56 protein-coding genes and 3 pseudogenes (1 of these 59 running past the window's edge) are annotated in these 57,671 nt (G+C 42.1%); 27 read left to right on the top strand and 32 right to left on the bottom strand.

Features of this window, described 5'->3' with window-relative positions; translation table 11 throughout:
* A protein-coding gene (gene asd, locus HYI04_RS07855) for an aspartate-semialdehyde dehydrogenase (RefSeq protein WP_004692521.1) crosses the window boundary here: on the bottom strand, positions 1–322 show its 5' portion. Its footprint begins 797 nt before the window's first position; only the first 322 of its 1,119 coding nucleotides appear in the window; it begins with the start codon at positions 320–322; the stop codon falls past the left edge of the window.
* Between the two features lie 185 nt (positions 323–507).
* On the opposite strand from asd, the gene HYI04_RS07850 reads away from it, so the two are divergent.
* A complete protein-coding gene (locus tag HYI04_RS07850; protein WP_178896050.1) occupies positions 508–1,617 on the top strand; it encodes an endonuclease/exonuclease/phosphatase family protein in 1,110 nt (369 codons plus the stop codon).
* A gap of 290 nt (positions 1,618–1,907) precedes the next feature.
* Here HYI04_RS07850 and HYI04_RS07845 read toward each other — a convergent pair whose 3' ends face one another.
* Positions 1,908–2,846, bottom strand: coding sequence for a lauroyl acyltransferase (locus HYI04_RS07845; RefSeq protein WP_178896054.1), 939 nt, complete (start codon positions 2,844–2,846; stop codon positions 1,908–1,910).
* A 249-nt stretch (positions 2,847–3,095) separates the two neighbouring features.
* On the opposite strand from HYI04_RS07845, the gene HYI04_RS07840 reads away from it, so the two are divergent.
* Positions 3,096–3,446, top strand: a complete 351-nt coding sequence (locus HYI04_RS07840) for a hypothetical protein (RefSeq protein ID WP_159153388.1) — start codon at positions 3,096–3,098, stop codon at positions 3,444–3,446.
* 51 nt (positions 3,447–3,497) lie between these two features.
* Here the strand turns inward: HYI04_RS07840 and HYI04_RS07835 are convergent, their stop codons facing one another.
* Positions 3,498–5,393 (bottom strand): ATP-binding cassette domain-containing protein, encoded by a 1,896-nt coding sequence (locus HYI04_RS07835; protein ID WP_159153387.1) that lies wholly within the window; start codon positions 5,391–5,393, stop codon positions 3,498–3,500.
* Between the two features lie 35 nt (positions 5,394–5,428).
* On the opposite strand from HYI04_RS07835, the gene HYI04_RS07830 reads away from it, so the two are divergent.
* The 7 genes from HYI04_RS07830 to HYI04_RS07800 all read left to right on the top strand — a co-directional run bounded on the left by HYI04_RS07830 (position 5,429) and on the right by HYI04_RS07800 (position 12,394).
* The gene (locus HYI04_RS07830; protein ID WP_159153386.1) at positions 5,429–5,674 is read left to right on the top strand and encodes a SlyX family protein; all 246 of its coding nucleotides are present in this window, start codon (positions 5,429–5,431) and stop codon (positions 5,672–5,674) included.
* Between the two features lie 179 nt (positions 5,675–5,853).
* Complete coding sequence (locus HYI04_RS07825) at positions 5,854–6,843, top strand: hypothetical protein (protein WP_159153385.1); 990 nt, start codon at positions 5,854–5,856, stop codon at positions 6,841–6,843.
* 70 nt (positions 6,844–6,913) lie between these two features.
* Entirely contained in the window at positions 6,914–7,363 is a 450-nt protein-coding gene (locus HYI04_RS07820; RefSeq protein WP_159153384.1) for an ammonium transporter, read from the top strand.
* A gap of 36 nt (positions 7,364–7,399) precedes the next feature.
* Complete coding sequence (topA, locus tag HYI04_RS07815; protein ID WP_159153383.1) at positions 7,400–10,042, top strand: type I DNA topoisomerase; 2,643 nt, start codon at positions 7,400–7,402, stop codon at positions 10,040–10,042.
* A 96-nt stretch (positions 10,043–10,138) separates the two neighbouring features.
* Complete coding sequence (locus HYI04_RS07810; protein WP_159153382.1) at positions 10,139–10,945, top strand: NYN domain-containing protein; 807 nt, start codon at positions 10,139–10,141, stop codon at positions 10,943–10,945.
* 1 nt (position 10,946) lies between these two features.
* The gene (locus tag HYI04_RS07805) at positions 10,947–11,705 is read left to right on the top strand and encodes a hypothetical protein (protein WP_159153381.1); all 759 of its coding nucleotides are present in this window, start codon (positions 10,947–10,949) and stop codon (positions 11,703–11,705) included.
* Between the two features lie 119 nt (positions 11,706–11,824).
* Entirely contained in the window at positions 11,825–12,394 is a 570-nt protein-coding gene (locus tag HYI04_RS07800; protein WP_148826766.1) for an HdeD family acid-resistance protein, read from the top strand.
* An 84-nt stretch (positions 12,395–12,478) separates the two neighbouring features.
* On the opposite strand, the gene HYI04_RS07795 is transcribed toward HYI04_RS07800, so the two are convergent.
* Entirely contained in the window at positions 12,479–12,928 is a 450-nt protein-coding gene (locus HYI04_RS07795) for a carboxymuconolactone decarboxylase family protein (protein ID WP_148826765.1), read from the bottom strand.
* A gap of 301 nt (positions 12,929–13,229) precedes the next feature.
* On the opposite strand from HYI04_RS07795, the pseudogene HYI04_RS07790 reads away from it, so the two are divergent.
* The 6 genes and pseudogenes from HYI04_RS07790 (at position 13,230) to HYI04_RS07765 (ending at position 18,242) form a co-directional block, all read left to right on the top strand.
* A pseudogene (locus HYI04_RS07790) lies at positions 13,230–14,371 on the top strand (glycerate kinase).
* A 155-nt stretch (positions 14,372–14,526) separates the two neighbouring features.
* Entirely contained in the window at positions 14,527–16,515 is a 1,989-nt protein-coding gene (locus tag HYI04_RS07785; RefSeq protein ID WP_159153380.1) for an ATP-dependent helicase, read from the top strand.
* 98 nt (positions 16,516–16,613) lie between these two features.
* The gene (locus HYI04_RS07780; RefSeq protein WP_004692489.1) at positions 16,614–16,874 is read left to right on the top strand and encodes an RNA-binding protein; all 261 of its coding nucleotides are present in this window, start codon (positions 16,614–16,616) and stop codon (positions 16,872–16,874) included.
* A gap of 41 nt (positions 16,875–16,915) precedes the next feature.
* Positions 16,916–17,279, top strand: a pseudogene (locus HYI04_RS07775) (ASCH domain-containing protein).
* 75 nt (positions 17,280–17,354) lie between these two features.
* Positions 17,355–17,858 carry a DUF6586 family protein gene (locus HYI04_RS07770; RefSeq protein WP_004978994.1) on the top strand — a complete coding sequence of 168 codons (504 nt, stop codon included), beginning with the start codon at positions 17,355–17,357 and terminating at the stop codon, positions 17,856–17,858.
* 105 nt (positions 17,859–17,963) lie between these two features.
* Positions 17,964–18,242 carry a hypothetical protein gene (locus HYI04_RS07765; RefSeq protein WP_004692486.1) on the top strand — a complete coding sequence of 93 codons (279 nt, stop codon included), beginning with the start codon at positions 17,964–17,966 and terminating at the stop codon, positions 18,240–18,242.
* A 56-nt stretch (positions 18,243–18,298) separates the two neighbouring features.
* Here HYI04_RS07765 and HYI04_RS07760 read toward each other — a convergent pair whose 3' ends face one another.
* The 4 genes from HYI04_RS07760 to HYI04_RS07745 form a co-directional block, all read right to left on the bottom strand.
* Complete coding sequence (locus tag HYI04_RS07760) at positions 18,299–20,014, bottom strand: cation:proton antiporter (protein ID WP_159153379.1); 1,716 nt, start codon at positions 20,012–20,014, stop codon at positions 18,299–18,301.
* 144 nt (positions 20,015–20,158) lie between these two features.
* Complete coding sequence (gene rpmG / locus HYI04_RS07755) at positions 20,159–20,314, bottom strand: 50S ribosomal protein L33 (RefSeq protein ID WP_003654787.1); 156 nt, start codon at positions 20,312–20,314, stop codon at positions 20,159–20,161.
* A 12-nt stretch (positions 20,315–20,326) separates the two neighbouring features.
* Positions 20,327–20,563, bottom strand: a complete 237-nt coding sequence (rpmB, locus tag HYI04_RS07750; protein ID WP_000048256.1) for a 50S ribosomal protein L28 — start codon at positions 20,561–20,563, stop codon at positions 20,327–20,329.
* A 159-nt stretch (positions 20,564–20,722) separates the two neighbouring features.
* A complete protein-coding gene (locus HYI04_RS07745) occupies positions 20,723–22,171 on the bottom strand; it encodes a coniferyl aldehyde dehydrogenase (protein ID WP_159153378.1) in 1,449 nt (482 codons plus the stop codon).
* 116 nt (positions 22,172–22,287) lie between these two features.
* Here HYI04_RS07745 and HYI04_RS07740 point away from each other — a divergent pair, with 116 nt between their 5' ends.
* From HYI04_RS07740 to HYI04_RS07720, 5 genes are all read left to right on the top strand, one after another.
* Positions 22,288–22,989 carry a TetR/AcrR family transcriptional regulator gene (locus HYI04_RS07740; RefSeq protein WP_005400842.1) on the top strand — a complete coding sequence of 234 codons (702 nt, stop codon included), beginning with the start codon at positions 22,288–22,290 and terminating at the stop codon, positions 22,987–22,989.
* A gap of 71 nt (positions 22,990–23,060) precedes the next feature.
* On the top strand, positions 23,061–23,927 hold the full coding sequence (gene purU / locus HYI04_RS07735; RefSeq protein WP_004692478.1) for a formyltetrahydrofolate deformylase: 867 nt from the start codon (positions 23,061–23,063) through the stop codon (positions 23,925–23,927).
* 215 nt (positions 23,928–24,142) lie between these two features.
* Positions 24,143–24,910 carry an energy transducer TonB gene (locus HYI04_RS07730; protein ID WP_178896049.1) on the top strand — a complete coding sequence of 256 codons (768 nt, stop codon included), beginning with the start codon at positions 24,143–24,145 and terminating at the stop codon, positions 24,908–24,910.
* Positions 24,911–24,929: 19 nt separating this feature from the next.
* Entirely contained in the window at positions 24,930–25,553 is a 624-nt protein-coding gene (locus tag HYI04_RS07725) for a MotA/TolQ/ExbB proton channel family protein (protein ID WP_004692475.1), read from the top strand.
* Complete coding sequence (locus HYI04_RS07720) at positions 25,553–25,957, top strand: biopolymer transporter ExbD (protein ID WP_004692473.1); 405 nt, start codon at positions 25,553–25,555, stop codon at positions 25,955–25,957. The genes HYI04_RS07725 and HYI04_RS07720 overlap by 1 nt, the downstream gene beginning before the upstream one ends.
* Before the next feature lie 57 nt (positions 25,958–26,014).
* On the opposite strand, the gene msrA is transcribed toward HYI04_RS07720, so the two are convergent.
* The 5 genes from msrA to thyA form a co-directional block, all read right to left on the bottom strand.
* Positions 26,015–26,542, bottom strand: a complete 528-nt coding sequence (gene msrA / locus HYI04_RS07715) for a peptide-methionine (S)-S-oxide reductase MsrA (RefSeq protein WP_159153376.1) — start codon at positions 26,540–26,542, stop codon at positions 26,015–26,017.
* A 115-nt stretch (positions 26,543–26,657) separates the two neighbouring features.
* Positions 26,658–27,116, bottom strand: a complete 459-nt coding sequence (locus tag HYI04_RS07710; RefSeq protein WP_178896048.1) for an META domain-containing protein — start codon at positions 27,114–27,116, stop codon at positions 26,658–26,660.
* A 95-nt stretch (positions 27,117–27,211) separates the two neighbouring features.
* A complete protein-coding gene (locus tag HYI04_RS07705; protein ID WP_159153375.1) occupies positions 27,212–28,264 on the bottom strand; it encodes a DUF4105 domain-containing protein in 1,053 nt (350 codons plus the stop codon).
* A 26-nt stretch (positions 28,265–28,290) separates the two neighbouring features.
* On the bottom strand, positions 28,291–28,803 hold the full coding sequence (locus HYI04_RS07700; RefSeq protein ID WP_159153374.1) for a dihydrofolate reductase: 513 nt from the start codon (positions 28,801–28,803) through the stop codon (positions 28,291–28,293).
* Positions 28,804–28,966: 163 nt separating this feature from the next.
* Entirely contained in the window at positions 28,967–29,809 is an 843-nt protein-coding gene (thyA, locus tag HYI04_RS07695; protein ID WP_148826757.1) for a thymidylate synthase, read from the bottom strand.
* A gap of 497 nt (positions 29,810–30,306) precedes the next feature.
* Here thyA and HYI04_RS07690 point away from each other — a divergent pair, with 497 nt between their 5' ends.
* Complete coding sequence (locus tag HYI04_RS07690; RefSeq protein ID WP_010325875.1) at positions 30,307–30,816, top strand: hypothetical protein; 510 nt, start codon at positions 30,307–30,309, stop codon at positions 30,814–30,816.
* 39 nt (positions 30,817–30,855) lie between these two features.
* On the opposite strand, the gene HYI04_RS07685 is transcribed toward HYI04_RS07690, so the two are convergent.
* The 3 genes from HYI04_RS07685 to lgt all read right to left on the bottom strand — a co-directional run bounded on the left by HYI04_RS07685 (position 30,856) and on the right by lgt (position 32,524).
* Entirely contained in the window at positions 30,856–31,224 is a 369-nt protein-coding gene (locus HYI04_RS07685; RefSeq protein ID WP_062035003.1) for a hypothetical protein, read from the bottom strand.
* Positions 31,225–31,227: 3 nt separating this feature from the next.
* Positions 31,228–31,611 carry an AzlD domain-containing protein gene (locus HYI04_RS07680; protein WP_125280825.1) on the bottom strand — a complete coding sequence of 128 codons (384 nt, stop codon included), beginning with the start codon at positions 31,609–31,611 and terminating at the stop codon, positions 31,228–31,230.
* 100 nt (positions 31,612–31,711) lie between these two features.
* Positions 31,712–32,524, bottom strand: coding sequence for a prolipoprotein diacylglyceryl transferase (gene lgt / locus HYI04_RS07675; protein ID WP_159153372.1), 813 nt, complete (start codon positions 32,522–32,524; stop codon positions 31,712–31,714).
* A 93-nt stretch (positions 32,525–32,617) separates the two neighbouring features.
* Between lgt and HYI04_RS07670 the strand changes: the two genes are divergently transcribed.
* Positions 32,618–33,400 (top strand): NRDE family protein, encoded by a 783-nt coding sequence (locus HYI04_RS07670; RefSeq protein ID WP_159153371.1) that lies wholly within the window; start codon positions 32,618–32,620, stop codon positions 33,398–33,400.
* Positions 33,401–33,441: 41 nt separating this feature from the next.
* Here the strand turns inward: HYI04_RS07670 and HYI04_RS07665 are convergent, their stop codons facing one another.
* The 4 genes from HYI04_RS07665 to tatA form a co-directional block, all read right to left on the bottom strand.
* Entirely contained in the window at positions 33,442–35,751 is a 2,310-nt protein-coding gene (locus HYI04_RS07665) for a PhoX family phosphatase (RefSeq protein WP_159153370.1), read from the bottom strand.
* 172 nt (positions 35,752–35,923) lie between these two features.
* A complete protein-coding gene (tatC, locus tag HYI04_RS07660) occupies positions 35,924–36,703 on the bottom strand; it encodes a twin-arginine translocase subunit TatC (RefSeq protein ID WP_159153369.1) in 780 nt (259 codons plus the stop codon).
* Positions 36,700–37,155 carry a Sec-independent protein translocase protein TatB gene (tatB, locus tag HYI04_RS07655; protein WP_159153368.1) on the bottom strand — a complete coding sequence of 152 codons (456 nt, stop codon included), beginning with the start codon at positions 37,153–37,155 and terminating at the stop codon, positions 36,700–36,702. Before tatB ends, tatC begins: the two co-directional genes overlap by 4 nt.
* A 17-nt stretch (positions 37,156–37,172) precedes the next feature.
* Positions 37,173–37,394, bottom strand: coding sequence for a Sec-independent protein translocase subunit TatA (gene tatA, locus HYI04_RS07650; RefSeq protein WP_148826751.1), 222 nt, complete (start codon positions 37,392–37,394; stop codon positions 37,173–37,175).
* A 159-nt stretch (positions 37,395–37,553) separates the two neighbouring features.
* Here tatA and HYI04_RS07645 point away from each other — a divergent pair, with 159 nt between their 5' ends.
* On the top strand, positions 37,554–38,438 hold the full coding sequence (locus HYI04_RS07645) for a permease (protein ID WP_159153367.1): 885 nt from the start codon (positions 37,554–37,556) through the stop codon (positions 38,436–38,438).
* A 122-nt stretch (positions 38,439–38,560) separates the two neighbouring features.
* On the opposite strand, the gene rdgB is transcribed toward HYI04_RS07645, so the two are convergent.
* From rdgB to HYI04_RS07600, 9 genes are all read right to left on the bottom strand, one after another.
* Positions 38,561–39,187: an RdgB/HAM1 family non-canonical purine NTP pyrophosphatase gene (gene rdgB / locus HYI04_RS07640; protein WP_159153366.1), complete on the bottom strand. Its 627-nt coding sequence runs from the start codon at positions 39,185–39,187 to the stop codon at positions 38,561–38,563.
* A gap of 104 nt (positions 39,188–39,291) precedes the next feature.
* Positions 39,292–39,882: a tetratricopeptide repeat protein gene (locus HYI04_RS07635; RefSeq protein ID WP_004692440.1), complete on the bottom strand. Its 591-nt coding sequence runs from the start codon at positions 39,880–39,882 to the stop codon at positions 39,292–39,294.
* Positions 39,879–40,472, bottom strand: a complete 594-nt coding sequence (metW, locus tag HYI04_RS07630; RefSeq protein ID WP_004979039.1) for a methionine biosynthesis protein MetW — start codon at positions 40,470–40,472, stop codon at positions 39,879–39,881. The genes HYI04_RS07635 and metW overlap by 4 nt, the downstream gene beginning before the upstream one ends.
* A complete protein-coding gene (locus HYI04_RS07625; protein WP_058868904.1) occupies positions 40,472–41,632 on the bottom strand; it encodes a homoserine O-acetyltransferase in 1,161 nt (386 codons plus the stop codon). The genes metW and HYI04_RS07625 overlap by 1 nt, the downstream gene beginning before the upstream one ends.
* A 101-nt stretch (positions 41,633–41,733) precedes the next feature.
* A complete protein-coding gene (leuA, locus tag HYI04_RS07620; protein WP_178896047.1) occupies positions 41,734–43,431 on the bottom strand; it encodes a 2-isopropylmalate synthase in 1,698 nt (565 codons plus the stop codon).
* Between the two features lie 358 nt (positions 43,432–43,789).
* Positions 43,790–44,896 carry an alpha-hydroxy acid oxidase gene (locus HYI04_RS07615; RefSeq protein WP_159153365.1) on the bottom strand — a complete coding sequence of 369 codons (1,107 nt, stop codon included), beginning with the start codon at positions 44,894–44,896 and terminating at the stop codon, positions 43,790–43,792.
* Positions 44,897–44,945: 49 nt separating this feature from the next.
* Positions 44,946–45,629, bottom strand: coding sequence for a Fe2+-dependent dioxygenase (locus tag HYI04_RS07610; RefSeq protein ID WP_159153364.1), 684 nt, complete (start codon positions 45,627–45,629; stop codon positions 44,946–44,948).
* A 115-nt stretch (positions 45,630–45,744) separates the two neighbouring features.
* The gene (locus HYI04_RS07605; protein WP_159153363.1) at positions 45,745–48,021 is read right to left on the bottom strand and encodes a TonB-dependent siderophore receptor; all 2,277 of its coding nucleotides are present in this window, start codon (positions 48,019–48,021) and stop codon (positions 45,745–45,747) included.
* Between the two features lie 340 nt (positions 48,022–48,361).
* Entirely contained in the window at positions 48,362–50,500 is a 2,139-nt protein-coding gene (locus tag HYI04_RS07600) for a TonB-dependent receptor domain-containing protein (protein ID WP_159153362.1), read from the bottom strand.
* Between the two features lie 272 nt (positions 50,501–50,772).
* Between HYI04_RS07600 and tig the strand changes: the two genes are divergently transcribed.
* The 4 genes from tig (at position 50,773) to HYI04_RS07580 (ending at position 55,116) form a co-directional block, all read left to right on the top strand.
* A complete protein-coding gene (gene tig / locus HYI04_RS07595) occupies positions 50,773–52,104 on the top strand; it encodes a trigger factor (protein WP_004979052.1) in 1,332 nt (443 codons plus the stop codon).
* Between the two features lie 192 nt (positions 52,105–52,296).
* On the top strand, positions 52,297–52,902 hold the full coding sequence (clpP, locus tag HYI04_RS07590; protein ID WP_004692427.1) for an ATP-dependent Clp endopeptidase proteolytic subunit ClpP: 606 nt from the start codon (positions 52,297–52,299) through the stop codon (positions 52,900–52,902).
* A gap of 28 nt (positions 52,903–52,930) precedes the next feature.
* Positions 52,931–54,241 (top strand): ATP-dependent protease ATP-binding subunit ClpX, encoded by a 1,311-nt coding sequence (gene clpX, locus HYI04_RS07585; RefSeq protein WP_159153361.1) that lies wholly within the window; start codon positions 52,931–52,933, stop codon positions 54,239–54,241.
* Positions 54,242–54,399: 158 nt separating this feature from the next.
* Entirely contained in the window at positions 54,400–55,116 is a 717-nt protein-coding gene (locus tag HYI04_RS07580) for a DUF2846 domain-containing protein (RefSeq protein WP_078425199.1), read from the top strand.
* Positions 55,117–55,121: 5 nt separating this feature from the next.
* Here HYI04_RS07580 and HYI04_RS07575 read toward each other — a convergent pair whose 3' ends face one another.
* The 3 genes and pseudogenes from HYI04_RS07575 to HYI04_RS07565 all read right to left on the bottom strand — a co-directional run.
* A complete protein-coding gene (locus HYI04_RS07575) occupies positions 55,122–55,670 on the bottom strand; it encodes a DUF2059 domain-containing protein (RefSeq protein ID WP_159153360.1) in 549 nt (182 codons plus the stop codon).
* A 102-nt stretch (positions 55,671–55,772) separates the two neighbouring features.
* The gene (locus HYI04_RS07570; protein ID WP_004692421.1) at positions 55,773–57,299 is read right to left on the bottom strand and encodes a fumarate hydratase; all 1,527 of its coding nucleotides are present in this window, start codon (positions 57,297–57,299) and stop codon (positions 55,773–55,775) included.
* Positions 57,300–57,554: 255 nt separating this feature from the next.
* A pseudogene (locus tag HYI04_RS07565) lies at positions 57,555–57,671 on the bottom strand (IS982 family transposase); the annotation flags it as partial.

Genomic DNA, 57,671 nt, shown 5'->3' with positions numbered 1-57,671 from the left:
TGGCTTCATCTTCCATACGAAGTGTAGATGCCGCATCAATCCAATAGCCTGTCCAGTTTTCTGCTTTGAGCTTCGGGAAAACTTCTGAGGTATAGTCGCCGCCTTGGCAGGTAATAATGACATCCATTTGCTTCAGACTGTTAATGTCTGATGCATCCATAAGTGCTGGGGCAGTTTTACCGCCAAACGCAGGCGCTTCACCGCCTGCATTACTGGTAGAGAAATAAAATGGCTCAAAATGAGCAAAATCATTCTCTTCAACCATACGTTGCATTAGGACGGAACCAACCATCCCGCGCCAACCGACCAGACCTACTTTCATGTCACTTTGCCTCGGTGCGTTAAAAATTAAAAGGGGATTCGAGTGTATCAAAAGAGCGCTTAACTGCAAGCACTACACAATGAAAACAGCAATTATATTGTGCAATATATCTTGTTTATGTTACATGCAAAATTGATATTAATTTATGAATCTACAAAAAATTAAGAATATAAGAGTGGCTATCTATGATCTGGGTTGAGTTGCTGGCATGTGTTGTGATTTGGTTAAGCTTCTGGTCACTGATTCCACGAGATGAATGGTGGTTTCGAGGCGCAGATTTTCCACGCTTACAGATTTTGGCATTGGGATTGATTGCATTTATCTTGATGTTGATTTGGGATGCACCTTGGAATTGGGTGCGTGAAGTCATTTTGCTGGGGTTAATTGCGGCAGTGTCGTACCAACTCAAAATGGTGTTGCCTTATACCTTTGTATGGAAAAAGCAGGTGAAAACGGTTGCTAAAACAGAGTTACAGCCAGAACGTCAGATTTCTTTAATTGTGTCGAATGTACTAACGCCCAATACTCAATATCACTTATTGCTGCAACAGATTCATCAGCATCAACCGGACTTGATTTTGACTTTAGAGTCGGATGCACATTGGGAACAAGCCTTGAGTGAACTGGAAGATGACTATCCCTATCGGGTTGCAGTGCCTTTGGATAATCTGTATGGCATGCATTTGTACAGTCGTTTAGCGCTTAAAGATATTGAAGTTAAGTTTATTTTGAGCGATGAAATTCCTTCGATTCATGCCACAGTCATATTAAGGTCAGGACAACCAGTACAACTGTACTGCTTACACCCGAAACCGCCAAGTCCGACCGAAGCCAAAGACTCTACTTTACGTGATGCTGAATTATTGATAGTCGGGGATCAGATTAAAGATTTGGATGAGAGCTGCATTGTGATGGGGGATTTGAATGATGTGGCATGGTCGCGCACGACACGACTTTTTCAACGGATCAGTGGGCTGCTAGACCCCCGAGTCGGACGACATTTTGTCAATACTTTTCATGCAGACTATCCCTTACTGCGCTGGTCACTGGATCATGTTTTTCACAGTACGGATTTTGCCTTAGTTCAGATGCAGCGTTTACCACATATTGGTTCAGATCATTTCCCTGAATATGTGGTGCTTCAAACTGGTCGGGTGTTTGAGCAAGTGCAAGAAGAGCTAGAGCAAACCGAAGCCGATGAGCAAGAAGCGCAGGAGGCGATTGAAGATGGAATTGAGAAAGCGGAACGAGAAGGTAAGCAGGTGACAGATAAAATTGCCAAAGATTACCAGTAAACATATGGGGCGCTCGGATTTCATCAGTGTAGGATATGGCTTACAGGGATTTGGGAATCTGACGAATGGTTAGTCATTTGGTATGCCCGTATTCTAGTCTCATCAGCAGATGGAGCGGGAATGGATCATCCCAGTATGGAAGTTGAAGCTGATGGAAATCATCATGGATATGATGTAGGTATGGAATGCCACCGAATAAAACAAGAATAACGTTGAAAGCACAACCTCATGTACCCGAGTTTTGCAGGACGCAGAACTCGGGTTCTACTTTTTTTAATCAGCCCTTTTTGTTAAGAATAAATCTTGTCATAGCCTGCAGGGCGAGTTTTAAAGCGACGGTGGAACCACATATATTGAGTCGGAGCAATACGGAGTTGATTTTCAATAATTTGATTCACGCGTGTCGCATCATCGACTTCATCTTCACTGGGTAAGTTTTCCACCGCAGGTTCAATCAACACTTTGTATTTTGGGTTTTTAATATCACCATCACGATAAAAATACAGAGGAATGGCTGCGGCTTTGGTCATTTTCAATAAACGACGGTGTGCTGTAACGGTCGCTGCGGGAACGCCAAAAAATGGCGCCATAACACCTTGTTTTAAGCCAAAGTCTTGATCTGGACTATACCAAATGGCATGGCCATTTTTTAAGTTGCGGACCAAACCACGCATGTCATCATGATCAATTTGATGTGCATAAATGGTGGCGCGGCAGCGGTAGATGAGCATATCCAGCAGTGGATTATTTTGTGGGCGATACACCACATCTGGTTCAAAATACTGTGCGCATAGATAACCACCCGCATCGAGCAAAGTAGAGTGGGTTCCTAAAAGCAGTGCGCCTTTACCTTCTGCTTGTGCTTTTTGAATATGTTCTAAACCTTCAATACTGACACGGCCAGTAAACCACTTTGGGCTATACCACGCATTCAGCGTTTCAAATACGCCCAGCATTTGATCGACAAAAACTAAACGGGCATTTTCAAGGACTTCTTGGGCCGACCATTCAGGGAAACACACCTCCAGATTACGAACAGTGGTTTTACGTCGTGACTTCAGATATTTAAAGCTGAGGTTGCCTAAGAGGGTTGCCAGTCGGTGTTGAATTGCCCATGGGAGAATCGCCAATATCATGAGAAAGACGATACCGATCCAAACACCCCAATATTTAGGTTGTAGGAAAGACCACTGAAATTCACCGGGTTGATAGTCTGGCTTTGAACTCATAAATTGCGATAAAGGCTGAAAAAAGAATATTTCGAGTTTAGCATGAAGCAAGAATGAAGATGCAATCTTCGCCATGAAGCTGTTGTACAAGACCTTCTCATATCAAGTTGTGATGGTTTTTATGAGGTGGGTGAAACTGTATTCATGCTCAGTGGAGAACATGGTCTAAACATCTCGCAACATTTGTTTTGTTTTAATTTGGGTGAAATTCACAATACTAAGAAGAAAGATAAGAATAGGAAGATAAAAATGCTAAAAAACATCAGCAGTTGCGGTGTGCTATTTATTGCTTTAACGGGCTGTGTCTATAGTCCATATGATGATTATAATCATTATTATCATGGGTTTGGTTGGACAGGGTATGCACCCTTTCCACTAGAAGACCATCGTCCACCACCTAATGGTCATGGCGGTGGACATCCAGGGGGGCAACATCCTGATCATATCCATCCAGGAGGAGGGCAGCCTGGTGGAGGTGGGTTGCATCCAGGAGGTAGTCATCCAGGTGGTGGTGGAATTCATCTTGGCGGGGGTGGGATACATCCAGGTGGAGGTGCTGGCATACATCCTGGCGGTGGTGGGCATCGTCAGCCGCGTTAAATATAAAAAACTCCGCATTGTGCGGAGTTTTTTTATGGAGCTTACGAAAAATTATTTGGTTAAATTTTCCAGTTCTTCCCAACGTTCCAGTTTTTCCAGCAATAGCTCATCAATTTCAGTCAAACGATTCGACAACGTCATCGCCTTGTCTGCATCTGAAATAAATAATGAACCATCTGCAAGTGAGGCATTGATTTCCGCTTGCTCTTTTTCCAGTGCTTCCATTTCGGCAGGCAGTTGTTCAAGCGCACGTTGATCTTTATAGCTGAGTTTGACTTTTTTAGCAGGTGCTGCGTTCGCTTCAGCTTTCGCCGCTGCTTTTTTCACAGCACTTTTTTGGTCAACCGCAGTTTGGTCTGGTCGCTGTTGTAAGTAATCTTGGTAACCACCAATGTATTCATCGATATTGCCTTTACCATCGAACACCCAAGTTGAGGTGACCACGTTATCCATAAAGGCACGGTCATGCGAAATAAGCAGTAAGGTGCCTTTGTAGTCGGACAACATTTCTTCTAGTAGCTCTAGTGTCACCATATCCAAGTCATTGGTGGGTTCGTCCATCACGATTAAGTTAGATGGCTTAAGTAGTAACTTGGCTAAAAGAATACGGTTACGCTCACCGCCTGAAAGAGCTTTGACTGGTGTACGCGCACGTTCTGGTGAGAACAAGAAATCTTGCAAATAGCTGTAAATGTGACGACGGTTACCATTCACATCGACATGGTCTGAACCTTCTGACACGTTATCTTTGACTGATTTTTCAAGGTCGAGAGCATTACGTAATTGGTCGAAGTAAGCCACTTCCAATTGCGTACCTGTTTTCACAGTACCAGTATGTTCTTGCTCACCCAAAATAGCTTTGATGAGCGTGGTTTTACCCACACCGTTGTCACCGACTAAGCCGATACGGTCACCACGTAATACCAGTGCCGAGAAATCTTTGATGATTGGAGCGCTGTTGCCAAATTGCACAGCTAAGTTTTCAATTTCAAAGACTACTTTACCTGAACGGCTAGCGTCTTGTGTTGCCATGCTGACTTTGCCTTGCTGCGAACGGCGCGCTTTCGACTGTTCACGTAATTCTTTTAAGGCACGTACACGACCTTCGTTACGGGTACGACGCGCTTTAATCCCTTGGCGAATCCACACTTCTTCTTCAGCTAAACGTTTGTCAAACAGTGCATTCTGCTTTTCCTCAGCTTCCATTTGCTGTGCTTTTAGTTCGAGGTAGCGTGAGTAGTTACCCTCGTAACTACGCAAAGTGCCACGGTCAAGCTCTACAATACGAGTTGCAATACTATCTACAAATGAACGGTCATGCGAGATGAACAGTAAAGTTAAATTATTTTGATCAAGTAAAAACTTCTCTAGCCATTCAATACTTTCAACGTCCAAATGGTTGGTTGGTTCGTCTAGCAATAGCACATCGGGTTGGGTAAGAAGCGCACGAGCAAGCAGCACACGACGCTTACGACCACCCGATAAGTCGGCCAAATCGGCATCTGGGTCTAGGCCCATTTTACTTAAAATAGAATTGACTTTGGTTTCTAAAGCCCAGCCATCTAACTGATCTAGTTTGTGTTGCAAGTTACCCATGCGGTCACACGCTTCCATGTCTCCAAGTACACAAGCATCACTAGCTTCATGATAAGCTCTGAGCACATCTGCGGCTTCACCTGCGCCGTCTGCCACGATATCCGCCACTTTGCCCGAGTCCATCGGCACGTCTTGCGCCAACATCGAAATGGTGATGCCATTTTGTAGAGAAACTTCACCAGAATCGGGTAATAGGCTTCCCTCGATCAGTTTAAGTAAAGTAGACTTACCTTCACCATTACGACCAATTAAACACACTCGTTCACCGCGCTCCAATGAAAAGTTCGCGCCGTCAAGCAAGGCAGGTCCACCAAACGCAAGTTGGACATCCCTTAAAGTAATATAGGCCATAATGTTTCCTGAAAAATCTCAAATGAGGACTTGAAGTGTCTAAACAACAAAATATTGATAATCAAGCGCCATTGTCCGCACCCATTGAAGATTTGCAAGTCCGAATTGCATTTTTAGATGATTTAGTTGAACAACTCAATAAACAATTGGTGATTCAAGGGCTGGAAATTGCTGATTTAAAAAAACAAATGCAAATTTTGTATCAACGTGTTGAATCTTCAGATTTGTCCGATGGAATTGCGACATTTGACCCGATGGCTGATCGTCCGCCACATTATTAAGTTCATTTGCTGTCTGGGGCTAAAAAAAGCTGTGATGTGGGTTGTGGATATTGCTGAGTCTTGTCTCTTTTTTTGTTTTACCCAACTCAAAGCTCGATTTGACTGACGAAATCATTTGACCTTTGATGCAGTTCCTACTCTAATACCCGCTTTCTGGTGCATCCCATAAAAACTGTCCTATGACTCAAAAAGTTGTTCTTCTTGACCTTGAAAATAATGTTCCGACGGCCAAATTGTTGCGCGAGATTGTGGAGCATTATCCGACTTTGTATTTGTTTCATTGCCAAGGTCAATTTGAGTATGCATTGCAAGATTTGACGGAACTGGCTGCTTGGATCAGTAGTGGTCAAGTGGTGATTTTAGACACGCCCAAAGCCGAGCAAAAAGAGTTCGAATATGCCGTGGTGGTGGGGCAGTTAATGGCTTTGCTTGAGCCAGAGACGCAGGTTGAAATTATCTCTGCGGTCAATACAACAGAAATACTTTTGGACTTAATGCAATCTTCGGATATTCAGAGCAATTTGATCCTCATTCAGTCTGAAGCGTTACCAAGTCAACGTCATCTTCCCAGTTTAGACAGCATCAAAAATCAGCCTTATTTAAAAATGGTCAAAAAATATTGTGATGCTTTGGGGAAAATGTCAGGTAAGCCGAACACATTGAACGGTCTAAAAAACTCAATAAGTAATATTTTGCAACTCGTACCTGAAAAGACGCAGCGGGTAGTGGGGATGTTGATTAATCTCAAAATCATCAAACGCTATGATGAGCAGATTCGCTTTCGTAAAAAAGTGTTGAAGCAGTGGTTGGCACTGAATTTAGATGAACAAGACCCAATTTCACAGCCACAAAGCATGCAACAAGCGCTACAGCAACTGCAAAAAGACAGTGTCGTGGATAAGCTTGAACCAACTGTAGATACGCAGTCCGCGCAACAAGAGTTGTTTAAAAACTTTGCACAGATTGACCCTGTACAGCTTGAGGTCGCACGAAAACTACGCGAGTTAAAAACCAATAAACCCAAAGATATCTATGCACTACGTGATTTGCTTGAGCAAATGTTTCCGAAGTCAGATGTACGTATGTTACTGAAAGAGTTACTCGATAAAGGCTATATTTACTGGAATGGACATGAAGTTCTATATAGTCATGAAATGTTCTTAAATTAATTTTATCGTTCAAACTTGCGTTTTATATTGTGCTTATGCAACTCTAATAAAGGAATAAAAAGGTTGTGCTATGGAAAATACTGGAATTTGGGTTGTCGGATTTATCATCTTATTCATCCTCGGCTCGATTTTTGGACTTCGTGTAAGTCCAAGAGAAAAAGCTTTAGGTGAAATGCGTGATAAAGCGCGCAAGATGGGTTTACACCCGCGTTTAGTCGCAGCACCTGACTGGACGAAAATACCGATGGCTTCGGAAAACCGTGCCAGCATGGTGGCGTACTACAGTGTACTGATTCCAGAAGCACGCCTACCTTTAATGCGCGCTCGCGTTGTTGATCAACAGCTTGAACTCATTACAGGTGATGACAAGTTTAAACATTTACCCATTGAATTAAAGGGTATTTATGCTATTGATATGCAAGCAAACTGCGTGGGACTCTATTGGGATGAGCATTCTGACTTAAGAGCAACCCAGTTAGATGCCATTAAAGCATATTTACAGTCTTTGGCTGAACTTTAATTTTACAGACCCATTGAAACAGGATTAACGGTTAATATGGCGAAAGCTCCTCGGTCCACATCCAAAAGTACTACAGCAGATTCTCCTGAGGCTGGGAAAAAGCGTGCTTTAGTGATTGTGGAGTCGCCTGCAAAAGCGAAAACAATCAATAAATATTTAGGCTCGAATTACATTGTGAAGTCATCTGTGGGTCACGTGCGTGATTTACCTACAGGTGGTTCTAGTAAGACCGCAGAAAAGAAGCCAGCAACACGAACCAAACTGACCGATGCTCAGAAAGCTGAAAAAGCACAAAATGCACTGGTCAATCGTATGGGGGTTGATCCTGAGCATGACTGGAAAGCACATTATGAAGTGCTTCCTGGCAAAGAGCATGTGGTTGCTGAACTGAAAAAGCTTGCTTCGCAAGTTGACGAGGTCTATCTCGCAACGGACTTGGACCGTGAAGGGGAAGCGATTGCTTGGCATTTAAAAGAAGTGATTGGTGGGGATGACTCACGTTATCAACGTGTGGTGTTCAATGAAATTACCAAAAATGCCATCCAAGATGCATTCAAGCATCCAGCTCGCCTTGATATCGATAAAGTTAATGCGCAACAAGCACGCCGCTTTTTAGACCGCGTCGTCGGCTTTATGATTTCGCCCTTACTTTGGGAAAAAATTGCTCGTGGTTTATCGGCAGGTCGTGTTCAGTCTGTCGCAGTTAAACTGGTGGTTGAGCGTGAGCGTGAAATTCGTGCGTTTATTCCCGAAGAATACTGGCAAGTTTTTGCAGACACTAAGTCGCAGACCGATGAGATTCGTTTAGAAGCCGTCAAACAAGCAGGTAAAGCCTTAAAGCTACGTAATAAAGCCGATACCGATGCTTTACTAAAGCTCATTAAAGACGCAGATTACAAAGTTTCAGCACGTGAAGATAAACCGACCAAGGTGAATCCGAGCGCGCCGTATATCACCTCGACTTTACAACAAGCAGCCAGTACACGTCTGGGTTTTTCTGTGAAGAAAACCATGATGTTGGCGCAGCGTTTGTATGAAGCGGGTTTTATTACCTATATGCGTACCGACTCGACCTTTTTGAGTGACGATGCGGTGAATATGGTACGTCATCATATTGATACCGAGTTTGGTGCGAAATATCTGCCTGCTAAGCCGAACCGCTATGGTAACAAAGCCGGTGCACAAGAAGCCCACGAAGCTATTCGTCCATCGAATGTGGCGTTAAAAGGCGACAGTTTGGTGGGTGTGGAACGTGATGCACAACGTTTGTATGATTTGATCTGGCGTCAATTCGTCGCGTGTCAAATGACACCAGCAGAATACTTGTCATCGACTATTTTAGTGGATGCCAACGGTGTTGAACTTAAAGCCAAAGGTCGCACCTTAGTCTTTGACGGTTTCACTAAAGTCCGTGGTCAAAACAAGTCGGACGATGATGTGTTATTGCCTGCGGTGAAAGTGGGTGAAATCCTGACGCTTGAAAAATTAGATCCATCGCAACACTTTACCAAGCCACCTGCACGTTTTACTGAAGCGTCATTGGTGAAAGAGCTTGAGAAAAAGGGCATTGGTCGACCATCGACCTATGCGGCGATTATCTCGACCATTCAAGACCGTGGTTATGTCAAACTGGAAAACCGTCGTTTATTTGCTGAAAAAATGGGTGAGATTGTTACTGATCGTTTAGATGAAAGTTTCAATAACCTCATGAACTATGACTTTACCGCGGACTTAGAAGGTCAGCTCGATAAAGTGGCTGATGGCGAACGCAATTGGAAAGAATTGCTCGACAGCTTCTATGGCGACTTTAAAAAACGTCTGACCAATGCGCAAGGTGAAGGCGGTATGCGCCGCAATCAACCTGTAGAGGTGGAAGCGGTTCATTGTAAAGAATGTGACCGTCCAATGCAGATTCGTACGGGAACCACAGGTGTCTTCTTAGGGTGTTCGGGCTATAACTTACCGCCGAAAGAGCGTTGTAAAGGCACGTTGAACTTAACACCAGTTGAATCACTTGCCGCACTTTCTGATGATGACGCAGCAGAAACAGCAGATTTGATGTCGAAAAAACGCTGTCCAATCTGTGAAACTGCGATGGACAGCTATGTGATCGATGGTGGTCGTAAGCTACATGTCTGTGGTAATAACCCAGACTGTGCTGGTTTTGAGCTTGAAGAAGGTGAGTTCAAAATCAAAGGTTATGATGGCCCAACCATTCCATGTGACAAGTGTGATGGGGAAATGCAGCTGAAGACGGGTCGTTTTGGTCCTTATTTTGCTTGCTCAAGCTGTGATAACACGCGTAAAGTCTTAAAAAGTGGTCAGCCTGCACCTCCGCGTGTAGACCCGATTAAGATGGAACATTTACGTTCAACTAAGCATGATGACTTTTTTGTATTACGTGATGGGGCGGCTGGTTTATTCTTGGCGGCAAGTAAGTTCCCGAAAGTACGTGAAACACGTGCACCAAAAGTTTCGGAACTTCGTAGTGTTGCCGATCAGCTCGATCCGAAGTATCAGTTTATTTTGCAAGCACCTGATGTTGACCCTGAAGGGAATCCAACTTTGGTGAAATTTAGCCGTAAGAATCAAGCGCAATATATTGGTTCTGAAACGCCTGAAGGTAAGCAAACCAAATGGTCATTGGTGTTCAATGATGGAAAATGGGTTGAAGCTTAAGTTTTAATTGCTTAGAAATAATCAAGAAATGCTCACTTTGGTGGGCATTTTTTATGTCAAAATGATTCTCAAATAATCATAATATTTGGGGTGTATGTGGAAATACAAACAAAAAAATTTGCAGTGCTAATTGATGCTGATAATTCATCTATTAGTGCAATTCCATCAGTACTTGAAGAAGTAGCTAAATATGGTATTGCCAGTGTCAAGCGTGTGTATGGTGATTGGAGCAGCGACACTTTGAAAAATTGGCGTGAGGTTCTCTTACCTCATGCAATCACGCCAGTTCAGCAGTTTGCCTATACAAAAGGTAAAGATGCTACAGATATGATTTTAATTATTGATGCGATGGACTTACTTTATGCTGGGGCCTTGGATGGTTTTTGTATCGTTTCTAGCGATAGTGATTTTACCCCTTTAGCATCTCGTATCCGTGAAAATGGCTTAAGTGTTTATGGATTTGGGAAAAAGAAAACTCCAGAGGCTTTTAAGAAAGCTTGTGATAAATTCATTTATATAGAAAATTTAATTTCAGATAGTGATCTTAAAAATATTGAAGATGAGTTCCTTTCTGAATCTACGGCCAAAAAAATAGTAGAAACCTTGAAAGCAACTGATCAAAAAGCAGCAATCCAACCCAAAGAAAGAATTATTCCAGAAACAGTTGATAGGGCAACCTTAAATTTGATTTATAAAGCAGTTAAAGATAATTCGGATGATAGTGGCTGGGCGTATTTAGGGTTAGTAGGTGGTTATATTAATGCTGTGAAACCTGATTTTGATACCAGAAACTATGGTTTTGATAAATTATCTAGTTTAGTTAAAGCTTTAGGTATTTTTGAGACTAAAATGAATGGAAGCCAAATGTATTTAAGAAAAATGAAAAAGCAGAGCGTCTCTTAATATGTGGAAAAAACTTCGTATTTTAATCTTGCTGCTGATTTTATTGGTGGTCGCTGTGAATGCTTACAGGGATCAGAACCAAGATTGGAACAAGCCCATTATTGTATTACTGCATCCAGTTAATGCAGATGGGCAAGGCACAACTCAGCAATATATACAGCAATTGACGCCTGCGAACTTAAAAGGGGTACAAGGTTATTTAGAGCAGATGTCGGCGACATATCGCGGCCAACCGATTGCGATTTATTTCCAACTTGGGCGCGAACTCAAACAGCTACCGCCGAAAGTGCCTGAGCAGGCAAGTTTATTGGATACGGTCTTGTGGAGTTTAAAGTTCCGTTATTATGCATGGAAAAACCATCAAGGTTCAGATGGTGCACCAACTGTTACTTTGTATTTGAACTATTATGACCCAGCACTGACCAAAGAGCTGAAACACTCGACAGCTTTGCAAAAAGGTCGCATCGGTTCGGTGAATTTATTTGCATCTAACAAGCAAACCGAACAAAACAAAGTCGTGCTTGCACATGAACTTTTACATGCCTTTGGTGCCAGTGATAAATACGACTTAGCCACAGGACAGCCGATGTATCCTGCGGGTTATGCTTATCCAAATCAACAACCACTGTTCCCTCAAGCCAAAGCTGAATTAATGGCCGGGCACATTCCAACCTCACAAACACAGAGTAAAATGCCTGAATCGATTGATGAAACATTGGTGAATGAAATCACTGCGATTGAAATTGGGTGGAAAAAGTAACTGTGGATAATGCTGTGTTTATCCACAGCATGGATTGATTGTGTGGATAAACACAAGCCTACAAGTTCGCTGCAAAACATGTTAAAACTAAGTGAACGAAAATCAAACTTGAGAAGAAGATGAAAACAGTCGGTAATGATTTAGTTCGCCATCAACTCCATGAAAATCGTAAATGGTATTTGGGTTTAGGAATTTTACTGGTGTTGTTTGGTTTCGTTCTTTTGGCCGCTTTGCCTTTTGCCACCTTATCCGTAGTGTTTATCTTTGGCGTGCTGATGATGATAGGTGGTGTTCTACACTTCATCGCAGCCTTTAAAATTTTTGAGGGTGGCTTTCGCTGGTTATGGGCACTGTTTGGTGTGTTGTATTTGGTTGCGGGGTATTATGCATTTAGCACACCTGTGAAAACAGCCATTGTTTTGACCAGTGTTTTGGCGGTTTTCCTGATTATTGCAGGGGTCATTCGTATCTTTAATGCAATCTTATTTCGAGCATTCCAAGGTTGGGCCTGGACACTTTTTTCTGGTGTTTTAACCCTGCTGGCGGGCATTATGATTTTAACCACACCAGATGCTCCATTTTGGGTGCTGGGCTTATTCCTTGCTTTTGATATTTTATTCCAAGGGATTAATTATCTGACTCTAGCGGCAGCCATTAAGCAGATTCCACCAGCAAGCCAATCTGAATAAAGCATGATTAAAAAATAAAGGGAGCCTCATGCAGGCTCCCTTTTTTCGTGTGCTTTATATCATGTGTAAAGCTGAATGGCAGGCTTATGGATTGACGGCATATTGACTTGAAATCGCAATACGATTCCACGTGTTAATCACAATCGCGATCCATTCAATAGCGGCAACTTCTGCATCGGATAAGGTTTTTGCTGCTTCTTGATACGCCGAATCGGGGAAATGCTGCTGGGCAATGAGTGTAATTTCTTCAATTAAAATTAGCGCAGCGCGTTCTTTTTCGGAAAAATATCCATTTTCTTGCCATGCACTGATGAGGGCAATCCGTTCGATTGATTCACCTGCTTTCATGGCATCTTGTGTATGCATACGCACACAGAACGCGCATTGGTTAATCTGTGAGGCTCTTAGTTTCAGCAAGTGTGAAAACCCAATCTCAAGACCTGCTTGTTGGACTTTTTGCATGGATAAATTTTCGAGTTCTAATACTGTTTTATACAGTTCAGGTGCGGCTTTTCCCAAATTGATACGTTGCATACATCACCTATTTTTTTTAAGAGCGTTGAATGTTTAGTGATGATTTTATCGGCTAATTGATTTGCACTTTGTTTAATTTATGCATTAAAACCAAATGAACTAAGGTGGTCGTTTTGGTGACAGCACAGTAAAGCTCTTCTATGTTTAAAATTAAAAAATCATTGAGGCTATTTTAACTTTATCGAAATGTACTCAACTTCAATGATAACGAACTGTGCCAAGGACAATGAAAAGAGAAAAATGCGGGCGGGAAATTTATCAATCGTGTTATTAATAAATTAAATTTTCTAAAAAATGATGGATGATGACAACTTTTATTTTAGCGCCTGATTCTTTTAAAGAAAGTATGACAGCAGAACAGGCTTGTGTGGCGATGCAGCGCGGGATTCAAAATATAATCCCTGATACTGTATGTATACATGTACCCATGGCCGATGGCGGCGAAGGCACAGTCGATGCTTTATTAACATCTTTAGCAGGCCAAAAAGTCGAATGTGAAGTAACGGGGCCCTTGCCATCACAACGAGTGAAAACGTATTGGGGCTTATTTGATGGCGGGCAAACGGCTGTTATTCTAATGGTATTCATCTGCTTGAGCCCGCACAGCGAAATCCATTGCTGACTACGACTTTGGGAACGGGGCAAATGATTCGGCATGCATTGGATCTAGGCGTGTCCAAAATTATTTTGGCACTTGGAGGCAGTGTCACCAATGATGCAGGCAGTGGCATGGCACAAGCACTTGGAATAAGGTTTTTAGATGCACAAGGGCGGGACGTGCCCGTTGGTGGTGGTCATTTACGAGATATTGAACAGATCGATATGCAGGCTTTAGACCCACGCTTGCAAAAGATTCAAGTTTTGATTGCCTCCGATGTCACTAATCCGCTGTGTGGCATGCAAGGCGCTTCGTATGTGTTTGGTCCGCAAAAAGGGGCGAGTGCAGAGATGGTTGAGCAGTTAGATCAAAGTTTGAGTCACTTTGCGGATGTGGTGGAAACACAACTTAATCTACAGATACGGAATGTCGCAGGGGCAGGCGCCGCAGGTGGGTTAGGGTTTGGTTTGATGGCTTTTACAGGCGCTAAGCTCCAGTCTGGCGCGAAGTGGGTGATTGAGCAAACTCAACTGGCGGAGAAAATAAAGCAAGCCGATTATGTTTTCACGGGTGAAGGCAGTATCGACTTCCAAACCAAGTTTGGCAAAACGCCGTGGGCGGTGGCTCAGTTAGCCAAGCAGTTGAATAAACCAGTGATTGCCTTTGCTGGACATGTCGGGGAGGATATTGAGGCATTATTTGATGAAGGGTTTAGTCAAATTGTTTCGATTAATGAACCTGACTGCGATTTAGCAACAGCATTGAAAAATGCAGAACAGAATTTGCAAAACAGTTGTGAGGATATCACTCGACTTTTGCTTTTAAATCATACTGAGCAAGCTTAATTTTAAATATTTGAGGCAGCAAGCGATTCGAGCATGAGGTCTTAGCCCTAGATTTGAAGGTGTATTTTAGATAGAAATGGATAATCATTGCTGGAGCCTCATATTGACGTCATAGATTTGTTAGACTAGTAGCATCCACGAATTGATGAGTGATTATGAGTTTAGCCAGCCTAATTGATGAATTAAACCCGCAACAAAAACAAGCTGCCACGACTGAGTCGCAACACAGTCTGGTGCTCGCAGGGGCTGGCTGTGGCAAGACGAAAACCATTGTGGCACGAGCGGCGTACCTAATTGATCAAGGGATTCCTGCCAACCAAATTCAGATTTTAACCTTTACCCGTCGTTCAGCCAGTGAGATCGTGGCGCGAGTGGAGCTGGCTTTAGGTGAGCAGGCAAAAGGGCTGCGTGCTTCTACTTTTCATACTTTTTGTATGTATCTGCTGCGCCGTGTACCGAAAGCCTTTGGTTTAGAGCAGTTTTCAATTATTGATCGTGATGATCAGCTGATGATGTTCCGCCTGATTCGTGGGAAAGATGATAAGAAAAATCCCAATCAGCTGCCTAAACCGCAAGAACTGTGTGATCTGTATTCTTTTGCACGAAATACGCGTCAGAAGCTGAGTGATGCCTTAGAAAAACAGCATCCTGAGCATTTGGCTTTTAAAGATCAAATTGCGGAAATCATGAAAGAGTACGAGACACGTAAGCGTGCCCGTAGCTTTTTAGATTATGACGATATTCTTGCGATCGTGGCCTCAGCACTCGACCAGTCAGACGGTTTAGCCGACTATGTGGCATCGCTCTGCAAACACATGCTGGTCGATGAAATGCAGGACACCAACCCTTTGCAGTGGGCCTTGCTTGAGCCCCTTAAAGACAAAGTGAGCCTGTTCTGCGTGGGTGATGATGCACAGTCGATTTATGGTTTCCGTGGGGCAGATTTTGAAAATATTCACCATTTTAAAGACCGTGTGCCGAATGCTCAGGTGTTTAAATTGGAGCAAAACTATCGTTCAACCCAAGAAATTTTAGACCTTTCAAATTGGCTGCTCGATCAATCTGAGATTCAATATAACAAACGCCTAGATGCTCATCGGGGTGAGGGCGTGAAGCCTCGCATGCACATTTTCCCAAATGAGTTTGATGAAGCAAAATGGATTGCGATCGACATTAAAGAGCGCCATTACTTACAAGGCAGTATATGGTCGGATCATATGGTTTTGGTCCGTTCTAGCTTTGCAGCACGGCATATTGAGGCAGCATGTATTGCAGCCAATGTCCCCTATCGCTTTATTGGGGGCATGAAACTGCTTGAAACCGCGCATGTGAAAGATTTACTGAGCTTGTTGCGCGTGATTGCCAATCCTCTGGATGATATTGCATGGATGCGTTTTCTTACCTTGTGGAATGGGGTGGGAGATGTCGGTGCAAGCCGTCTTGCTCAGCAACTTTTACTGGAGCCTGAGTTTGATTTGATTTTTGATAAATTAGAAAAATTTGGACGGATTCCTGCTGAAACTGTGCTGATCATGAAGCAAATGACGGTACTGAAACAGGAAGTACAGGCTTGCGTCGGTTTAGGTATTCAAGCGATTGAAGCACAATTGGCTGAAAATTATAAAAAAGACTGGAACCGACGCCAAGGTGACTTTGAGCTGGTGAAGCAATTGGCTTCTAAACATACCCAATTGAGTGAGTTTCTAGAGGAATATGTGCTTGATCCTGTGTCGATTTCTGAAATCGAACGCCAGTCCGATAGTGATGTCGTCACCCTGATTACCATTCACTCGGCCAAAGGCACAGAGCAAAAGGTCTGTTATGTCGTCAATGTCACCCCAGGGCAATATCCACATGCACGTGCCCAAGGTGATTTTAGTGATGTCGAAGAAGAGCGTCGGGTCTTATATGTGGCACTGACCCGTGCTCAGAATGAGCTGATTTTAACCAAGCAAAATTTAAGTCTATGGGCACGAGACGTGATTGATGAGCAAGGGCGTAAAGTTGAAAGCTACTTTTTAAATGATCTGACCCGAAATTTGTGTAGCATGGAAACCCATCATAAGCCTCGTCAGCAAACGGTAAAGAGTGCTTTAATTGAGCGCCAATCGATTAATTTAGATTTTGGGATTAATCTCGATTAAACTAAACAGATTACATTGTGGTATTTGTTGTGCAATGTTCAGAAAGTAGCGTAGGCGATTGCTTTTTGATGATTTTGCCTATTTTTGAAGGTTGTAAGATGAAAATTTTAGTTCGTAATTTAGAGCGTACAGTGGCTGAAGCTGAACTGCTTGAATTATTTAAGCAATATGGCACAGTTGCATCATGTAATTTAATCCTTGATGCAGCAACAGGTAAATCGAAAGGTTTTGCTTTTGTTGAAATGCCGCATGCACGTGAAGCGATTAAAGCCATTAAAGGTCTTAATACACTACGTTTACATGGCACTGGTATTCGCGTCAAACAGGCGGAAGATAAGCCTGAGAAGCCAGAAGCATAAGTAAAAAAGGAGCAATGGATGCTCCTTTTTTATGGGATAAAATGAAAAAAATCTATCCAGCTTTATCGATTGTTGCACCGATGGGACGACAAATTTCTCAAGGAAATAAAACCTTAGAGATCCGTTCTTGGCGACTAGAGCAATGGCCGCTCAAAGATTTGATTATTGTGGAAAATAAGCACTATTTAACCCACGAGGACGATGAAGAGTTGGGGGTATGCTGTTGCTATGGTTGATGTTGAGTCGATTCACTCATGGAGAGAAGATGAGCTTGATTCGGCGATGGCATCATATTCGGAAGAGGGATATTGGGCTTGGGTACTCACAAATGTGCGTCCAATCCATATTTCGATGCCTGTCATAGCAAAAAGAAAGATTTATTTTATTGAAATAGATCATGCATAATTTTTATTATGCACTGCTGTATAGAAAGATTACTCTTAGAATTGTTATAAACGCCAAAACTTAGGAACACCCTTCATGACTCGTGTTGCCCGTTACCATGCTGATCGCACTAACCAAAAACTCTACTTTGCTCGACTTTCATGTCAACAAGCAGAACAAATTGATCATGTGCAACAAGCTCAGGCTTACCGTGAGGCTGCTGTGTTTCACTTGCATGGCGCGGTGCTTGCGTTTCTACAAGAGTTGGTCCGTTACTACCGCTTAAATGACTTTACCCCGACCTTGAAGTCCATAGAAGAGCATATGGCAGCTAAAGGCCAAGTCTCGCCTGAAGTGACTGTGATGCAACAACTGTCGAAAGAAGGTTTCATTGCCGAGTTAAAACGTGCTTATCGCTTGTGTCAGTATGCGCCAGAGCCGAGTACACCTGAACCTGAGTCAGAAACTTCATCGAATCTGATCATCAAAGTAACTCAAACCCCTCAGGCATGGTTACCCGATACCAAAATTTTACGTGAGTGGCATCGAGACTTAACGGCGTTGATCGATGGCTTTCGGAATGAGATGGTTGAATTCTAAAAGCGATGACCAGCGCTTGAAGTTTGAAAATTTGTCCTTATATCAATAAGTCTAAGCGAAGCAAAGTGCAACTGCCTTTGCCACCATGTTGAACATGGAGGAAATATGTCTATAGAACAATTGAAAGAATTATTTGGAAATCAAGAAGCCATTTTAGAATTGGTTCAACTTGAAGGTGGTGAGCTCGCACTACGTAACGCAGGTTCGGAGAGTGCGCCTTTAGTCACGATCCAGTTTAATGAAGAGCTCAAAGCATTATTGGGCGACCAGACAACAGTCGTTGCTCAGCAGATGGTGCAAGCGGCTTTATACGGCTTACTTGAAAAACAAGTAGGCGAGTGGCAAGCGGAAGTGGTGGACGAAAAGCCACAGTTCTTCAGCTAAGCCGAATAAGAAAAAACGCACTGAACAGTGCGTTTTTTGTATCCAGTGTTGGTTGGTTAGTGGGTGGGTGCTTGATGATGTGCAATCTGAATTTGATTTAAAATATGATTGCTCATATTTTTCGCCATTTCCTCTTTTGCAAAATAAACTTCACCAATTTGATCGCGGCGAATCACTTCGGCTTCTTCTTTGCTTTCCGCACATACCAAAACCTGAATCTCAGGATTGAGGGTTTTGGCAATATCCACGATTTTATGAATATCTAAAATATCCATCGGGGAAAGTACCAACAGGCGCGCATGTTGAATATGGGCTTGAATCAGTACGCCAGGGTCTGTCGCCATCCCAGAAACAGCCGCAATGCCTTTTTCACGCAGGTTTTCTACAATTTCACGGTTTTCTTCCGCAATCACTACTTTAATGTCTTCAGCCATCAATTGTTTGGTAATGCGACGGCCAACTTCACCATGCCCAACAATCACCACTTGATCACGTAAATAGTCTTGTGAAACTTCATCAGGTAGCATTGCCAATGGGTCACCACTACGTTCCAGTAAGCGTGCTAGATGCGAGCGCTCACGAATCCAGCGTTGTACAGGCTCAATTGCGGAGAACACAAAACTGTTTAAGGTGATGGAGATGAGTGCTCCTGCCAAAATTAGGTTTTGCCCTTCTAGGGACAATAGTTTAAGTGAAACCCCGAGTGTGGCTAAGATGAAGGAAAACTCACCAATTTGTGCCAGTGAAGCACCGACGGTGAGTGCCGTATTGATGGGGTAGCGAAAAAAGAGCACCAGTGCCATAGCGGCAATGGTTTTGCCGATCATAATAATTGCAACGACTGCAAGCACATGCACAGGTTGTTCCACTAAGATGCGTGGGTCAAATAACATGCCCACTGCAACAAAGAACAAAATGGCAAAAATTTCACGTAGAGGGAGAGTTTCTTCTTCGGCGCGGTGGCTAAAGTCAGACTCTTTAACGACCATCCCGGCAAAGAAAGCGCCCAGTGCCATGGAAACACCGAAAATTTTGTACGCGCCAAAGGCGATTGAGACCGCAGCAGCCACCACGGTTAAGGTAAACAGTTCACGTGAACCAAGTCGAGCAACAAATTGCATGATCATTGGAACAAGACGTTTCCCGATGATCAGCATAAAAGCGATGAAACCTACCACTTTAAGTAAGGTGATGCCTAAGGTAAGCCAAATGTTATCATCAGCACCGCCTGCAAGGGCCTCTCCACCGAGTAGCACTGCTGTAGCGGGTAAGAGTACCAGCACCAAGACCATGACCAGATCTTCAACCAAGAGCCAACCTACGGCAATTTTACCGTTGACCGAATTGAGTAGACCACGGTCTCCCAGTGCTTTGAGTAATACCACTGTACTGGCACAGGACAGGCTTAAGCCGAAGACCAAGGCAGAGCCAAAACTCCAACCCCAGATCATACTGACGCCTATTCCGAGCAGGGTCGCGACAGCAATTTGTAAAATAGCACCAGGCAGTGCAATGCGTCGAACTTGTAATAAGTCATTGAGGGAAAAATGCATGCCCACACCAAACATGAGGAACATGACCCCAAGTTCAGCCAATTGGTTCGCTAGATGAATGTCCGCGACAATACCCGGGGTATTGGGACTAATAATGATACCCGCAATCAGATAACCAATGAGTGGGGGAAGGCGTAAGCGTACGGCAAGATAGCCGAAAATGAGCGCGAGCCCAAAACCGACAGCAAGTAATATAATGAGATCTACGTCATGAGGCACTAAAAACTCCTTAAGCAAAAGTTAAGGGTGAAAAAGAAGCAAAGCACAAAAGGTGCCAAAAGAGATTAAAAGTTTAACAAGTCGAACGAAAAAAAAGCAAAAAAAAACGACCTAAAGCAGGTCGTTTTTTCCAAAAAACTAAAATTATTTAATTTTAGCTTCTTTGAAGATTACGTGTTGACGGATTTTTGGATCAAATTTTTTGATTTCCATTTTTTCCGGCATAGTACGTTTGTTCTTAGTTGTGGTATAGAAATAACCTGTACCAGCAGTAGAAACTAGGCGAATTTTATCACGCATTGTTCAGACTCCTTAGATCTTTTGACCTTGAGCACGTAGGTCAGCAACAACCTTCTCGATACCCAATTTGTCGATAATACGCATACCTTTTGTAGTTAGACGAAGACGTACGAAACGTTTTTCGCTTTCTAACCAGAAACGGTGGTGATGCAGGTTCGGCTCGAACCGGCGTTTGGTTTTGTTATTGGCGTGCGAGACGTTGTTGCCAACGACTGGACGCTTGCCGGTAACTTGGCAAACCTTAGACATGGTGAACTCCATTGCTAGACAGCACCGATTGTGCGCTAGTTATTAAGTAAACGGATGAAATCATTCAAGGGGCGTTTTATACCAAAAATGCGCTTAAAAGACAAGCGATTTTCATTAAAACTAGGCATGAACCCGTGCGATAGGTCATGCCTTGATCATTTAGCGAAGAAGGGTCTTTGAAATCAACTTGTGAATTGGTTTGTTAAACGGTGGGAGAATGAATTTCAAGCTATATAACTTGGGATTCGACATCACTGACCGTTCATGCGACAAACTGAAGAAACCTTCTGGACCATGATATTTCCCCATACCTGATGCACCAACGCCACCAAATGGTAAATCGTCTTGTGCGACATGGGTCAAAACCGTGTTTTGTCCGAAATGCCCTGAATGAGTACGCTGTGCAACATAATCTGCACGCGCCTGATCAAAGTCGAAGTAGTATAATGCAAGTGGACGCGGACGGCTATTAATAAACTCGATAACATCGTCTATTTGATCATATTCCATGATCGGCAGCAGTGGTCCAAAGATTTCGTCTTGCATAATACGCATGTCAGGCGTGACGCCAGTTAACAGTGTAGGGGGCACTTTACGTGTATTGGAGAAGGTTTCATGGGCTGGGTTGATTTCAACCACTTGTGCTCCATGCTCACGTGCATTTTCAAGATAACCTTGCAAGCGGTTGTATTGGCGGTCATTAATAATTGAAGTGTAGTCTGGATTATGCAGAATGTCAGGATACATCTCTTCCACACACTCGCGGAAGTGTTCAATGAACTCGGCAGTTTTACCTTTAGGCAAGAACATATAGTCAGGTGCCACACAGGTTTGACCTGCATTCCACAGTTTACCTGCAGCAATCCGCTGTGCAACATCCCGTAAATGAATAGAAGGATGTACTAATACTGGTGATTTTCCGCCAAGTTCGAGGATCAATGGAACGAGGTTCTCTGCCGCAGCAGACATGACGGTTTTACCGACATTGGTTGAACCTGTGAAAATCAGTTTGTCAAAAGCCAGACGACAAAAGGCATCCGAGATCGCACCACCGCCATTGGTCACGGAAACTAATTCTTGAGGGAAGGCTTCAGAGAGCGCTTTTTCAAGGATGCGACCAAAGTTACCCGATGAACTAGAAATCTTGATCATGGCATGGTTACCTGCCGCCAAAGCACAAATTAAGGGTCCAATCGAGAGTAATAGAGGATAGTTCCATGGGGTAATAATGCCGATCACACCTAAAGGTTGATATTGCACCCATGCTTTAGCCGGCTGGTGAATGATGGAAACGTGACGTTTCGAGGGTTTCATCCACGTGGTTAAATGCTTGCTATAATATTTGATGTGTTCAAGGCAGGTGAGTAATTCCCCAATTTTGGTTTCACTGGTGGAACGGTTGCCGTAGTCTTGATTAATTGCCTCTGCAAATTGATCTTGATACTTAACTAAGATACGCTTAAGTCGTGCCAAACGGTCAATACGCTCTTTTGCGGTTGGCAATGGATAACGTAAATAAGCGTGCTTTTGCTGTTCAAGCACATCATGTAGGTGCTGAATATCATAAGAATGTGGTGTCAATGAAGTTGTTTTTGTTTGACTGTTCATGCCGCACTACCATTTCAAATTTCAATTTATGTTTAATTTTTAGAGTAATTGCTCTAATTAGTCAAGTTACTTTATGTGTTAGTCTTCTAATGCTCTGAATGAATGGTTATTTTAGGATGTCTCAAACTAAAACGTTGAAAACCAAAGAACGTATTTTGCAACTCAGTTTGCAGCTTTTTAACGAGCGTGGAGAACGTTCTGTTACGACCAATCATATTGCAGCTGAATTGAATATGAGCCCGGGCAATTTGTATTATCACTTTCGCAATAAAAGTGAAATTATCAAAGAGCTCATGGAACAGTATCAAGGCGAAACGCTACAGATGCTGGCTTTGCCCGATGACCGTCTGTTAGATGCTAATGATAAAATTCGTTATTTTCAGGTGCTAAGCAGCCAGTTGTGGGCTTATCGCTTTTTACACCGTGATGTCTATCATTTGGTTGAAAACAATGAAGACTTCCGCAAGATGTATCCACGTTTTGCAGGGCAGGTGATGCAACAAGGGCAAAAGATCTATCAGGCCTTTGTTGATGCCGGTCTGATGCAAATGACGTCGTCAGAAATTGAAGCCCTGATTATCAATTTATGGATTGTACTGACCAACTGGACCAACTTCCTTTATATGTCGGGTCATATCACTGACTCCAATACATTAGAAGAAAAGTGGGTTTGGCAGGCACTGCGTCAAATGGTGTTCTTAGAAGGGGCCTATTTGCGTGGTGAAAGTCGTGAGACGTATGAGCGGTTGTTGGATACGATGGGGCCGTCTGAACTGTTTTCGAGCTTGGCGTCATTTAAATCGGATGATAAGCCATAAGGTGTTTTGACAGCTGAGTAAAAAGCGCTAGAATACTCGGCTTGATTTTCATTTTACTGATTTAAACTGACATGAATATGACAACTGCTAACACGGCACGTTTACTGATTACTTGTGAAGATAAGCCAGGGATCGTGCAAGCTGTATCGAGCTTTTTGTATCATCAAGGCGCGAATATTACTGCGCTTGATCAATACGCGACTGAAGCTCAGGGCGGACGTTACTTTATGCGTGTTGAGTTTGAACTAGACAATTTACAGTCTCGTAAAGAAAGCATTACTCAAACTTTTGCTGCAAATGTAGCAGAGCGTTATGAAATGCAATGGCGTTTGGCGCTGGTCAGCGACGTGAAAAAAGTCGGGATTTTGGTGTCTAAAGTAGACCACGCCTTACTTGAGCTATTATGGCGTCATGCGCGTGGTGGTTTGCCGTGCGAAATTACCAAAGTGATTTCTAACCATGAAACTTTACGTGAAGCGGTTGAGAACTTTGGTATTCCGTTTGAAGTTGTCCCTGTAACGAAGGACAATAAACGCGAAGCTTATGCTGAAATTGATGAATTAATGCAAGGCAATGATTTATTGGTACTTGCGCGTTATATGCAAATTCTAGATGAAGCATTTGTCGAGAAGTGGGAAATGAAAGTGATCAACATTCACCACTCCTTCCTACCTGCTTTTGTTGGCGCAAACCCATATAAGCAAGCGCATGAAAAAGGTGTAAAACTTATTGGCGCAACCGCGCACTATGTCACTGCGGATCTGGATCAAGGTCCGATCATTGAGCAAGATGTAGAGCGCGTGAACCATGACTTTACGGTTGATCAATTACGTGAATTGGGTCAGGATGTTGAACGTAACGTCTTGGCACGTGCAGTGAAGTGGCACTTAGAAGACCGTATTATTGTTGATGGTAACAAAACAGTCGTTTTCCAATAAAAAATTGGTTGCAAGCAAGACTGAAAAAGGCATACATTAAGTATGCCTTTTTTGTTTGAGTACGATTAGAAAAAACCATAAAAAGTGACAAATTAATAGTTGCAAATGAAAACACTTCTCATTTATCATTGCGCTACTTTATTGTACTAACCGATAAGCGTTATAGTGGAAACCAACCCAGTGGCCACTTCGCTTAAATTAGGTCACCGATTTTAATGAGTTCAACAGTTATTTCTCCTATGCAGACTCCCAACCCGATGAAAAAGAAAGTTCTTGCTGCTTTGATCGCGGTTGTCGTGGGCCATATGGGCGTATTGTGGGCAGTGAACCACATGAAAGCTCCTGAACTCAAACCGATTGAAAAAGAACCCTTGAAGGTTCGCTTCGTTAAAATTCAAGAACCACCAAAACCGCTACCACCTAAGCCGAAGGAAGAACCGAAAAAGGAACCGACTAAGCCGAAGGAAGTGAAGATTGTGGAGAAACCACAACCGACCCCACCGAAAAAGGTAGAAAAGGTTCAACAAGTTAAAAAAGCAGAAGTGGTTAAACCGGTTGTTAAACCAACCGAAACCCCAGTAAAACCGACAGTCACTACGACGATTACAGAGAAAAAAGTCGAAAAGCCTGTCGAGAAACAAGAACAAGCGAAACCTGTTACTCAAGCTGAGCCTGCCGATACTTCACCGCGGTCGGTGTCGATTGGTGGTTCAGGTGTGCAATGGAGCCGCTCTCCAAAACCAGTTTATAGTAATCAAGATTTACAAGGTGAAAACCGTCGAGTCGTGGTGCTGATTGAGGCGAATGAAAAAGGGGCGATTGTGAATGCCCGTATTACGCGCTCAAGTGGTGTGCCTGCTTTAGATGAAAAGATTTTAAGAGCTGTCAAAGGCGCTAAATTTAAACCTTATAAAGAAAATGGTGTGGCTTACCCAATTCGGGCTGAGCAACCATTTGATTTAGAATTGAATACAAAACGCTAACTTTATCAGGAGTTCGAGTATGAACTTTTCAGTTTATTGGCAACATGCTGATGCAGTCAGTAAAACACTGTATTTCATCTTGTTGGCAATGTCGATTGCAACGTGGACCATCTTTGTTTTACGTATCATGGGTACACGTCAATTGAAACAACAAGCTTATGCTCAACTTTCGCAAGCTTTAGCTAAGTTAAAATCAAAGTTTGCTGTATTGAACTTTGAACAACGTAAAGCTGTTGCAGAACAAGCACTCCTTCGTCAAATTTCTGCTGAAAAAGCGAATGCTGAGAAAGGTGTTTCAGTTCTAGGTACGATTGCATCGCTTGCACCGTTCGTTGGTTTGTTCGGTACAGTATGGGGGATTTTCCATGCCCTGGTTGCTGTTGGTAAAAGTGGTCAAGCGGGCTTAGCGCAAGTTGCAACTCCTGTAGGTGAAGCACTGATCATGACGGGTTTGGGTTTAGCTGTCGCGATTCCTGCTGTGTTAGCGTATAACATCTGTGCACGTGTAAACCGTACTTTGGCACATGAGCTTCAAGACCAAGCACACGGCTTGCTCATTGATACCATGTTGCAACAAGACTCAGCACCTGCGGCAGTAGAAAGTAAAGCGACTCAACAAGGTTTAGTTGGAGGTCAAGCTTAATGGCTTTTCAATTGGGTGACGATAACGATGCTGGCATGAATGAGATGAATCTCATTCCGCTGATCGATATTATGCTGGTTTTGATGATCATCTTCTTGGTGACAGCGACCGTTGCCAACCCATCAATTCCATTAACTTTACCAAAAACGACGGCTGATATTGTAGATCCTCCACCTAAAGCCATTACGGTGAGTATTAATGCAAAAGGCGAAGTGGCTTGGGATAATCAAGTGATTAGTTTGGAAGAACTACAAACGCGTTTTAATGAAGCGGGTGAGTTGGAAACCAAGCCAACGGTTCAACTTCGTGCAGATAAAGAATCTCGTTACGATATGGTCGCACAAGTTATGTCTCGTGCGAGTGAAGCTGGACTGGCGGATATTGCTTTCGTAAGCGATAACTAAGTTGATGTTAAAAAAAAGCGACTCTTGAAGTCGCTTTTTTTATGGTGAATGATTGAGTTATTTGCTGTCTTTCAATAAAGCCTGAAACTTAGAGCGCAGCTTCATCAGTTTTGGTGGAATGGCAAAGTTGCAATAGCCTTGAGATGGGTTACGAGCGTAAAAGTTTTGGTGATAGTCTTCAGCCGAATAGAACGTCGGTACAGGGCTGAGTTCGGTCACAATATCGATACCTTCTGCTTTTAAGTCGTCAATCGCTTGCTCTGCATCAGCACGTTGTGCATCATTAAAATAGTAAATGACTGAACGATACTGGGTGCCGACATCATTGCCTTGACGGTTGAGTGTTGTAGGATCATGAGTGGCAAAAAACACATCAAGCAGCTGAGCATAGCTGATTTGAGTTTCATCAAAATCAATTAAAATAACTTCGGCGTGGTTGGTATCGCCACGACAAATATCTTCATACGTTGGGTTGTCGGTATCTCCACCTGCATAACCACTGGTCACTTTAAGTATGCCCTGAAGCTCTAAATAAACCGCTTCTACACACCAAAAACATCCACCACCAAAGAGTGCTTGTTGCATTTTAAAATCCTAATTGTGTTTATATCTGTTTATATAAGGGCTGATTGGTGCAGTACAATGTTGTCTGCTACAGATTAAAAAAGCCTGTGATTACAGGCTTTTTTATAGAAATAATTTAACGTGGTTGAATGGCAGAGCCAAACTGTAGCAGAAAGTTGCCATGTCGATCGAGCAGTTTCAGAGTTTTACCAAACACTTGGTAATGCGTCACTTTTGCCAGCGCTTCTTGGAACTGTTGCGGGAGAGTACTGTTATTGATACAGGCCATTCGGGTGGTTGCGAGCTGGCTCAAGGTGAGCGTATCGCGCCCGACGGTATAGCTGCCCATAATGCGGTTACAGCCATCTGCACCACTGATGCGGTTATCAGCTGAAAACTGAAGGCTTGGAATATTACGTTCATTGGGTGCTGTTTTAATTTCGGTATTGCCAATTTGCGTCAAAATCCAAGTCCGTTGCTGAAGCTGTTGAATGTTGGCCATTTCAATGGTGTCGGATGGCGGTGGTGTCGTTTGGCAGCCAGTCATGATTAAGCTACTCGCTAAAAGACTGCTTGCAATCAGTTTTTTTAACATGGGATCAGATTCTTATTTTGATGTATCGTCTGAACTATCAAAGCAAATTTTGTCCTGGATTGCCAGTTTTAACTTGCAGCTTTTCGTTGCAGACTTTAGCGTGTTTGGTCAACGGGTAAACCCTGACGAATAAGCTGTGAATACTCACGACTGGTTAACTCTATTTCTTTACTTACGCGTGGGTTGATATAGGCTTTTTGATACCATGTTTTCATATCCCACTGTGGACTAATCGCGCCTAAGTCATACAGATAATTCGGTAAATAACCTGAAGCTAAAATACGATAGTCGGTTGGTAAAGCGTCATGTGAAACGGCTTGAACCATATCAAACACCAAGGTGGTGCAATTACTGGTGAGGGTGTTATACCACTTAGGATGTTTGGCGAGCTCGTCTGCCTTATGTAAATACTCTACAAACAGTGCTTTACCTTCAGCCTGTCCGAGGCGAACAGGAAAGAAATAGACTTGTTCATGACGAATATTGCTACGGGTATACACAATATCATGCTCATCTGAGGCCACTAAACTCAGCTCATATTTTCTAAAAAAACCACCAATCGCTGAAAATTCTTCATTTTTCTCTTTGCGAATTTCAATGGAAAAGGTCAGTGGTGCAGTATTGGCAAAATCAAAACTGACCAAGGTATGTGCGATTTGCGGCCCCATCCAGTATGAGGTAATGATATTGACCCCAGTGATTTGATTCAGATTGAAAGAGCGGGTATCCCAATGTTCAGTGTAGGAGCCGTCTGGGTGCCATGTGAAATTGCGGACATTATGAAGGGTGACATGGTCGCCTTGTTTTTCATAATGCAAGATTTTTGCTACTTCAGGTTGCCAGTCGCGGTCTTGGCGAGCATCTAAACTAAAATACCAAGACAACGCCAGTAAAAAGCTAAGGAGATAAAAGATGATATCGAGGCGACGACCAAAAAAGCTTTGGGTGATATAGATGCCTAAAATGCTGAGCGCAAAAGCAATCCAGATCCCAATAAAAATACGGCTGACCAACCAACCCCAAGGCGCTTGAATCCACAATGCAAAACACAGCCAAATTGAACTGAACAAGACAAAAATACTAAACAGGATGTGGAGTAATCCAAAGCCCAGTGCCCGCCAAAATTCTATTTTGATCATGTTATGCATCGTGCTTTTAGCAAAAAGAATATGCTTTATTTTTGATAGGTTGCGAACTCAAAAGCAATTCCAGTTTTGTCATCCATATGTTGTTCTGACGCCACTTTTTTAAATGCTGCTGGAATGGCAGGGTAAAAGACATCCCCCATAGCATCTATATTAATATGTGTTAACTCTAAACGGTCTGCAATATCAATGGTTTGTTGAAATATTTCGCCGCCACCTATGATAAAAATAGTTGTAGGTTTCTCGGAAGATTGAACGTCTTTAATAGAATTTTCTAAAGCTTCCTCAATTGAATGAGCAACTTTGACTCCATCAAAACTCCAGTTTGGATTACGAGTAATTACCCAGTTCACGCGTTTAGGTAAAGCACGCCCAATTGAGTCGAAATTTTTACGCCCCATGATAATTACGCCACCTTGCGTAATTTCTTTGAAGTGTTTTAAGTCTGCTGAAATATGCCAAGGAAGATCGTTATCTTTACCAATACATTGTTGGTTGTCCATAGCAACCACATGTACTACTTCATAATTACTGAAAGTCATAACTCTAAAATCCAAGCCAAATTTAAACAACGCAAAGCAAAATAAATCCCACTTTAACTTAATAAAATGGGATTTAGTTATTGTAACTATAAAATAGGAAATTAAATAGTTACGATTTTTTAAGTTCGCTTAAGAATAGTAGATATTTATTCTGTAAAAGATTTTAAACAGCGACAGGTGCTTTAATCCCGGGATGTGATTCATAACCCACGATTTCGATATCTTCAAATTTAAAGTCGAAAATATCATTAACCGCTGGATTGAGTTTCAGTTGGCACAGCCCTAAAGGTTCACGGCTTAACTGAAGCTTCGCTTGTTCAAAATGGTTGGCATATAAATGCGTATCGCCACCCGTCCAGACAAAGTCACCCACATCTAAACCGCAGACTTGCGCGATCATATGGGTGAGTAGCGCATAACTGGCAATATTAAAAGGCACACCTAAAAATACATCGGCACTGCGCTGATAGAGCTGACAAGACAGTTTGCCGTTATGGACAAAGAACTGGAATAGAGTGTGGCACGGAGGAAGAGCAACTTGCCCAGCTTCTTGTGGATTCCAACCCGATACAATCAGACGGCGTGAGTTTGGATTGGTTTTAATTTCATTGATTAACCAAGCAATTTGGTCAAAACCATCTTTTTCATACAAACCGTCGGCTTTTTTTGTTGCACCGAAATTACGCCATTGATGACCATACACAGGCCCCAGTTCACCTTCTGGGCGACCAAAACGCGCAGTTTGTTCTGCGGTTGACCATTCGTCCCAAATACTGACTTTGTTGTCCTGTAAATATTGCACATTGGTATCGCCTTTTAAGAACCACAATAGTTCAATCACGATTGAACGAAAGTGTACTTTTTTAGTGGTTAATAAAGGGAAGCCTTGAGAAAGATCAAAGCGCATTTGATGACCAAAGACAGACCGCGTTCCTGTACCAGTACGGTCGCCTTTGTCGCCACCGTTGTCGAGGATGTGTTGTAAAAGGGCCAAATATTGACGCATATTTCTCTCATATGTTGGGGGTGATTGCTTATGCGCATTCTAGCTGTTTTTTAGCAAGGATGGAACTTTGGCAGCATAGGGCTTAGCCGCATTGCCCGCTGTCTTTTTATGCTTCAATTTTCTGCTGTCGGGACTGTTTTTATGTATTTTCGGTGCTTTGAAAGTGGTTTTGTACAGGATTTAAACTGAAATAATTTAATTATATTGGATCTAAATAGGCAGTCGTTTAGATGGGCAATCCATTCCATATCTAAGGACTTCATTGCTGATGTTGAAACATTTGAGCTTGAGGCGAATAGGCACTTGGTGAAGGATTAAATTTTTTTAGTTAATTTAGGTTTCAAAAAGTACAGAGAAAAGAAAACTTTAGAAAGGTTGTGTTGCATTTTGAAAAAAAATATTACATTTACGACATGAAAGTTCAATGCTGAGCGGTTAGTATTTCGAACTCGAAAAGTTGCACACCCCTAATGATTGGGAGGAGAGTTGGTTTTAGTATGCCTTATGATCAAAACGTAAATATGAATGACGTCTATGCGCCTGCGCAAACCAATATCATAATACGTTCTCAGTCAGAGCGAAATGTCACCGCTTCGGATATTTTAAGCTCGAAGCAGGCACGAGAAAGGGCTATTAGTAACCATCAGCGTGTGGATATTGAAAAATTTACAGGCTTTTTAAGAAATATTACCCGTCAAACCAGTACCCAAAAATGTGCTAAAAGTATTCGCATTGGCTTAGAGTCTGCGGGTGCACGCTTCAAGAGTCATCCTGTGGCTGCGGCAGATTGGGGTAAGACCTTAACCAGCATTGGTTATCGTAAAATCAACTTATCTTTTGATCAACCTAAAAAAGGCGATATTTATATTATCGACCGTACTGCAAAAAACCGTTATGGACATATTGCCGCTTATTCAGGCAATGGCTGGGTTTCTGATTTTAAACAAAGTGGTTATGCGGTTTACCGTAACCAAAATGTGAACTACAGCTATTATCGAATGGATTAAGCAGATGTTGACGGGATGTAGAGCAACTCCGCATCCCGATTAAATTCTTTTTTCACGCTGTGCGTGAATCGATACTAAAAATAAACCAATTCCACTAAAGCCGATACACTGAAGCGCCAGCGCAATTTTATCTTGCGCGGGTAGATAGCCGAGCAAACAAATCAGGGCAATTAGGGGTAGAAAAACCACCAAACGCGAAAAGCCTTCCTGATACGGATTGCCCTGAGCAATCTTCAAGTGCGCACCGCGCAGCAGATGCGTTGTAATGCCAATCCCTAGACTCAAACCAATAAAAATTGCGCCAAGCTGTTGAACTTGTGCTGCGATAACAATCATCACACAAGTTGCAATACAAATGATGAGTTTAATTTCACGGCTACAGCGTTCCGAATACCAAAAGCTCAACATGGTTTATTTGGACTCAGGCTGAGTATTGCTATGCAAAAGGGATAGGGGGGAAAATAGGCAAATCCCCAGCGCCATAAAACCAATCCCTTGTGCACCTGGAATCAACAGTTCACCATCTTTAATATTCATAAAAATCAGCGCCAAGAGTAGGGCAATCGGAATCCAAGTCAGTAGACGATATAAAAAACCTGTAGGATTTTTGGCGGCAAAATGGATTTTGCAGTAACGACAAATCAGAAAAACAATCCCAGTACCCAAGAACATTAAAATGGCATTGAGGCTCAGGGGTTCCATCCAATACAACACACCTGTTACAACAGCAATTGCGATAAAAATAAGTAATTTTTTAAGAATAGAAATTGATGGATTAAACCAAAATTCGAGCATGGGAGTGATGTATTTAAAAACCAAACATATGTCACTTTAGCATAATTTGGTCCTAAAAAAGGGGGCAATGATGCCCCCAATATTTAATCCGCTCATCGGATTAGCCATTATTCTTTTGTGGACCCCAATCATAGATTTTCTTTTGATAGGCATACCACATCATCCACACGCCGACCAAAATCATTGGCAGACTGAGGAATTGGCCTTTACTCATCCATGCGATAAACAACTGTCCGTTGTCAGGCTCACGGAAGAACTCGACGATGAAGCGGGCCATACCATAACCGATTAGGAATAAAGCTGAAACCGCCATACGAGGACGTGGCTTTGAACTGAACCACCACAGTACGATGAATAACAATAACCCTTCAAAAAAGGCCTGATAGAGCTGAGAGGGATGGCGAATTAGCTGTAGCGGATCCGTTGGGAAAATCATACCCAGTGCAAAGTTTGGGTCTGCAACAGGACGACCATAAAGCTCTCCGCCAATGAAGTTACCAATACGGCCAAACATGAGCCCTGTAGGTACACATGGCGCAATAAAGTCGAGGGTTTGGAACCAAGTCATTTTGTATTTCTTGCACCAGAACAGCATGGCAAGCATTACACCCAAGAAGCCGCCGTGGAAACTCATTCCGCCTGTCCAGACTTGGAATAGCCAAATAGGGTTGGCAAGGAATTGCTCAAAGCCATAAAAGAAGACGTAACCGACACGACCACCAATAACCACACCTAAAGCACCATAAAAGATCAAATCGGAGACCATATCCGGTGTCCAACCACGTTCTTTCGCGCGGTAGCTTGCAAGTCCCCAAGCAAACAAAAAGGCCAATAAATACATCAGTCCGTACCAATGGACTTGTAAAGGGCCAAGTGCTATTGCGACGGGGTCAATATTTGGATAGGTCAGCATGCATATTCCTAGTCATTATGTTTTGAACAGATTTTAGCTGAAAGAGATGAAAAATGTTGTACATTCAATGTGTAAAGATGATGAGTATCGTTTATGTGTATTGTGGCAATAGCATGGCAGGTCTTGGATGAGATGCCATTGTGTTTGATTTCAAATCGAGATGAGTTCTATCAGCGCCCTTCGAGCCATTTAAAGCAATGGGAAAATAGTCCGATTATTGCAGGGCAAGATTTGCAGTCTGGCGGCACATGGATGGGTATAACGCCAACAGGACGTTGGGCAGTTTTAACCAACTTTCGCGATGGAAAGGATCAAACCAGCTATCCAACGTCTCGTGGACATTTGATTCAATCCTTTTTAGAGTCTGAACAAACCCCGATTCGTTTTGCTCAAGACTTAGAGAAAAAACAATGTGACTATGCTGGCTTTAATCTTTTTATGGGGGATCGCTATCAGGCGGTCTATATGAGCAATCGTGGTGAAGCACCACAGGTTCTTCCGAAAGGCGTGTATGTGGTGTCGAATGGTTTGATGACGGAACATTGGGAAAAAACCAAACATTTACGTAAGCGCTTTACCCAAGAGTTCCTACCGATGTTGCAACAATCTAACATCTTAAAAAGCGAGTTAGAGGCGACAGCTTGGGATATTTTGGAGGATGAACGCAAGATTATTCCAGACTTGTTGCCACAAACTGGGATCAGTCAGGATATGGAAGAGCTATTATCTTCGACCTTTATTCAAAGTCCGATTTATGGGACACGCTGTTCTAACTTCCTGCGCATGACCCATGAACAATGGTCTTGGCTTGAAAAGCAGCAGCTGGGTGAGTTCAAAGGAAAAATCACGGAACAGACGGTATTCTTTAAACCATAAAAAATGCCGACATAATGTCGGCATTTACTGCGTTTTTTTTCTTAACCTGCGATCACACCGCCATCATTACGTGTAATGACCACGGTTGCCGAACGTGGACGCGCAGTTTGGTTCGTACGATCGGTTTGGCTTGCAGGCCAGTGGCTGGTTGGTGCATCGTAGCTCTTAGAGTCTTCACCCGGATGTTGCACATTAATGAAAATGGCTTTGTGGTCAGGCGTCATGGTTACCCCTGTGATTTCACATTCAGCAGGGCCTGTGAGGAAACGACGTAAGTTTTCATCTGTAACTTTTGCACCCACAATAGTTGCTTGTTCATTTGGAGCAGTTGCAGCACCGCCATCACCCACTTGACCCGGTAAGGCTGCAAGCATCATACAGTTAGTTGTGTCGGTATACGCGCCATCATCGGTTTGAATCCACAGCACGCCCCGTGGGTCAAACCACATCCCATCTGGTGATGACAGATCGTTGTTATCATTTAAACCTGAGAGGTTAATGTTTTCCGCCATCGCAGCTTCAGCACCAAATAAGTAAATATCCCATTCAAAGGTCTCTGCCGCTGAGTTTTCTTCTTTGAAGCGAATGATATGACCGTTGACATTGCCTTTACCGCCTTCTGGGTCGCTATAGTTACGTGGATTCGCTGCATCGGTTGTATATGCTGTACCACGGTTTGAGTTGTTGGTCAGCGTAACATAAACTTCCCCATTTTCTGGGTTAACTGCGACCCATTCTGGACGGTCCATCTTGGTTGCTTTAACCGTGTCACCTGCTAAGCGTGCAAAGGTCAGGACTTCTGCTTGAGAGCTAAATGGGTAAATGCTGTTTTGTTCATTTAGGCCATTTTGTCCATAAGCCAATTCGACCCATTGTCCTGTACCGTCATCATTAAATTGAGCCACATAGAACTTGCCATTGTTCATGTATTTGTCACCTGCTCGGTAACCTGTGTTAATGTCTTTCGGGTCCCAAGTTGCATCCGAGACAAATTTATAAATGTATTCGCCACGAGAGTCATCCCCCATGTAGAAGGCAAACGGTTGGCCTTCAATTGCACGGCTTGCACGACAGTCTTCATGTGCGAAACGTCCTAGTGCAGTACGTTTTACAGGGTTTTGACCTGCGTTAAACGGGTCAATTTCTACAATCCAACCAAAGGTGTTCGGCCCATTACGGAAGTCTTGTATAGCAGTTGCTCCTTTAATAGTTGCATCCCAACGGTCATATAGATCTTGCGACTCAGCTTCGCCAATTGCGGTTTCCCAAGCATAACGTGAGTTCGTATCCAAATAAACGGTACGATTTTGCTCATCTTTATTTGGGATTTTATTTCCTGCTAGATCAAGGAGGTAAATAATTTGTCCTTTTTCATTCTTCTTCGGGGTGCCATCTGCATTTTTCTCATAAAGATAATCAATACTTAAGCCCAAGCCATAACGTTTTAATGCGATTTTTTCTTTCTCTGAGCGGCCTGAATATTCATCTGCACCAGCGCGTTTAAAGTATCCAATAAAGTTCTCTTCAGTAGTTAAATAAGTGCCCCATGGGGTGTAGCCATTGCCACAGTTATTATGCGTACCACGCGTTTTCGTCCCGACAGGTGAGTATTGGGTCGCAAGTAAAGTAGTGTTGGCAACAGGGCCGTTAAAGTCCATCACCGTGGATGCTGTGATGCGGCGATTAAATAACGAGTTTTGTATAATTTCAACTTTTTGATTGGTATTGTCTTTCTTGATATGAACGACAGAAACCCCATGTGCATTGACTTCACGAATTACTTCGTCTTCAGGACGTCGGCCATTGGGTTTAGTTGGCCCTTTAGGATGTAGGAATGTTGGATTGATGTATTCATGATTCATCACCAAAAGACCTTGTTCTGAGGCAGACGAATCATAACGGCCAGTTGAGTTGTTTAAACCAAAAAAACTCATACCATCATGGCAATCACCTGAACGGAATTGGAAACTCGGACCAGACGGGACATTTTGATCATCCCATGCTGCATATGCTGGGTTAATCGAATCGCCCATTGCATAGAGTACAGTTGCTGTATAGCCTTCAGGCACCGTAACCCAGTCATTTAAGTTTTTATCTACTGGGGTAAATGTTAATTTCTGTGGTCGTACGTTTGGATCGGTTGGAGGCGTTGTTTCATTGTTTGTAGAATTATCATCATCTCCACACGCTGTTAAGCTTGATGCTAATGCTAACGCAGCCGCTCCACTTGCAGTTTTCTTAATTAAGCTACGGCGTGAAATGTGTTTTTCTAAAATATCGCGAAAATGTGTATTGCTTGAGTTATTGTTATCGAGTTCTTGATCTTCGTGATATGGAGTTTGGTATGTCATGTCTTTTCCTAGCGTCTTTGCTTGGTCGTTTTTAGAAAGTTACAAACAAGGTAAAGCGTCAATATGACAGCGTGGTGAAGCTTATATGTCAAAAACATGAAGTGATCAGTAGCACATCTAGCCATAAAAAAAGCAGGCAATTTTGCCTGCTCATTGTTTTAAATCGGGGAGCTTAAACTTCAGTAGCTCGCTTTTTTTCAATCAGTTTTCCTAAAAAGAGACCAATCTCAAATAAAAGCCACATCGGTATCGCGAGCATAATCATCGAAAGAGCATCAGGTGGGGTCACAAACATTGCAACAAAAAAACAGCCGACAATAATGAATTTTCGTTTTTCAACCAATTGTTGTGTGCTCACCACCCCAATCAAGATGAGTATCAAGGTAACAATAGGAATTTCAAATGTTAAGCCAAAAACCAAAAACAGTTTTAGACAGAAGCTGAGATAGCTGTTGATGTCTGTCATTGGGGCCACAGTGTCAGGGGAAACACTGATAAAAAAGTGCAAAATGGATGGCAGTGCAATGAAATAAGCAAAAGCCACACCAGCATAAAATAAAGCAATACTACCAATCAAAAGAGGCGTTGCGAGTGATTTTTCTTTTTCGTATAGCGCAGGTTTTACAAAAGCCCAAAGCTGATAAATGATAAAAGGCATGGCCAGCATGAGAGCCACAAAAAAGTTCAGTTTAAATGGCGCCATAAAGGTAGCGGTAACATCCGTTGCAATCATAGATGAACTAATTGGAAGTTGTGCTCGTAAGGGTTCAGATAGCATTTGGTAGCTATGATTGGCAAAAGGCAATAAACAAAAAAACAAAATGAGAATTAAACCGACGATTTTAAATAAATGACCTCTTAAGATGATCAAGTGCTTAGTAATCGGCATTTCTTCAAGCAGCAGTTGCTCTGAATCTTGAGTCACTACAGGGCTTAAGTTGTTAGATTTCATACAGCCTCCCGCATCGGTTCAAAGCTATTTTGAACACAGCCTAAATAAGGTACCGAATCTACAGATGACTTGTGTTTCATAGGTTGAAGTGTAAATACAGGCGCTTTTTGATCTACATACTGATAAGTATGGGAGATATTTTTATTATCGAGTGTGGCAGTTTCTTGGTGTTTTTCATTTGCCAAAATATTTTGTTGTTGTATGTGTTGCATCTGAGCTTGCATCTTTTGTTCAAGCTCCTGAATTCGCTTCATTTCATTTTGCATTTGCTCACGTAATTCAGACATCCGTAGCTCACGGTCAATGTCATTTTGCACATTACTGACCATGCGTTTGACTTTGCCATACCACTTGCCCGCAAAGCGCGCTGCTTCAGGTAATTTCTCTGGTCCAAGAACCAATAGTGCGATAATGCCAAACACCAAAAGCTCTGTCATGCCGATATTGAGCATTGCAAAACTCCAATGACTTAATGTTTGACGGTTGAGTTGCTTGTGTTGCTATTTTGATGTTCTAAGGTACGTGGCTCATTGAGTTGAGCTGCTTCAGCTTCCTCATCACGGATTGATTTTTTAAAGTCTTTCACCGCACCACCGACATCTTTACCTAAGTTCTTAAGTTTGGCTGTACCAAAAAGAAGAATAACTACAATTGCAAAAATTAGTACGTGCCAAATTGATAATCCCGCCATGGGTAGATCCTCATCATTTTTCGTTTCCCCTATATCAACAGGCTTGTGTGACATTGCGGTGACGATGATGTTTCAATTTCAAGACAAAACGATCGCTTCGCACTGATTTTGAGAAAAAGCAGTGTTATGATGATTCGGTGAAATTTCAAGGATATTGAAGTGACGTTGCTGCTCCCTCTGTTGGCCTTTCTTAGTGGTTTATTCCTTGCATCCACTCCATTGGCAACACGGTTGAAAACAGGCTTTTCAAGTCTTTTAGCACGTTGCTTTATTCCGATTGTTATTGTCTACAACATGGTGTTTTATCAGGCTGGTAGCTTTAGTCTGATGTTATTCAGTTTTGTCGTGGCCGTGCTCTTATTTTACTTTTTCCTATATTTTTCAAAGAATAAATTAAGCGCCCTGTGTTTTAGTTATGTCAATATGGCATGGCTAGGCTTTCCTTTTGCGATTGCGTTGTTTGGCACAAAAAATAGTCCAGCAATGGTGGCCTTATATATCGGTGGTTCTATTTTTGGCAATCTCTGGGCAGTGACAGCTGTGAGCCAGACACCGTTAGCTTTTTCATTTATTTTAAAAAAAGTGCTCTGTGCTCCACCCATGATTGCTTTGATTCTGGCCCTCATTTTGCGTTCCGTTGGGGTACAACATTGGTCACAGCATGATCTGATTGATGTGATTTATAGTGCAGCCAAATTTGGTATGAGCTTCTCTGGCATGTGTGTATTGGGCATGTGGTTGAGGCACACCAAAGTTGAGAAAGCGGACCTGTGGCAAAGTGGTCAGACGGCTTTGTTAAAATTAGCATGTGGCGTGGTGCTGTGTGGGCTGAGTTATCGTTACCTCGCTATTCCTAATATTGAACAATATATTGGGGTCATGTTCTTATTGTTCTGTTTACCGCCAGCAGCCAATATTGTGGCTTTGGAAACGCATTATCAAGGTACAGGCACATCGGCAAAATACATTGCTTCAGGTACGATCATCAGCTGTGTCGTGGTGAGTATTTATGGTTTATTGCTACATGTATTCGCTGTGATCTAAGCACTCACTTTTAGCTAGAAATACATAGTACTGCTACGCAAGGGCGATAGAGGAGAATATGGAAAATCTTTCGCCACCGTCCTCCCCGAGGGGAGAAGGGGCAACATTACACAGCTTAGTTTTTATTGTTCTAAACTGGCTTTAAACAGTTGCATCGCCTGACCACGATGGCTGATTTTATTTTTTTCTTCTTTGCTCATTTCTGCACTTGAAAGCCCTAACTCGGGTAACCAGAACAGCGGGTCATAACCAAAACCATTTTCACCACGTGCAGCTTCTAGTACTTCACCTTTCCAAATGCCTTGGAAAATTTGTGGAAGAGGATCATCAGCATGTTGTACTAACGCTAAAACGCATACAAACATGCCTTCAATCGCTTGACCGTCTGTACGCAGTGGCTTGAGTTCAGCTAATAATTTTTGATTATTGGCAGCATCATCGCCGTGTTCGCCTGCATAACGTGCAGAGTAAATCCCCGGTGCACCATCTAAAATAGGGACGCAAATGCCAGAGTCATCTGCAATGGCTGGTTTTCCTGAAATTTTAGAAGCATGGCGTGCTTTAATAATCGCATTTTCGACAAAGCTCAAACCATCTTCAATGGCATCTTCAATATTCAATTTACCTTGAGCAATCACTTCAACAGGTAAGTTGAGCTCTGCAAATAATTTTTCAAATTCCGAAATTTTGCCTTTGTTATTGCTTGCGAGGACTAAGGTACCTTGAGATAACCAATCAGTTGATGCCATGTGAAAGATCCGTGCTTTAAAAATTATGCGGTTATTTTAACAAGTCCGACTCATGGATAGGCAATAAAAAAGCACCCGAAGGTGCTGAGTTTGGAAATAAAAGCTTATTGAGCTTGAATCCACTTGTCTGCACGGTCACGTGCTTGGCGAATTTGATCTTGTGTTAAGTTTGCCGCCAAGGCTGTTTTCTTGCCTTCAGAAAGCGTAATCACTTTATTATCGAGCATGCCATCACGGGTTGAAAGCTCATACCATTGATAAGCACCCATGTAGTTTTTCTTTTGCTCTTCCATCATCGCCAAGTTAAAGCTTGCGCGGTTATCACCACGGCTGGCTGCTTTTTCAAAGTATTGACGTGCTAAAGATTCATCTTTTTTGGTGCCTAGGCCATCTGCAAGCATACGGCCAACATTCAGCTGAGCAGCTGAAAGACCTTGATCTGCAGCGGCTTTGTACCAAGCAAAGGCCTGTCGTTCATCTGCAGAGATGTCTTTACCTTGTTGATACTTGGTTGCAAGATAGAACTGCGCAGCAGGCTGACCTGCTTTTGCCGCTTTAATTAAGCTATTGATATCCATAACAGAATATTGTGCAGCTTGACTCGCAACAGACGTGGTTGGGGAAACATAATCTGCATGAGCCTGAATGCTCAAAAGTCCAACCAGTAGTGTCGTGCTTAAGAATAGTTTTTTCATAGAGCGCTCACTCGATAAATTGCGACTTCACCAAACAAATTCGGGAGACGTTTACTGAGTAAACTATCTTGTTGATCCCCATTTACAGCGAGTCGATTAATAATTCTGATGTTATTTTCCGCACAAAGTGCTTCAAAATCACGGAAAGTACATAAGTGGATATTGGGTGTGTTATACCACATGTACGGTAAAGCTTCAGAAACGGGCATCATTCCTTTCAGTGCCAAGAAAGAACGGGTCTTCCAGTGGGCAAAGTTCGGAAAAGTAATGATCGCCTGTTTCCCTACACGCACCATATCACGTAATAAAACATCTGGTGCATCTACCGCTTGCAAGGCTTGTGCCATAACGACATAGTCAAAAGACTGGTCTGCAAAGCGGCTTAAACCCAAGTTTAAGTCTTGTTGGATAATATTTAACCCGCGACCGACCGCAATTGCAATCTTTTCTTGATCAATTTCCAGTCCATATGCGCGAATATTGTGCTTTTTACTCATATGGGCCAGTAATTCACCGTCACCACAACCTAAATCGAGTACGCTGGAATCAGGTTTGATCCATTTTTCTGCCAGTTGATGATCAATACGCATTACACAGCCTCCTGAGATGTTGCTTGAAGGTGTTCAGAACCACCCAAAAATGCACGTAATGCTTTTACATACAAAGGAATCGGGAACAGGAATGAGTCATGGCCTTGTTCAGCGTCGATATCTAAATAGCTCACTGGTTTGTGGTTGGTGATCAGCGCATCCACAATCTCTTGTGAGCGCTGCGGGGTAAAACGCCAGTCGGTGGTAAAGGACACCACGAGGAACTGACATTTGGTCTGTGACATGGCTTTAACTAAAGACTGTTCATACTCACGCGAAGGATCAAAATAATCCAAAGCTTTGGTCATAATCAGATAAGTGTTGGCGTCAAAGTTACGGCTAAATTGCTCACCTTGATAGCGCAAATAGCTTTCGACTTGGAATTCGACATCGAAACCATACATAAATTTGCCTGACTTTAAGTCGCGGCCGAATTTTTGTTTCATGGCTTCTTCAGACAGGTAGGTAATATGACCGACCATACGCGCCAAAATTAGGCCACGTTTTGGATAGCTGTCATTTTCAAGATAGCGACCATCATGGAAGTCTGGATCAGACAAAATTGACTGACGTGCGACTTCGTTAAAGGCAATATTCTGAGCAGACAGTTTCGGTGCACTGGCAATAATCACGCATTTTTGCAAACGGTCAGGATAATCAACCGACCATTGCAAGGCTTGCATACCACCCAGCGAACCACCAATCACCGCACTCCAGACTTGAATACCCAGATGATCGGATAAAATAGCTTGGGTTTTAACCCAGTCACGGACGGTGACTAAAGGAAAGTCAGGACCATAAGGACGGTTATCATTTTCAGGGTTTGGCGAAGTTGGCCCTGTTGAACCGCTACAGCCCCCAATATTGTTCAGTGCAACCACGAAAAACTTTGAAGTATCAATCGCTTTACCTGGGCCAATACAAGCATCCCACCAACCTGGTTTTTTATCGTCAGCATGATGGTAACCCGCAGCATGATGATGACCCGATAGTGCATGGCAAATTAAAATCGCATTGGATTTATCTGCATTGAGCTCACCATAGGTTTCAACCATCAGTTCATAACGAGGGAGAATACGACCGCATTCGAGCTCTAAGGGCTCTTCAAAAGTAAACTTTTGTGGACTAACGATACCCACGGAGTCAGCAGGAAAAGACACAGGAATAATTCGCCTTAAATCTTTGGGGTTAATAAACAAAAGGATACCACTTGAGGGTATCCTTCTAAAGTCATTTTAGTGCTAATTATTATTGCTAATACTTATACCGCAGCAGCAATCACTTGATCTGTGCTTAACACACCTTGATCAATTAAGCGGTTGGTACATACAATAATAGCTTCAATCGATGAGGTCACAATGTTGTCGTGAATACCTGCACCGAAGGCTGATTTCCCCGTTCCTTTGACTTGTAACTCAACCAAAGCCAAGGCTTTAGCATTTGCCCCAGAGCTAATACCACGCTCTTCGTAGCTCAAGACGTCGATTGGTAACTGTAAAGCATCCAACATTGCAGAGATTGGACCATTGCCTTCGCCACGTAATTGCTGCGTTTCACCATTCACTTCAACTTCAAGCTCAACCACTTGTTTGCCGTTGTTGTCATACAAACGGTAGTTTTTAGTCGAGTAATGCGTATCTTTGGTGTCTACATAAGTTTCTTTGAACAATTTCCAAATTTCTTGTGCGGTAATTTCAGTGCCTTCTTCATCGGTACGTTTTTGTACGGTTTGAGAGAATTCAATTTGGATACGACGCGGTAATACTACGTTGTAATTTGCTTCTAACAAGTAAGCAATACCACCTTTACCTGACTGTGAATTGACGCGAATCACAGCATCATAGTCGCGGCCCAGGTCTTTTGGGTCGATTGGTAAGTACGGCATATCCCAAATTTCTTCGTTCTTTTGGAACTCGAAACCTTTCTTAATGGCATCTTGATGCGAACCAGAAAATGCGGTGAAGACTAAATCACCTGCATAAGGGTGGCGAGGGTGAACAGGCAAGCCCGTACATTCTTCTACCGTTGCAATGATTTCATTGATATTTGAGAAATCTAAGTTTGGCGCAACACCTTGAGAGTACATATTCAAAGCAATTGCAGCGACATCGACGTTACCTGTACGTTCGCCATTACCAAACACACAACCTTCGACACGATCTGCACCGGCCATAATGGCCAATTCTGAGGCAGCAATCCCACAGCCACGGTCGTTGTGACAGTGTACAGAGATAATCACGCCATCACGACGCGCGATGTTGCGGTGCATCCATTCGACTTGGTCTGCATAAACGTTTGGGGTTGAAACTTCAACCGTAGCAGGTAAGTTTAAAATCACTTTATTGGTTGGTGATGCTTCCCAAATTTCGGTAACTGCATCACACACGTCTTTTGCAACTTCTAATTCGGTTGCAGAGAAACACTCTGGGCTATACTGGAACACCCATTCCGTTTCAGGATATTGCGCTGCATATTCTTTGACTTTGCTGGCTGCATTGACTGCTAATTGCTTCGCACCTGCAACATCAACATTTAAGACTTTTTGGCGGAAGGTTGGTGCATTTGAATTATAAATATGCACGATGGCACGTTTTGCACCCGCTAAAGACTCAAAAGTACGCTGGATCAAATGATCACGTGCTTGAACTAAAACCTCGATATACACATCATCTGGAATGTGATTTTCTTCGATCAATTTACGGGTAAAGTCAAAGTCAATTTGAGATGCTGAAGGGAAACCGATTTCAATATTCTTGAATCCAATTTTCACCAACATTTGGAACATTTTAAATTTTTGTTCCATATCCATCGGTTCAAAAATCGCTTGGTTACCATCACGCAGGTCAGTACTCATCCAAATAGGCGCTTTTGTAATTTCGTTGTTTGGCCATTGACGGTCTGGCAAGTCAACACGTTGATACATGCGACGATATTTTTTACTTGGATCAGCCAACATCATGAGGTAACTCCTTACATAGTACGGGTTGCATTTGAGTGGGTAATAAAAAGCAACCTACTATTTATATAGATTGTGTCTATGGTCTCTATTTACAAGGGAGTATTCAGGGTGTTTGTAAACGTAAATGTTTGATACGACTTAGATTTACCGTGAGTAACCTTGTAACGTTATATTTAAGAGTTTAATCCAGTTCGGTCGAAAAGATTTTTCTTTTTTTATGGCTTTTAGTCGTATCTGAAAAAATATTTCCCTTTAATTGGATATATAGGGGAAATATTTCCGTGTATTTTTGAGATGTGTTTAATCTTTTTTCTTCATTTCTCGAATTTGGTTTATTTCATTCACTTTTTTGAAGAGGTTATGAGAACTCTATGACCATATCGGGCTGTATATCTGCAAGTGTTGCAGTGCCCATCAACGCCATGGTGATCTCAAATTCTTCTTTTAAGATTTTAAGCACATGGGCAACGCCTAAGGCACCCGCAGTGGCAAGACCATAAATACATGGTCGCCCAACTAAAACCGCGGAAGCTCCCAAGGCAATAGCCTTAAACACATCTGAGCCGCGACGAACACCGCCATCATATAAAAGAGGGAAGTCATGCGGAACGGCTTTTTTGATGAGTTGCAAGGCTTTTAGTGGCGGAATACAGGTATCTAAAACACGACCGCCGTGGTTAGACACAATTAAGCCTTGTATGCCATGTTGAATGGCCAGTTGTGCATCGAGTGGACTGACGATGCCTTTTAACAGGATGGGTAAATCAGTCTGTTGAACCATCCATGCGATGTCGTCCCACGTTGGAGCAATTTTCATTAGTCCGTTAAACACGGGATGATCGCCTTCTCGCAGTTCAGGCAGTGGAATATGGGTAGGAGTGTGCGGATGCTGCATATTTTCAGGGAGGTGAAAGAAGGCTCGACGCTCTCGGTCACGGATACCTGTATGTGGTGAGTCCACAGTGATGACAATGGCGGTGAAGTTTTGTGCCTCAGCGAGCTTAACCAAAGCCAAAGATTTATCACGGTTACCTTGCCAATACAGTTGGAACCATTTGTAAGGATTCTCAGGTTTGAATGTTCGCATGTCCGTGTTGGTAAAAGTACTCAAAATCATATTGCTACCGAGTACTTCAGCTGCCAGTGCGGTTGCAGCTTCTGCTTCAGGATGAAACTGCTGTTGATGTCCAATCGGTGCCACAAAAATAGGATGTGGAAAGGTTTGTCCTAAGATTTCACAGCTCGTATTGCCTTGAGTGAGATCTCTTAACATGCGTGGTATCAAGTGCAGGTTTTGGAACTGAGCGAGGTTATTCCGAACACTGATCTCATCCATAGCACCACCTTGCAAATAGTGCCAGACCATCTCAGGCAGATGCTTTTCTGCCTCAATTTCATAGTCTGCAATCGTTTGCAATGAGGCGGGAATTTGGGTGAGCGGTGGCAAAACAGTTTTTGATGTCATGGAGCGGTCCAATTGCTACAGTAGTTAACGTTGAGCTGGGATTATTGTTTTACAGTTCAGCCCATTTTCGCATCAGGTTATGATACAGACTGGTGAGCTTAACCACTTCCTGATGTTGATCACTGAGTTGCACGCGTAGGTTCTGAATAGTTTGATCAAGATTAAATAAGATATGGCGGTCAGCATCATCTCGAATCATGCTTTGAACCCAAAAGAACGAAGCGACACGGCAGCCTGAGGTCACTGGTGTTACCTCATGCACGCTAGTAGATGGATATAAAATCATATCACCCGCGGGTAGTTTCACTTCATGATAGCCATAGGTGTCTTCTACTACCAAATCGCCACCTTCATATTCGTCAGGTTCGCTTAGAAAAACAGTGCAGGATACATCAGTACGAATCCGATCTTTGCTTCCAGCTACCCAGCGAATGGCATTGTCCACATGGAAGCCAAAAGTTTCGCCCTGTTCATAGCGGTTAAAATAAGGCGGCAAAATATCTAAAGGTAGGGCAGCGGACATAAAGAGTGGATGTTGTCCAAGTGCTTCTAAGATGATATTGCCTAAGTGTTGTGTGAGAGGGTGATCTTCGGGGAGCTGTTGATTTTGTTTTACATTTTTTGAGAGTGATCCTGTGGTTTTTTTACCATCAATCCACTCCACTTTTGCCATTTCATTACGAAAGTATTGTACCTGTTCTTTGCTTAATACATTGGGAATATGATGGATCACAACGCGACCTGCTGAAAATGAAAGATCTATTTAGTCTTTAAGCATATATAAAAATAGCCTCAATGAGAGGCTATTTTTATCAAATCTCAGGATGAAAGAGATTTTAGTTATAAACTTAGTATTTGAAGTTTAGAGACAGTACTGCGCTACGACCTTCAGCTTCAGTTGCATAGTGAGATGCGTAAGCTTTAGTGAAATAACGTGTATCAGCCAAGTTGTTGACATTTAACTGAAGGTCAACATTTTTGTTTACGTTGTAACGCGCCATAGCATCGTAGCGAACGTAACCTGGTACATATTTTGTGTTTGCTAAGTCACCATAAACTTTGTCCATCGCAATTGCGCCAGCACCTAAAGTTAACTGTGGCACAATTTGGTAAGTTGTCCATAGCGTAGCACTGTTTTTAGGAACGTTAGGCATTTGGTTGCCATTAAATATAGATTGGTCTGTACATGTTGTACCACGGCAACTTACACCATTTTTGGTCGCTTTACTGTCTAAATAAGTATAACCAGCACTAATATCCCATTTATCAGTAATCTTACCGTTTAAACCAAGTTCAAGACCATCCACTTTACTTTCACCGATATTGCTATAGGTTGTAGGAGACAGTTGAATACGAGCATTTTGTTTTTCAGTACGGAAAATAGCAGCTGTTAAATTTAGGCGATCTTGTAGCAAGTCCCATTTTGTACCGATTTCAAAAGTACGACTTTCTTCAGGATCTAGGTTGCTATAAGCCGCTCCAATGCCTTCTGAACCGTCACCAGCATCGATACCAACAGGGTTTGCAGAAGTAGCATAACTTGCGTAAATAGACCCATTTTCAACAGGTTTAAAAGTAATACCTGCTTGATATGTGAAAAAGTCGGTATCACTTTCAGTTTTTACTTTATCGCCGGCTTTTGCTGTAGCAGGATTAGCAATAACAGCACTGTTACGAGCTCCATAAGTCATGGTCTGTTCAGTATCAAACTTATCCCAGCGTAAGCCCAAATCTAAAATCCACTGAGGGCTGAATTCAATGTTGTCTAGTAAGTAAATAGAAGTAGATTTTGTTTGAGTGTTGTATTGGTCAGCATCTTCGGTACTAATGCTGCCTGTCCATTGTCCGCGATTAGGATTCTGAACCGAGGTGCACCAACCAGAGCTCACATTTTCAGGCTTGCTACAATCCGAGTAGGCACTTCCCGTAGTATTATCGCCATTGATAATATATTGCGTACGATCTGTTTCTTGGTCTGAGTACTCAGCACCTAGGTTAAAGCTGTGCTTTAAGCGACCTGTATTAAATTTACCTGTTAAAGCCAATTGGTCTGTAAAGGTATCAGTATCAGCTACACGTGAGTTAACACGCGCCCATACATTGCCATTTTTATAAATGTTACCTTTAGAATCATCTGGATTCGTCCAAAGATAGTCATTTTTTGATTTGTTATAAACAGCGGTATTGCTAAGGGTTAAATTATCGGTAAGATCATGCTCTAATTTGATTGTACCTATTTGGTTCTCTTGTTTTTGGAAATCACGGTCTTTCCAACCATAGTAAACACCCTGTTTTACATCAATTGGTTTTCCTGAGTATTGTGAATAGCCCGTAGGATTGTTGTATGGCACACCTGAATCAGGGGTATCATCAGTTTTGAGGTAGTAGTAGCTTAAAGTTGCACGCGTGTCGCTGTCTAGACCAAAAGTAATACTTGGCGCAATACCTGCACGTGCATATTCAGTACCATCTTCTTGACCCGCTTTGTCATTGTGGTGACCCATTACGGCAACACGAGCAGCAATACCATTACCAAAATCTTTGTTACCGTCTAAAGTAATACGTTGGTAATCATCCGTTCCTGCACCCACAGAACCTTCTAAAAAGTCCCCTTTTTTTGCAACTTTAGAAATCATGTTGATGCTACCACCAGTTGTACCTGCACCGCCCATAGCAGATGCAGAACCTTTAGTAATTTCAACTTGCTCAATCGCAAACATTTCACGGTTTTGAGAAGTAGAGTTACGTACACCGTCTACGTACATTGAACTTTCAGAGTTATAACCACGGATAAATGGACGGTCACCATTTGGGTTACCACCTTCACCTGCACCAAGTGTGATACCAGGCACTGTGCGTAAAGCATCGCTTAAAGTTGTAACTTGAGTGTCTTCAATCAACTGTTTAGAAATAACAGATACTGACTTTGGTGTGTCGAGTAGGGGAGCAACGAACTTGCTGTTTGCAGATTTGTCTACTTTCAAACTTTGTTCTGCTGCCGCTTCCGTGTGAATTGTTTCTAATTGCGCGATTTGATCTTGCGCAACAGCATTGACTGCAACCACAGAGAGTGTTGAAGCGATTGCTGAAGAAACCAGCTTTTTACGTGTTTTGATGAAGGCCATAACGAATCTAGTTCTAACGTTGTAAATTAGTATGCGAATAATAATGATTCTTATTTTTTGTAGCATAACTATTACATTGAAATTGTCGATGCTCAGATGTGTTTGTGTAGAAAAAATAAATGTAATAATGTAATGAATTAAACATAAGTTTATGATTCTTATTTAAATTGGAAAATTAGATTATGTTTTTGTAATGTTATTGGAATTTAAAATTTACTTTTTGCAAGCCAAGTTTAAAGGCATTTTTACAAGTGAATATGTATAAATTATGTTGGATCTATATTAGCTATGTACGAAGAAAACCCTGCCGGAGCAGGGTTTTCTTTAGATATGACTATTTTTAGAAGTCGTAAGAAACAGATAGCCAATAATTTCGACCTGGCAAATAGGTTCCTTCTGAGCTTCGACCTATAGATAAGTATTTATAGGCCTGCTGAACATTACCGTTTGTATCGACATAGTCCATATATTCAGTAAAGTCTTTATCTAATAAGTTATTTACAGCAGCATTGACCCGAACATTATTATTCAACTGATAGCTTGTCCCTAAATTGAACAGGTTATAAGCCGAGAATTTGTTGTCTGTATGCTGTTCAATACTAACTTCACCACCAGTTGGTGCAGCTAAATAACGAGGACGTCCTGACTGATACTCATGTTGCAACCAAACATCGAGACTATTATTGATATGCCAAGTCGATGTTAGGTTAAATAGGTGTTTAGCTGTCGATTCGAGCGCATAACCTTTGTTTGCACCTTTAGTTATTTCAGACTCGGTAAATGTATAGGCAGCTTTGATATCCCATTCAGGAATAATTTGATACTTAAGTGATGTTTCTAAGCCGTAGATTTCAGCTTCATCTGCATTGAAACTCTTACTATAAGACGTTACGTTGCTGTTGAAGTTTGAGCAATCATTAGTTGTGCACAAAAAGTTTCGAGAAACGATTTTATCTTCTACAACATTAAAAAATGCAGTGGCATTAAAGTCTAATGTATCTGTAGGTTGATAATTTAAGCCTAGCTCGTAGTTAACTGATGTTTCTGGTTTTAAATCAGGGTTACCTAGACTTGGTGTGGTGCCTTGGCCGCTATAGCCAATAATACCGTTGTATAAATCTTTTGCTGACGGTGTCTTATAGCCTGTGCTTACACCACCTTTAAGTGTTAAAGCATCAGTTGTATTCCATACTAAATAAGCACGCGGGCTAAAGTGACCACCAAATCCTGAATGATCTTCATAACGACCACCGAAGGTGAAATGTAAGTTATCTAATAAGCTCCATTCATCTTCTGCATAAACTGACCAAGTATCTTGAGTAAACTCTTTGCCCATTCCTGCAATATCATCAGCAATAGTAACATCTTTATATTCTGTGCCAACTGTTAGCTTGTGGTTAGCAATAGGTGCAATTAAATGTGAATCAAAGACTAAATCGGTATTTTCCAAAGATCGTGGTTGGCCAGCTAAAGCAGGGAAAGCATCAGTTGGAATGGTACGACCTTTGGTTTCGGTTTTATTTTGACTAATGTACGTTTTCCATTGGCCAAAATCATAATTACCATCATGTCCCGCCGAAATTTGTAGACGATTAAACTCTAATTCATCTTCATAGCCTGCAATACCACCGCGGCTAAAAAAGTTGCCTAGTCGTTGGTCTGAGTTGTCATAGGTTTGGTTTGAGGTAAAACCATCAACCCAGAAAGAGTTTTTATCGTCGAATGTAAATTGTAATTTTCCACCAACATCGTAGTTTTCAGCTTTGCTTGGGCGTGGGTCGCGTGAGGTTGAACTAGCCACAATGCGTTCTGAGCGTTGACGGTCTAAATAACTACCACGGAGCTGTAAGCCTAGACGATCATGAATAATTGGGCCATTGAGCACAAAGCTGGTTTTCCATGAGTCGGCTTCGCTGCCATGTTCCATGACATTGCCGCTGACAGTGACATTACCATTCCATTCATTACTAATTTTTTTGGTAATAATATTGATGACACCACCCATGGCTTCTGAACCATAGCGTGTTGCCATTGGTCCACGAATGACTTCAATACGTTCAATAGAGGCTAAAGGTGGTAAAAAACCATTTGATGTTTCACCAAAGCCGTTTGGAGTGACATCTGATGAGGTGGTTTGGCGACGACCATCAATTAAAATCAGGCTATAGTCATTGCCTAAGCCACGCATTTTGATATTCAGACCTGATGTTTTTCCTACCCCTGAACGAATATCAATACCAGGAATATCAGCTAATAGGTCTGCAATGTTGGTTGCATTTTTCTTTTCAATATCTTCTTTTTTGACCACGCTAATTGAAGCTGGTGCATTTTTAATATCTTGTTCAAAACCCGCAGCTGAAACCACAATGGTGGAAAGCTGATGGGTAGATGAATCTTCAGTTGTTGTTTCTGCGAAAACAGGAGTGGTGATTGCCCCAAGCAATGCCAATGAAAGAGGGTGTAGATTAAACTTACTCATAACTAGAGTTCCAATGATGGACGAGAAAAAAATTGAAAAAAACGATTAAAGTTGACGCAAATATTAATGGTAATATTTATCATTTGCAACAAAAAGCCATAAAAAATATAATACTTTGCGCTTAATCAGTAGCGATTTAAAAATATTCAAAATAAAAACGATAAATGACGAAAAAAATATGTGGTTTCAATCGGGTGTTTTGTATATCGTTCAATGTTGTCATATAATGTGGCACTTTTTAAAATTGTTCTTACCAAAAGATTGAGGAAGCCATGCAAGTAACTTCTGAAGCGGTTTCGGGTGTTACCCGTCGTTTAAATGTATCTGTACCGACGAGCCGTGTTAACGAGCAGTTCGAAGCTCGCTTAAAACGCACTGCTAAAACTGTGAAGATCAACGGCTTCCGTCCAGGTAAAGTGCCAGTAAATGTTGTTCGTCGTGAATATGGCGCGGGTATCTACCAAGAAGTCGTAAGCGACATTATTCGTGACACAGTATTTGAAGCGATCCAACAAGAAAAAATCAATGCTGTTGGCATGCCAAACATTGAAAAATCTGAATTAAAAGACGACGCGCTTGTATACGAAGCGACTGTTGAAGTTTATCCAGAAGTTAACGTGAAATTTGATGGTTTAGAAGTTGAACGTAAAGCATCTGAAGTAAACGACAAAGATGTTGATCAAATGATCGAAAACCTTCAGAAGCAACGTGCTTCTTGGGCTGAAACGAAAGGCATGGCTAAAAAAGACATGCAAGTTACTTTCGACTTTGAAGGTTCAGTAGACGGTGAGAAGTTTGAAGGCGGTTCTGCAGAAGACTTTAAACTTGTTTTAGGTTCAGGTCGTATGATCCCTGGCTTCGAAGACGGCATCGTTGGTATGAAGAAAGGCGAAGAGAAAGTGATTGATGTAACTTTCCCTGAAGATTACCAAGCTGAAAACCTTGCTGGTAAATCAGCTCAATTCAAAATTACTGTGAAGCTTGTTGAAAAACAAAAACTTCCAGAAGTTGATGCTGAATTCCTTAAAATCTTTGGTCTAACTGAAGAAGAAGGCATTGAGAAGTTAAAAGCTGACGTTCGTAAAAACATGGAACGTGAAGTGAAAAATGGTTTGCGTAATCAAGTGAAAGGTGCAGCTTTTGATGCACTTGTAGCTGCAAACGAAGTTGAACTTCCTGCATCTATGGTTGCTCAAGAAGTTGACCGTCAACGTCAACAAATGATCCAACAGTTCACTCAGCAGTTTGGTGCTCAAGGTGCGAAAGCATTTGACTCAAGCATGCTTCCAGATGAATTATTCAAAGAACAAGCAGAAAAATCTGTAAAATTAGGCGTACTGGTAAGCAAAGTTTTAGCTGATGCTAAAATTGAAGTAGATCAAGCACGTGTTGATGCTTACATCGAAGACATGGCTTCTTCTTATGAAGATCCAGCTGAAGTGATCGAATACTTCAAAAATGACAAACAACAACGTTCGCAAATCGAAGCTGTTGTGTTAGAAGACCAAGTGGTTGATCACATCTTAGCGTCTGCTAAAGTAACGGATACTGCTGTAAGCTACGAAGACTTATTGAAAGAGCAACAAGCTCGTCAACAAGGCTAAGTTTAGCTAAAGTAAAAAAGGCGCTTTGAGCGCCTTTTTTATTGTGATCTGGGTTTGTAAAAGGCCTTGCGTTCACAAAGCTTATGCAAAAAATATCTGTTATTTACTTGGGAATATTTTGCATTTTCAGCAATTATCCCTCATATTGTGACTATGAGTTGAGTAACAAAAAATTTAGGAATAAGTAAACGTATGTATATTCCAACTATCGATAATGCCTTAGTTCCAATGGTTGTAGAACAGTCATCTCGCGGTGAACGTTCATTTGACATTTATTCACGTCTTTTGCGTGAACGCGTCATTTTTATGACTGGTGAAGTTGAAGATAACATGGCGAATTTGATTGTCGCGCAAATGTTGTTTTTAGAAGCGGAAAACCCAGATAAAGATATTCATCTTTACATTAACTCACCAGGTGGTTCGGTGACTGCGGGTATGGCGATTTACGATACCATGCAATTTATTAAACCAGATGTTGTGACCTATTGTATGGGGCAAGCAGCATCAATGGGTGCTTTCTTGCTGAATGCAGGTGCGAAAGGTAAACGTTATTGCCTTGAAAATGCACGTGTCATGATCCACCAACCGTTAGGCGGTTTCCGTGGTCAGGCATCTGATATTGAAATTCATGCACGTGAAATTCTGTTCATTAAAGAACGTTTAAACCGTTTAATGGCAGAGCACAGTGGTCAAGACTATGAAACTGTGGCACGTGATACTGACCGTGATAACTTTATGACAGCGCAAGCTGCAAAAGAATATGGTCTCGTGGACGAAGTGTTATCTAAACGTCCATAAGTTTTAAAAGTTTAGAATTGGAGTGAATATGTCCGAACATCCTCAAGGACAAAAGCATTGTTCATTTTGCGGTAAAACGCAGTCTGAAGTTGGGAAACTGATTGCAGGCGAGGACGCGTACATCTGTAATGAATGTGTGGACGTATGCTTAGACTTGGTGCAAACCAGTCAACAAGTTGAGTCGGGTGACTGGGCTGCAAAACCCTTGCCTAAACCTCACGAGATTCGTGCGGCACTAGATCAATATGTCATTGGTCAAGATGTGGCAAAGAAAACCTTGTCAGTTGCTGTCTATAACCACTATAAACGCCTTAAAGCGACACATGGTGGACATAAAAACGATGATGCTGTTGAAATTGCAAAAAGTAATATCTTATTAGTAGGACCAACAGGTTCGGGTAAAACCTTACTTGCGCAAACCATGGCACGTCTTCTCGATGTTCCTTTTGCTATGGCTGATGCAACGACACTTACCGAAGCAGGCTATGTCGGTGAAGATGTTGAAAACATTGTACAAAAGCTTCTACAAAAAGCAGACTATGATGTAGAAAAAGCGCAAAAAGGTATTATCTATATCGACGAAATCGACAAGATTACCCGTAAGTCTGAAAACCCATCGATCACGCGTGATGTGTCGGGTGAAGGTGTACAACAAGCTTTACTGAAAATGATCGAAGGTACGGTTGCCTCTATTCCCCCTCAAGGTGGTCGTAAGCATCCGCAGCAAGAATTCATTCAAATTGATACTTCAAATATCTTGTTTATCTGTGGTGGGGCATTCTCGGGTCTTGAGAAAATCGTACAACAGCGCCAAGAAAAAGGTGGAATCGGCTTCACGGCTGAAGTGAAGAAGAAAGATGAAGGCAAGAAATTGTCTGACTTGTTCCGTCAAGTTGAAGCGACCGATTTGGTGAAATTTGGCCTGATTCCGGAGTTTATTGGTCGTTTACCTGTAATTGCGACTTTGGAAGAGTTAGACGAAGAAGCTTTGATGCAAATTCTGACTGAACCGAAGAATGCATTGACCCGTCAATATCAACATTTGTTTGATATGGAAAATGTTGATCTGGTTTTTGAAGACTCAGCACTACGCGCTGTGGCGAAAAAAGCCTTAGACCGCAATACGGGTGCACGTGGCTTACGTTCTATTTTGGAAAATACGCTGCTTGAAACCATGTACGATTTACCAAGTCGTACCGATGTTGGTACGGTTGTGGTGAATGAAGACGTGATTAACGGCACGGCTGCACCATTATTTAAGCCAGAGCGTTTACCAAGAATCGAACAGAAAGATGCAGCTAAAGTTGATTTAAAAGTGATTAACTCAAAATCCGCTTAAGTTGTTATTCATCCGAAACGTGTGAAAATCGAGTGTTTTCACACGTTTTTTTATATTCAAAAAAAAGAGGGAATGCTACTCTGCATCAATAGGCTGGGATGCCTAGATTAAAACTAAAAATTCAGTATCAAAATAAAAATACGTCGTGAGGAATAATCATGCGTGCAATGACGATTACGCTTTTAAGCAGTTTAATTTTATTGGGTTGTCATGGAAAAGTGACAGTTGAACAACCTGAATTAACATCAACCCTCAGTCATGAGATTGATTTTGAACACGATCCAGGTATGGTCGAGCAGTATCGCATTGGGGTGTTTAGTGTAGGTGGATGGGTCAACCAAAAATTAGGACAGCGTTTTCAGCGTGTCCAACCCCAGCATGAACAAGCGGCGATGGTTTATCTGTATCGTCCAGACTCAAAATGGAATCGACAAGAAATTGTGGCATCGAGTTTATTTATCAATAAAGAGCGCATTCCAAGCCTGCTGAACAATCATTACTATTGGGTCGAATTACCCGCAGGGACTTATCGTTTATCGAGTAGTCGGCCTTTGGGTATTAACCATTTTCAAAAGCCGAAATATATCGATTTTAGCGTAGAAGCAGGGCAGTCTTATTTCATCAAGTATGATGAAGAGAACTTATCCACACGCCGTGATGTTTCGGGGCCTTTGGCGGTTATCCCTGAAAAAATTGCGATTCAAGAAATTGCATTTACCCAGTTAAAGTCCAACAGCTACAACTTTGTCGCGGAAGATCAACACACGGGTGAGCTACGAAAGAAAGCGCAAAAACTTAAACCTGCCAAATATGACCCAAGTGAAGATGTTCAGCTGATGAAGCCCTTTAAGCTGTGGAATCCTTTAACCTGGTAAGTGAGCTATTGTACTTTTTTGGCTTGTTCAAATAATGGTGTCAGGGTCTTTTCAATTTGACGATTCATTTCCAGCTGAATAGCAGGATCTTGCATCATTTCAGCAGACATGGCGATGCTATTACGCATGATTTCACTCATCATTTTGCTGCTTTTTTTATTGATAGACTGGCCTAGAGGTGTTTCAAGAAACTGAATGTTGGCCAATACTTCCTCTTCGGTAAAGGTCTGCATATATACATTTTTAAGCATTTGCATAAATTTAGGATCTGAAATCAATTTAGTGCTAAACGATGCCGTGATTTCAGCGATTTGCTTGGCTGCTTTTTGCTGTTCAGTATTGAGTGTTGATGTTTTAAAAATATTCTTAATGATTTCTTCGGCTTGTTGGTCATAAACGGGGCGCATTTCTTGCTGAGACTGTGCTAATGTGCCTTTAATATCGCCGAGTTTGAGCGCTTTCTCTACCGATGCTTCGGTCGCGGGTTTGGCAAAAGAAGCTGTGCTGAGGACACATAAGGTAATACCGCAAAGGATGTGATTTAATTTTTTCATTGTTGGTCTATATCTTTTGATTAAGTCTATAAAAGTAGGAAAAAAATACCCTTAACATGACCTTAGCATGTTAAGGGTATCCAAAAAAGTAAAACTTAAGTTTTAGCCCGCTGCAGCATCGACTACTGGAATTTTACCAATTTTGGCTTGCCAGATTTTTGGTGCTGTTGCGTGAATAGACGTACCATTCACATCAACTGCTACCGATACAGGCATGTCTTTTACTACAAATTTGTAAATCGCTTCCATACCTAAGTCAGCAAAAGCAACCACTTCAGCTTCACGAATTGCTTTAGACACAAGGTAAGCTGCGCCGCCCACTGCCATCAAGTAAGTTGCTTTGTTGTCTTTAATTGCTTCAACAGCTGCAGGGCCACGGTCCGCTTTACCGATCATGCCGAACATACCGGTTGCTTCAAGTACTTGACGTGTGAACTTGTCCATACGTGTTGCTGTTGTTGGGCCAGCAGGACCAACCACTTCATCACCGACTGGATCTACAGGGCCAACGTAGTAAATGAATTTACCTTTTAAGTCGACAGGAAGCTCTTCACCATTGTTCAGCATGTCGACCATGCGTTTGTGTGCAGCATCACGACCTGTATAAATTGTACCGTTTAGAAGCAAAGTGTCGCCTGGTTGCCAAGCGTTCATTTCTTCTTGGGTAATGGTGTCGAGGTCAACGCGCTTAGAGGTTGATGAATCCCAAGTGACTGATGGATAGTCTTCAAGTTTAGGTGCTTGAATGTGTGCAACACCTGTACCATCAAGTTGGAAGTGCGCGTGACGAGTCGCTGCGCAGTTTGGAATCATACCCACTGGTTTGCCCGCAGCGTGACATGGGTAATCTTTAATTTTAATATCTAGAACTGTGGTTAACCCACCTAGGCCTTGCGCGCCAATACCCAGTGCGTTTACTTTTTCGAAGATTTCCATACGAAGTTCTTCGATTTTATTTTCAGGGCCACGACGAAGTAATTCGTCCATGTTGATTTCTTCCATGAGCGATTCTTTCGCAAGCATCATGGCTTTTTCAGCAGTACCACCAATACCAATACCCAACATACCTGGTGGACACCAGCCAGCACCCATAGTTGGAACAGTTTTAAGTACCCAATCCACGATTGAGTCAGATGGGTTTAACATAGCCAGTTTAGATTTGTTTTCTGAACCGCCACCTTTTGCCGCAACGGTAATATCCACTTTGTTGCCTGGAACAAGTTTGTGATAGATCACAGCAGGGGTGTTGTCTTTGGTGTTTTTACGACCAAAAGCTGGGTCAGCCAATACAGAAGCACGCAGTACGTTTGAGTTTTCTAAGTAACCCTGACGTACACCTTCGTTGATTGCATCGTCTAAGCTCATAGTTAAATCAAATTTAACATCCATGCCCACTTCAACGAATACGTTAACGATACCTGTATCTTGACAGATTGGGCGGTGACCCTCTGCGCACATACGCGAGTTAATTAAGATTTGTGCGATCGCATCCTTCGCGGCTTTGTTCTCTTCACGATCATATGCACGGCTCATCGCTTGGATGAAGTCTTGTGGGTGATAGTAAGAAATGAACTGAAGCGCGTCTTTGACCGATGTGATCAAATCATCTTGCTTGATAATAGTGGTCATACAAATATCTCTTGAGCGGGCTGATAGCTAGCGGGCTAAATTATAAGACAAAATGCCGAGGTTGTGGATGTTTTGCGAAGCCTTTGGGCGAAAGTTTAATAGTTGAACAAAATTGATGAGAAAATGAGGTTATAAAGGGTGGTAAATATGACAAAAATATCTAAATTTAATGAAATATTTCATGTCTAAATTTGGATTGTGAATATTATTTATTACTTAAGATATTGAATATATTTTAAAAATAATACGCCAATCTCAACTTTGAATAAGGCTTTCCAGTTGTAAAGGTGGATTTCCTAATCGTGTATTTAAAATTACTGCAATGGTATGTGAAAGAATCTTACGCGTAATTCTATGCGTTAAATGCCATAA

Source organism: Acinetobacter sp. SwsAc2, assembly GCF_013391465.1.
GTDB lineage: Bacteria > Pseudomonadota > Gammaproteobacteria > Pseudomonadales > Moraxellaceae > Acinetobacter > Acinetobacter johnsonii.
The sequence above is the reverse complement of the archived record's forward strand: the minus strand, read 5'-3'. Positions and strand labels throughout refer to the sequence as shown.

Excerpts from the sequence above, each read along its gene's own strand:
- HYI04_RS07850 (WP_178896050.1), top strand. The coding sequence starts at position 508 with ATGATCTGGGTTGAGTTGCTGGCATGTGTTGTGATTTGGTTAAGCTTC.
- HYI04_RS07845 (WP_178896054.1), bottom strand. The coding sequence starts at position 2,846 with ATGAGTTCAAAGCCAGACTATCAACCCGGTGAATTTCAGTGGTCTTTC.
- HYI04_RS07840 (WP_159153388.1), top strand. The coding sequence starts at position 3,096 with ATGCTAAAAAACATCAGCAGTTGCGGTGTGCTATTTATTGCTTTAACG.
- HYI04_RS07835 (WP_159153387.1), bottom strand. The coding sequence starts at position 5,393 with ATGGCCTATATTACTTTAAGGGATGTCCAACTTGCGTTTGGTGGACCT.
- HYI04_RS07825 (WP_159153385.1), top strand. The coding sequence starts at position 5,854 with ATGACTCAAAAAGTTGTTCTTCTTGACCTTGAAAATAATGTTCCGACG.
- HYI04_RS07820 (WP_159153384.1), top strand. The coding sequence starts at position 6,914 with ATGGAAAATACTGGAATTTGGGTTGTCGGATTTATCATCTTATTCATC.
- topA (WP_159153383.1), top strand. The coding sequence starts at position 7,400 with ATGGCGAAAGCTCCTCGGTCCACATCCAAAAGTACTACAGCAGATTCT.
- HYI04_RS07805 (WP_159153381.1), top strand. The coding sequence starts at position 10,947 with ATGTGGAAAAAACTTCGTATTTTAATCTTGCTGCTGATTTTATTGGTG.
- HYI04_RS07800 (WP_148826766.1), top strand. The coding sequence starts at position 11,825 with ATGAAAACAGTCGGTAATGATTTAGTTCGCCATCAACTCCATGAAAAT.
- HYI04_RS07795 (WP_148826765.1), bottom strand. The coding sequence starts at position 12,928 with ATGCAACGTATCAATTTGGGAAAAGCCGCACCTGAACTGTATAAAACA.
- HYI04_RS07785 (WP_159153380.1), top strand. The coding sequence starts at position 14,527 with ATGAGTTTAGCCAGCCTAATTGATGAATTAAACCCGCAACAAAAACAA.
- HYI04_RS07780 (WP_004692489.1), top strand. The coding sequence starts at position 16,614 with ATGAAAATTTTAGTTCGTAATTTAGAGCGTACAGTGGCTGAAGCTGAA.
- HYI04_RS07770 (WP_004978994.1), top strand. The coding sequence starts at position 17,355 with ATGACTCGTGTTGCCCGTTACCATGCTGATCGCACTAACCAAAAACTC.
- HYI04_RS07765 (WP_004692486.1), top strand. The coding sequence starts at position 17,964 with ATGTCTATAGAACAATTGAAAGAATTATTTGGAAATCAAGAAGCCATT.
- rpmG (WP_003654787.1), bottom strand. The coding sequence starts at position 20,314 with ATGCGTGATAAAATTCGCCTAGTTTCTACTGCTGGTACAGGTTATTTC.
- rpmB (WP_000048256.1), bottom strand. The coding sequence starts at position 20,563 with ATGTCTAAGGTTTGCCAAGTTACCGGCAAGCGTCCAGTCGTTGGCAAC.
- HYI04_RS07745 (WP_159153378.1), bottom strand. The coding sequence starts at position 22,171 with ATGAACAGTCAAACAAAAACAACTTCATTGACACCACATTCTTATGAT.
- HYI04_RS07740 (WP_005400842.1), top strand. The coding sequence starts at position 22,288 with ATGTCTCAAACTAAAACGTTGAAAACCAAAGAACGTATTTTGCAACTC.
- purU (WP_004692478.1), top strand. The coding sequence starts at position 23,061 with ATGAATATGACAACTGCTAACACGGCACGTTTACTGATTACTTGTGAA.
- HYI04_RS07730 (WP_178896049.1), top strand. The coding sequence starts at position 24,143 with ATGAGTTCAACAGTTATTTCTCCTATGCAGACTCCCAACCCGATGAAA.
- HYI04_RS07725 (WP_004692475.1), top strand. The coding sequence starts at position 24,930 with ATGAACTTTTCAGTTTATTGGCAACATGCTGATGCAGTCAGTAAAACA.
- HYI04_RS07720 (WP_004692473.1), top strand. The coding sequence starts at position 25,553 with ATGGCTTTTCAATTGGGTGACGATAACGATGCTGGCATGAATGAGATG.
- msrA (WP_159153376.1), bottom strand. The coding sequence starts at position 26,542 with ATGCAACAAGCACTCTTTGGTGGTGGATGTTTTTGGTGTGTAGAAGCG.
- HYI04_RS07710 (WP_178896048.1), bottom strand. The coding sequence starts at position 27,116 with ATGTTAAAAAAACTGATTGCAAGCAGTCTTTTAGCGAGTAGCTTAATC.
- HYI04_RS07705 (WP_159153375.1), bottom strand. The coding sequence starts at position 28,264 with ATGCATAACATGATCAAAATAGAATTTTGGCGGGCACTGGGCTTTGGA.
- HYI04_RS07700 (WP_159153374.1), bottom strand. The coding sequence starts at position 28,803 with ATGACTTTCAGTAATTATGAAGTAGTACATGTGGTTGCTATGGACAAC.
- thyA (WP_148826757.1), bottom strand. The coding sequence starts at position 29,809 with ATGCGTCAATATTTGGCCCTTTTACAACACATCCTCGACAACGGTGGC.
- HYI04_RS07690 (WP_010325875.1), top strand. The coding sequence starts at position 30,307 with ATGCCTTATGATCAAAACGTAAATATGAATGACGTCTATGCGCCTGCG.
- HYI04_RS07685 (WP_062035003.1), bottom strand. The coding sequence starts at position 31,224 with ATGTTGAGCTTTTGGTATTCGGAACGCTGTAGCCGTGAAATTAAACTC.
- HYI04_RS07680 (WP_125280825.1), bottom strand. The coding sequence starts at position 31,611 with ATGCTCGAATTTTGGTTTAATCCATCAATTTCTATTCTTAAAAAATTA.
- lgt (WP_159153372.1), bottom strand. The coding sequence starts at position 32,524 with ATGCTGACCTATCCAAATATTGACCCCGTCGCAATAGCACTTGGCCCT.
- HYI04_RS07670 (WP_159153371.1), top strand. The coding sequence starts at position 32,618 with ATGTGTATTGTGGCAATAGCATGGCAGGTCTTGGATGAGATGCCATTG.
- HYI04_RS07665 (WP_159153370.1), bottom strand. The coding sequence starts at position 35,751 with ATGACATACCAAACTCCATATCACGAAGATCAAGAACTCGATAACAAT.
- tatC (WP_159153369.1), bottom strand. The coding sequence starts at position 36,703 with ATGAAATCTAACAACTTAAGCCCTGTAGTGACTCAAGATTCAGAGCAA.
- tatB (WP_159153368.1), bottom strand. The coding sequence starts at position 37,155 with ATGCTCAATATCGGCATGACAGAGCTTTTGGTGTTTGGCATTATCGCA.
- tatA (WP_148826751.1), bottom strand. The coding sequence starts at position 37,394 with ATGGCGGGATTATCAATTTGGCACGTACTAATTTTTGCAATTGTAGTT.
- rdgB (WP_159153366.1), bottom strand. The coding sequence starts at position 39,187 with ATGGCATCAACTGATTGGTTATCTCAAGGTACCTTAGTCCTCGCAAGC.
- HYI04_RS07635 (WP_004692440.1), bottom strand. The coding sequence starts at position 39,882 with ATGAAAAAACTATTCTTAAGCACGACACTACTGGTTGGACTTTTGAGC.
- metW (WP_004979039.1), bottom strand. The coding sequence starts at position 40,472 with ATGCGTATTGATCATCAACTGGCAGAAAAATGGATCAAACCTGATTCC.
- leuA (WP_178896047.1), bottom strand. The coding sequence starts at position 43,431 with ATGATGTTGGCTGATCCAAGTAAAAAATATCGTCGCATGTATCAACGT.
- HYI04_RS07615 (WP_159153365.1), bottom strand. The coding sequence starts at position 44,896 with ATGACATCAAAAACTGTTTTGCCACCGCTCACCCAAATTCCCGCCTCA.
- HYI04_RS07605 (WP_159153363.1), bottom strand. The coding sequence starts at position 48,021 with ATGGCCTTCATCAAAACACGTAAAAAGCTGGTTTCTTCAGCAATCGCT.
- HYI04_RS07600 (WP_159153362.1), bottom strand. The coding sequence starts at position 50,500 with ATGAGTAAGTTTAATCTACACCCTCTTTCATTGGCATTGCTTGGGGCA.
- tig (WP_004979052.1), top strand. The coding sequence starts at position 50,773 with ATGCAAGTAACTTCTGAAGCGGTTTCGGGTGTTACCCGTCGTTTAAAT.
- clpP (WP_004692427.1), top strand. The coding sequence starts at position 52,297 with ATGTATATTCCAACTATCGATAATGCCTTAGTTCCAATGGTTGTAGAA.
- clpX (WP_159153361.1), top strand. The coding sequence starts at position 52,931 with ATGTCCGAACATCCTCAAGGACAAAAGCATTGTTCATTTTGCGGTAAA.
- HYI04_RS07580 (WP_078425199.1), top strand. The coding sequence starts at position 54,400 with ATGCGTGCAATGACGATTACGCTTTTAAGCAGTTTAATTTTATTGGGT.
- HYI04_RS07575 (WP_159153360.1), bottom strand. The coding sequence starts at position 55,670 with ATGAAAAAATTAAATCACATCCTTTGCGGTATTACCTTATGTGTCCTC.
- HYI04_RS07570 (WP_004692421.1), bottom strand. The coding sequence starts at position 57,299 with ATGACCACTATTATCAAGCAAGATGATTTGATCACATCGGTCAAAGAC.